Annotated in this window: 56 protein-coding genes (2 of these 56 cut by a window edge); 17 read left to right on the top strand and 39 right to left on the bottom strand. The window is 63.3% G+C overall.

What is annotated here, in order from left to right:
- On the top strand, positions 1-553 hold the 3' portion of the coding sequence (locus BMF89_RS21600) for a GerMN domain-containing protein (RefSeq protein ID WP_139359630.1). It extends 179 nt beyond the left edge of the window; only the last 553 of its 732 coding nucleotides appear in the window; its start codon lies off the left edge, out of view; its stop codon occupies positions 551-553.
- Here BMF89_RS21600 and BMF89_RS11520 read toward each other — a convergent pair.
- Positions 542-1369, bottom strand: a complete 828-nt coding sequence (locus tag BMF89_RS11520) for an isocitrate lyase/phosphoenolpyruvate mutase family protein (RefSeq protein WP_078107235.1) — start codon at positions 1367-1369, stop codon at positions 542-544. The two genes, BMF89_RS21600 and BMF89_RS11520, sit on opposite strands and share 12 nt — an antisense overlap.
- 114 nt (positions 1370-1483) lie before the next feature.
- Here BMF89_RS11520 and BMF89_RS11515 point away from each other — a divergent pair, with 114 nt between their 5' ends.
- The 3 genes from BMF89_RS11515 (at position 1484) to BMF89_RS11505 (ending at position 3688) form a co-directional block, all read left to right on the top strand.
- Complete coding sequence (locus BMF89_RS11515) at positions 1484-2791, top strand: PLP-dependent aminotransferase family protein (protein ID WP_078107234.1); 1308 nt, start codon at positions 1484-1486, stop codon at positions 2789-2791.
- Positions 2788-3216, top strand: a complete 429-nt coding sequence (locus BMF89_RS11510; RefSeq protein ID WP_078107233.1) for a universal stress protein — start codon at positions 2788-2790, stop codon at positions 3214-3216. The genes BMF89_RS11515 and BMF89_RS11510 overlap by 4 nt, the downstream gene beginning before the upstream one ends.
- A gap of 133 nt (positions 3217-3349) precedes the next feature.
- A complete protein-coding gene (locus BMF89_RS11505) occupies positions 3350-3688 on the top strand; it encodes a hypothetical protein (RefSeq protein ID WP_078107232.1) in 339 nt (112 codons plus the stop codon).
- Here BMF89_RS11505 and BMF89_RS11500 read toward each other — a convergent pair.
- From BMF89_RS11500 to BMF89_RS11480, 5 genes are all read right to left on the bottom strand, one after another.
- On the bottom strand, positions 3685-4320 hold the full coding sequence (locus tag BMF89_RS11500) for a phosphatase PAP2 family protein (RefSeq protein ID WP_253190794.1): 636 nt from the start codon (positions 4318-4320) through the stop codon (positions 3685-3687). The two genes, BMF89_RS11505 and BMF89_RS11500, sit on opposite strands and share 4 nt — an antisense overlap.
- Entirely contained in the window at positions 4313-5845 is a 1533-nt protein-coding gene (locus tag BMF89_RS11495; protein WP_078107231.1) for a dihydrolipoamide acetyltransferase family protein, read from the bottom strand. The genes BMF89_RS11500 and BMF89_RS11495 overlap by 8 nt, the downstream gene beginning before the upstream one ends.
- A 57-nt stretch (positions 5846-5902) precedes the next feature.
- Entirely contained in the window at positions 5903-6883 is a 981-nt protein-coding gene (locus BMF89_RS11490; protein WP_078107229.1) for an alpha-ketoacid dehydrogenase subunit beta, read from the bottom strand.
- The gene (gene pdhA / locus BMF89_RS11485) at positions 6883-8091 is read right to left on the bottom strand and encodes a pyruvate dehydrogenase (acetyl-transferring) E1 component subunit alpha (protein WP_078107227.1); all 1209 of its coding nucleotides are present in this window, start codon (positions 8089-8091) and stop codon (positions 6883-6885) included. The genes BMF89_RS11490 and pdhA overlap by 1 nt, the downstream gene beginning before the upstream one ends.
- A gap of 144 nt (positions 8092-8235) precedes the next feature.
- The gene (locus BMF89_RS11480) at positions 8236-9354 is read right to left on the bottom strand and encodes a histidinol-phosphate transaminase (RefSeq protein WP_078107225.1); all 1119 of its coding nucleotides are present in this window, start codon (positions 9352-9354) and stop codon (positions 8236-8238) included.
- A gap of 90 nt (positions 9355-9444) precedes the next feature.
- Between BMF89_RS11480 and BMF89_RS11475 the strand changes: the two genes are divergently transcribed.
- Positions 9445-9873, top strand: a complete 429-nt coding sequence (locus tag BMF89_RS11475; RefSeq protein WP_078107223.1) for a phage holin family protein — start codon at positions 9445-9447, stop codon at positions 9871-9873.
- Positions 9874-9905: 32 nt separating this feature from the next.
- Here the strand turns inward: BMF89_RS11475 and BMF89_RS11470 are convergent, their stop codons facing one another.
- Positions 9906-11276: a hypothetical protein gene (locus tag BMF89_RS11470; RefSeq protein ID WP_078107221.1), complete on the bottom strand. Its 1371-nt coding sequence runs from the start codon at positions 11274-11276 to the stop codon at positions 9906-9908.
- A complete protein-coding gene (locus tag BMF89_RS11465) occupies positions 11276-11584 on the bottom strand; it encodes a hypothetical protein (RefSeq protein WP_253190793.1) in 309 nt (102 codons plus the stop codon). The genes BMF89_RS11470 and BMF89_RS11465 overlap by 1 nt, the downstream gene beginning before the upstream one ends.
- Before the next feature lie 192 nt (positions 11585-11776).
- Between BMF89_RS11465 and purB the strand changes: the two genes are divergently transcribed.
- From purB to BMF89_RS11450, 3 genes are all read left to right on the top strand, one after another.
- A complete protein-coding gene (gene purB, locus BMF89_RS11460; RefSeq protein ID WP_078107220.1) occupies positions 11777-13219 on the top strand; it encodes an adenylosuccinate lyase in 1443 nt (480 codons plus the stop codon).
- Positions 13220-13269: 50 nt separating this feature from the next.
- Positions 13270-13929 (top strand): histidine phosphatase family protein, encoded by a 660-nt coding sequence (locus BMF89_RS11455; protein WP_078107218.1) that lies wholly within the window; start codon positions 13270-13272, stop codon positions 13927-13929.
- Positions 13930-14052: 123 nt separating this feature from the next.
- Positions 14053-14556, top strand: a complete 504-nt coding sequence (locus BMF89_RS11450; RefSeq protein WP_078107217.1) for a GNAT family N-acetyltransferase — start codon at positions 14053-14055, stop codon at positions 14554-14556.
- A gap of 47 nt (positions 14557-14603) precedes the next feature.
- Here the strand turns inward: BMF89_RS11450 and BMF89_RS11445 are convergent, their stop codons facing one another.
- Positions 14604-15497, bottom strand: a complete 894-nt coding sequence (locus tag BMF89_RS11445; RefSeq protein ID WP_078107216.1) for a cytochrome c oxidase assembly protein — start codon at positions 15495-15497, stop codon at positions 14604-14606.
- A 226-nt stretch (positions 15498-15723) separates the two neighbouring features.
- Between BMF89_RS11445 and BMF89_RS11440 the strand changes: the two genes are divergently transcribed.
- Positions 15724-16158, top strand: coding sequence for a hotdog domain-containing protein (locus tag BMF89_RS11440; protein ID WP_078107214.1), 435 nt, complete (start codon positions 15724-15726; stop codon positions 16156-16158).
- A 40-nt stretch (positions 16159-16198) separates the two neighbouring features.
- Here BMF89_RS11440 and BMF89_RS11435 read toward each other — a convergent pair whose 3' ends face one another.
- The 5 genes from BMF89_RS11435 to BMF89_RS11415 are packed head-to-tail and all read right to left on the bottom strand — an operon-like array spanning position 16199 to position 20926.
- Positions 16199-16948, bottom strand: coding sequence for an SDR family oxidoreductase (locus tag BMF89_RS11435; RefSeq protein ID WP_078107213.1), 750 nt, complete (start codon positions 16946-16948; stop codon positions 16199-16201).
- Positions 16949-17005: 57 nt separating this feature from the next.
- Positions 17006-18346 carry an MFS transporter gene (locus BMF89_RS11430; RefSeq protein WP_078107212.1) on the bottom strand — a complete coding sequence of 447 codons (1341 nt, stop codon included), beginning with the start codon at positions 18344-18346 and terminating at the stop codon, positions 17006-17008.
- A gap of 57 nt (positions 18347-18403) precedes the next feature.
- Entirely contained in the window at positions 18404-19417 is a 1014-nt protein-coding gene (locus tag BMF89_RS11425) for a biotin-dependent carboxyltransferase family protein (RefSeq protein ID WP_078107210.1), read from the bottom strand.
- On the bottom strand, positions 19414-20136 hold the full coding sequence (locus BMF89_RS11420; protein ID WP_078107209.1) for a carboxyltransferase domain-containing protein: 723 nt from the start codon (positions 20134-20136) through the stop codon (positions 19414-19416). Before BMF89_RS11420 ends, BMF89_RS11425 begins: the two co-directional genes overlap by 4 nt.
- 1 nt (position 20137) lies before the next feature.
- Positions 20138-20926 (bottom strand): 5-oxoprolinase subunit PxpA, encoded by a 789-nt coding sequence (locus BMF89_RS11415; RefSeq protein WP_078107203.1) that lies wholly within the window; start codon positions 20924-20926, stop codon positions 20138-20140.
- A gap of 537 nt (positions 20927-21463) precedes the next feature.
- On the opposite strand from BMF89_RS11415, the gene BMF89_RS11410 reads away from it, so the two are divergent.
- Both BMF89_RS11410 and BMF89_RS11405 read left to right on the top strand, forming a co-directional pair.
- Positions 21464-22396, top strand: a complete 933-nt coding sequence (locus BMF89_RS11410) for a LysR substrate-binding domain-containing protein (protein ID WP_078107202.1) — start codon at positions 21464-21466, stop codon at positions 22394-22396.
- A gap of 134 nt (positions 22397-22530) precedes the next feature.
- Positions 22531-22752 carry a hypothetical protein gene (locus tag BMF89_RS11405; protein WP_078107201.1) on the top strand — a complete coding sequence of 74 codons (222 nt, stop codon included), beginning with the start codon at positions 22531-22533 and terminating at the stop codon, positions 22750-22752.
- A 112-nt stretch (positions 22753-22864) separates the two neighbouring features.
- On the opposite strand, the gene BMF89_RS11400 is transcribed toward BMF89_RS11405, so the two are convergent.
- Both BMF89_RS11400 and BMF89_RS11395 read right to left on the bottom strand, forming a co-directional pair.
- Positions 22865-23539: a 4-carboxy-4-hydroxy-2-oxoadipate aldolase/oxaloacetate decarboxylase gene (locus BMF89_RS11400; protein WP_059388748.1), complete on the bottom strand. Its 675-nt coding sequence runs from the start codon at positions 23537-23539 to the stop codon at positions 22865-22867.
- 44 nt (positions 23540-23583) lie between these two features.
- Positions 23584-24792: an aspartate transaminase gene (locus tag BMF89_RS11395; RefSeq protein ID WP_078107200.1), complete on the bottom strand. Its 1209-nt coding sequence runs from the start codon at positions 24790-24792 to the stop codon at positions 23584-23586.
- A 307-nt stretch (positions 24793-25099) separates the two neighbouring features.
- Here BMF89_RS11395 and BMF89_RS11390 point away from each other — a divergent pair, with 307 nt between their 5' ends.
- A complete protein-coding gene (locus BMF89_RS11390) occupies positions 25100-25636 on the top strand; it encodes a hypothetical protein (RefSeq protein ID WP_253190792.1) in 537 nt (178 codons plus the stop codon).
- Between the two features lie 10 nt (positions 25637-25646).
- Here BMF89_RS11390 and BMF89_RS11385 read toward each other — a convergent pair whose 3' ends face one another.
- The 7 genes from BMF89_RS11385 to BMF89_RS11355 all read right to left on the bottom strand — a co-directional run bounded on the left by BMF89_RS11385 (position 25647) and on the right by BMF89_RS11355 (position 32722).
- Positions 25647-25994, bottom strand: a complete 348-nt coding sequence (locus tag BMF89_RS11385; protein WP_078107199.1) for a hypothetical protein — start codon at positions 25992-25994, stop codon at positions 25647-25649.
- Positions 25995-26189: 195 nt separating this feature from the next.
- Entirely contained in the window at positions 26190-27038 is an 849-nt protein-coding gene (locus tag BMF89_RS11380) for an HpcH/HpaI aldolase/citrate lyase family protein (RefSeq protein ID WP_078107198.1), read from the bottom strand.
- Positions 27023-27808 carry a 2-oxo-hept-4-ene-1,7-dioate hydratase gene (gene hpaH, locus BMF89_RS11375; RefSeq protein WP_078107197.1) on the bottom strand — a complete coding sequence of 262 codons (786 nt, stop codon included), beginning with the start codon at positions 27806-27808 and terminating at the stop codon, positions 27023-27025. The genes BMF89_RS11380 and hpaH overlap by 16 nt, the downstream gene beginning before the upstream one ends.
- Before the next feature lie 53 nt (positions 27809-27861).
- The gene (gene hpaD / locus BMF89_RS11370) at positions 27862-28950 is read right to left on the bottom strand and encodes a 3,4-dihydroxyphenylacetate 2,3-dioxygenase (RefSeq protein WP_078107196.1); all 1089 of its coding nucleotides are present in this window, start codon (positions 28948-28950) and stop codon (positions 27862-27864) included.
- A gap of 115 nt (positions 28951-29065) precedes the next feature.
- On the bottom strand, positions 29066-30580 hold the full coding sequence (hpaE, locus tag BMF89_RS11365) for a 5-carboxymethyl-2-hydroxymuconate semialdehyde dehydrogenase (RefSeq protein ID WP_078107195.1): 1515 nt from the start codon (positions 30578-30580) through the stop codon (positions 29066-29068).
- A 32-nt stretch (positions 30581-30612) separates the two neighbouring features.
- A complete protein-coding gene (locus BMF89_RS11360) occupies positions 30613-31272 on the bottom strand; it encodes a GntR family transcriptional regulator (protein WP_078107194.1) in 660 nt (219 codons plus the stop codon).
- Positions 31265-32722, bottom strand: a complete 1458-nt coding sequence (locus tag BMF89_RS11355) for a fumarylacetoacetate hydrolase family protein (RefSeq protein ID WP_078107193.1) — start codon at positions 32720-32722, stop codon at positions 31265-31267. The genes BMF89_RS11360 and BMF89_RS11355 overlap by 8 nt, the downstream gene beginning before the upstream one ends.
- Before the next feature lie 197 nt (positions 32723-32919).
- Here BMF89_RS11355 and BMF89_RS11350 point away from each other — a divergent pair, with 197 nt between their 5' ends.
- Positions 32920-34839 carry an FAD-binding monooxygenase gene (locus tag BMF89_RS11350; RefSeq protein ID WP_078107192.1) on the top strand — a complete coding sequence of 640 codons (1920 nt, stop codon included), beginning with the start codon at positions 32920-32922 and terminating at the stop codon, positions 34837-34839.
- A gap of 72 nt (positions 34840-34911) precedes the next feature.
- Positions 34912-35616 (top strand): alpha/beta hydrolase, encoded by a 705-nt coding sequence (locus tag BMF89_RS11345; RefSeq protein WP_078107191.1) that lies wholly within the window; start codon positions 34912-34914, stop codon positions 35614-35616.
- 9 nt (positions 35617-35625) lie between these two features.
- Here the strand turns inward: BMF89_RS11345 and ppgK are convergent, their stop codons facing one another.
- The 9 genes from ppgK to BMF89_RS11300 form a co-directional block, all read right to left on the bottom strand.
- A complete protein-coding gene (ppgK, locus tag BMF89_RS11340; protein ID WP_253190791.1) occupies positions 35626-36489 on the bottom strand; it encodes a polyphosphate--glucose phosphotransferase in 864 nt (287 codons plus the stop codon).
- 76 nt (positions 36490-36565) lie between these two features.
- Complete coding sequence (locus BMF89_RS11335) at positions 36566-37564, bottom strand: aldo/keto reductase family protein (RefSeq protein WP_078107189.1); 999 nt, start codon at positions 37562-37564, stop codon at positions 36566-36568.
- A 39-nt stretch (positions 37565-37603) separates the two neighbouring features.
- Positions 37604-39856, bottom strand: a complete 2253-nt coding sequence (locus tag BMF89_RS11330) for a TIM-barrel domain-containing protein (RefSeq protein ID WP_078107188.1) — start codon at positions 39854-39856, stop codon at positions 37604-37606.
- Positions 39853-41031: a glycoside hydrolase family 15 protein gene (locus BMF89_RS11325; RefSeq protein WP_078107187.1), complete on the bottom strand. Its 1179-nt coding sequence runs from the start codon at positions 41029-41031 to the stop codon at positions 39853-39855. Before BMF89_RS11325 ends, BMF89_RS11330 begins: the two co-directional genes overlap by 4 nt.
- Positions 41032-41125: 94 nt before the next feature.
- Entirely contained in the window at positions 41126-42376 is a 1251-nt protein-coding gene (locus tag BMF89_RS11320) for a sugar ABC transporter substrate-binding protein (RefSeq protein WP_078107186.1), read from the bottom strand.
- 40 nt (positions 42377-42416) lie between these two features.
- Positions 42417-43232 (bottom strand): carbohydrate ABC transporter permease, encoded by an 816-nt coding sequence (locus BMF89_RS11315; protein ID WP_078107185.1) that lies wholly within the window; start codon positions 43230-43232, stop codon positions 42417-42419.
- On the bottom strand, positions 43225-44190 hold the full coding sequence (locus BMF89_RS11310; RefSeq protein WP_216353812.1) for a sugar ABC transporter permease: 966 nt from the start codon (positions 44188-44190) through the stop codon (positions 43225-43227). Before BMF89_RS11310 ends, BMF89_RS11315 begins: the two co-directional genes overlap by 8 nt.
- Positions 44187-45401, bottom strand: a complete 1215-nt coding sequence (locus BMF89_RS11305) for an ROK family transcriptional regulator (protein ID WP_078107184.1) — start codon at positions 45399-45401, stop codon at positions 44187-44189. Before BMF89_RS11305 ends, BMF89_RS11310 begins: the two co-directional genes overlap by 4 nt.
- 314 nt (positions 45402-45715) lie before the next feature.
- Complete coding sequence (locus BMF89_RS11300) at positions 45716-46021, bottom strand: transcriptional regulator (RefSeq protein ID WP_078107183.1); 306 nt, start codon at positions 46019-46021, stop codon at positions 45716-45718.
- A gap of 532 nt (positions 46022-46553) precedes the next feature.
- On the opposite strand from BMF89_RS11300, the gene BMF89_RS11295 reads away from it, so the two are divergent.
- Together BMF89_RS11295 and BMF89_RS11290 are read left to right on the top strand one after the other, a co-directional pair.
- Entirely contained in the window at positions 46554-47648 is a 1095-nt protein-coding gene (locus BMF89_RS11295; protein WP_078107182.1) for a hypothetical protein, read from the top strand.
- Positions 47649-47710: 62 nt separating this feature from the next.
- Positions 47711-48154: a hypothetical protein gene (locus BMF89_RS11290; protein WP_078107181.1), complete on the top strand. Its 444-nt coding sequence runs from the start codon at positions 47711-47713 to the stop codon at positions 48152-48154.
- Between the two features lie 53 nt (positions 48155-48207).
- Here the strand turns inward: BMF89_RS11290 and BMF89_RS11285 are convergent, their stop codons facing one another.
- The 3 genes from BMF89_RS11285 to BMF89_RS11280 all read right to left on the bottom strand — a co-directional run bounded on the left by BMF89_RS11285 (position 48208) and on the right by BMF89_RS11280 (position 49715).
- A complete protein-coding gene (locus BMF89_RS11285) occupies positions 48208-48522 on the bottom strand; it encodes a carboxymuconolactone decarboxylase family protein (RefSeq protein WP_078107180.1) in 315 nt (104 codons plus the stop codon).
- 166 nt (positions 48523-48688) lie between these two features.
- On the bottom strand, positions 48689-48862 hold the full coding sequence (locus tag BMF89_RS21940) for a hypothetical protein (protein ID WP_171983462.1): 174 nt from the start codon (positions 48860-48862) through the stop codon (positions 48689-48691).
- Positions 48863-49283: 421 nt separating this feature from the next.
- Positions 49284-49715, bottom strand: coding sequence for a MarR family transcriptional regulator (locus BMF89_RS11280; RefSeq protein ID WP_078107179.1), 432 nt, complete (start codon positions 49713-49715; stop codon positions 49284-49286).
- 100 nt (positions 49716-49815) lie between these two features.
- Here BMF89_RS11280 and BMF89_RS11275 point away from each other — a divergent pair, with 100 nt between their 5' ends.
- Positions 49816-51687 (top strand): ABC transporter ATP-binding protein, encoded by a 1872-nt coding sequence (locus BMF89_RS11275; protein WP_078107178.1) that lies wholly within the window; start codon positions 49816-49818, stop codon positions 51685-51687.
- A gap of 9 nt (positions 51688-51696) precedes the next feature.
- Here the strand turns inward: BMF89_RS11275 and BMF89_RS11270 are convergent, their stop codons facing one another.
- From BMF89_RS11270 to kdpB, 4 genes are all read right to left on the bottom strand, one after another.
- The gene (locus BMF89_RS11270) at positions 51697-52374 is read right to left on the bottom strand and encodes a response regulator (protein WP_078107177.1); all 678 of its coding nucleotides are present in this window, start codon (positions 52372-52374) and stop codon (positions 51697-51699) included.
- Positions 52371-55013, bottom strand: coding sequence for an ATP-binding protein (locus tag BMF89_RS11265; RefSeq protein WP_078107176.1), 2643 nt, complete (start codon positions 55011-55013; stop codon positions 52371-52373). The genes BMF89_RS11270 and BMF89_RS11265 overlap by 4 nt, the downstream gene beginning before the upstream one ends.
- Positions 55014-55085: 72 nt before the next feature.
- On the bottom strand, positions 55086-55694 hold the full coding sequence (gene kdpC / locus BMF89_RS11260) for a K(+)-transporting ATPase subunit C (protein WP_078107175.1): 609 nt from the start codon (positions 55692-55694) through the stop codon (positions 55086-55088).
- Positions 55695-55703: 9 nt separating this feature from the next.
- On the bottom strand, positions 55704-56163 hold the 3' end of the coding sequence (kdpB, locus tag BMF89_RS11255) for a potassium-transporting ATPase subunit KdpB (protein WP_078107174.1). Its footprint extends 1667 nt past the window's final position; only the last 460 of its 2127 coding nucleotides appear in the window; its start codon lies off the right edge, out of view; its stop codon occupies positions 55704-55706.

Below are 56163 nucleotides of genomic sequence, written 5' to 3'. Positions count from 1 at the left end.
GGTTCCCGCCCCCCTCCCTGCACCTCCCCCGTATTTCAACCCGCCCCCCGCGGCGTCGCTGCCAACCAAGGCGAGCCCGCAGGAACCCGCAACAGGGCCGTTACCCGCGCCCCTCCCAAGCGTCGGCGAATCGACCGGAACCACCGTGTTTTTCGTGGCTATCGGCGACGGCGGCAACCGCGGTGCGCGGTTCGGCTGCAACGACAGCCTCGTGGCCATCCAAGTCACCTCCCCTTCGGGCAGCGACCCGCTCGCCGTGGCCATGGGGCAACTTCTGGCACCCGACGACACCGCGTCCCGGGCGGGTTTGTACAACGCACTCTCGGGCTCCGCGCTGCACTACGTTTCGGGCTACCTCGACGGCACCACCGCCGTCGTGAACCTGAGTGGGTCGCTTCGCCCCGAAGGCTTGTGCGAGCAAACGCGGATCGAAACCCAGCTCGCGCAGACCGCAGTGGCGGCCACGGGAGCATCCCAGGCCGCCATCTACATTGACGGGAACACCCTCGCGGACGTCCTGAGTTTGCGCCCAGGCGGCCAATCACTCGAATAGCGCATCCATGTCTGCGTAGCTCCGGGTGCCGGCGAGGCCGGACCAGTTTCCGTCCCCAAGGACCTCCCGGGCAAGCCTCGAGACCTTCGCGTACGCGGCCCTGGCAGTGCTGCCGCCAATGCTGATTCGCCGCACACCGACGTCGTGCAATTCTCCGGGCGACGGCGAACCCAAGCCTGCCAGCGCATTGAGCGGCACGCTGATCCGCCGGGAAAGTTCGTGAAGAATATGGAGATCCGCCAGCCCGGGCACGAATATTCCGTCCGCCCCTGCTCGCTGATAGGCATCCGCGCGACGTAGCGTTTCCTCATATGCGCTTTCCGGAAACTTTCCGGACCAATATGTGTCCGTGCGCGCGTTGATGAACAGCCCGACACTCGCATCCTCGGCGGTCTGCCTGATCAGCGCGATGCGCCTGGACTGCTCGGCGATCTCGCTCAGCGGTTCGTCCGCCGAGTCCTCGATGTTGATCCCGACGGCGCCCGCGTCCAGCACCGCTCGAACCGTGACCTGGAGTTCCTCGTCAGTACGCCCGTAGCCAGTCTCGATATCCGCGGTCACAGGCAAGCGGGTGGCCCGGGCGATTCGCGACAGCGCTTCCATCGCGAGTTGCCGTGGAAGGTGGTCGCCGTCCCGGTACCCCAGGCTCCAGGAGACGGCCGAGCTGGAGGTGGCCACCGCCGCCGCTCCCGCTTCCTCGACCATCAGCGCAGATGCCGCATCCCACGCATTCACCAGCACCAACGGCGCATGTGGCACGGCGTGCAGCTCGTGGAAGCGGAGCGCCTTGGATTCGAGTTCGGGATGCGTCGTCATGGCTCTATTCCAGCCTTCCTGCGTCCGGACGTAAAGCGCTTCGCACCGGGAATCCCAAAATCGAGATGAAACATCCGTTGCTCAGTTGGCAACTCTGGGGAGTATCCTTTCACTGTGACCCACGAAACATTGGATGCCGGGCCCGAGTTGCCCGCGGAAGCAATCGACGCAATAGAGCGAGCAGCAACTGCCGCCCACCGCCACGAGGATCTCTTCTCGGAGCGCGCCGCCAACATCAAGCAGTCCGCCGTGCGTGACGTCTTCGACATCTCAATGCGGCCGGGACTCGTGTCCCTCGCTGGCGGAAACCCCTATCTGCAGTCCCTCCCCCTCGAGAAGCTCGGCCAAACCGCCGCCCGCATCATTGCGGAAGACGGCATGACGGCGCTTCAGTATGGCGGCGGACAAGGCACCGAGGAACTACGCACGCAGATTTGCGAAATCATGGCCGCCGAGGGCATCTTGGACGCCCGGCCGGAGAACGTGATCATCACCGCCGGTTCCCAATCGGCACAGGACGTGGCTACGAAGGTCTTCTGCAATCCGGGCGACGTGGTCCTCGTGGAAAACCCCACCTACGTGGGCGCACTGAACACCTTCGAGGCGTACCAGGTCCAGGTTGAGACAGTGGACATGGACGACGACGGACTGGTTCCGGAGCTCCTCGAAGCCAAGATCGCGGCCCTTCAGGCCCAGGGCAAAACCATCAAGTTCCTGTACACGATCCCCAATTTCAACAACCCCTCCGGCATCACGCTTGCCCCGGCGAGGCGCCAGCGCATCGTCGATATATGCCGCAATGCGAATATTCTGGTGCTCGAGGACAACCCCTACGGTCTCTTGCGCTTCGACGGCAAGCCGCTGGAACCCATGCGGGCCGCGAATGAACACGACGTCATCTACATGGGCTCGTTCTCCAAGATCTTCGCCCCGGGACTGCGCATCGGATGGGCCCTGGTACCCGAGCACTTGCAGCGGCGTTTCTACCTGGCGTCGGAAGCCGTGACGTTGTGCCCTCCAACCCTGAACCAGATGATCATCTCGGCATATCTCCGCGACTACGACTGGCGCGGGCAGATTGACACCTATCGGGCCCTGTACGAGGAACGCTGCAATGCCCTGCTGGTGGCGTTGGAAGAGCACATGCCTTCCGGCCTTAGCTGGACCAGGCCCGAGGGTGGCTTCTTCGTATGGGTGACCCTGCCCGATGGCGTGGACACGTATCCGCTGCTCAAGAGGGCGATCGAGGCAGGGGTCGTGTTCATCCCCGGCGCGGCGTTCACGCACTCCGATCAACCATCCAACAAACTGAGGTTGGCTTTCAGCGCAGTGCCACCGGAGTCCATCGCCGAAGGCGTCCGCCGATTGGCGCCGGTTTTGCAAGAAGCCATCGATGTCATCAGCAAAGGAGCAGATATATGAGCGGAATAGTCCTCGTCGGAGTCGACGGTAGCGCAACAGCAAGGCGGGCAGCCGATTCGGCAAAGAATTTGGCAACCGCACTGGGCGCGGAACTGCGCGTCATCACCGCTTTTGAAGGCGCCCACGTGGAGGTCGTTGAAAGCGGCGGCGACAAATGGATCCTCTCCGACGCCGACGCTGCGGAAAAGGTAGCCGCCAAGGTGGCTGCCGAACTCGCCTCCGACCAGCTGACCACCAGCTACGCAGCCGTCTTCGGCAAAGCCGGAGAGGCCCTCGTCAAGGAAGCAGAACGTGTGGGTGCCCAAGTGATCGTGGTGGGCAACCGCCGCATGCAGGGACTGGCCAGGGTTCTCGGCAGCGTTGCCAACACGGTGGCGCACAACGCGCCGTGCGACGTCTACATCGCCAAGACGGACGAACCGTAAGTCGTCAGGATCACGCGTTGTGGTGGGCGGTCTCACCCCGATTTTGGCCGGGCGGCTAGGATGCCGCCGGTAAAATTGAAGTGGCCCCCAAGGGTGCGAGCCGCCCATCACAACAACCCGTAGGGGATCCCTTTTGCTTACTCTGCAGCCGCGCCAACGCGTCGGACACGACATTCTGCTCGCGCGCCACGGCAACCACATCAGTTCCATGCGCTTCGACCGGACAAACGACCGCGTCGTGGCACTTCTCGACGACGGCTCGGTAGACAGTGCCCCGAACTTGATTTCCCCGCTGCTCCAGATGCCGGAGACCTTCCGCAGCATCCTTCGCTCCGACTGGAAATTGTTGTTTGTGGTCGCCTCCGCCATGCTCGCAGTCGGAGCCCTGGCCATGGTGTTGTCGTTTGGAATGATCGGCAGCATGAACGACCAGCAACTGCACGACCTCGCGCTCAGCTACACGTCCTACTAGCCAAGCCATCCGCGCAGGGCCCACCAAAGTCCCGCGATGACCACGCCGCCGAACAACGATCCGGCGATGACCTGGGCGGGAGTATGTGCCCGTAGGACGACGCGGGACCAGCCGACGGCCGGGACCAGAAGCAACAGCGGCAACCACGCCGGACCGAACATGAGAGCTGCAATCACTGCGGCCGCGGAAATTGCCGAGGCATGGCCGCTTATTTTCCACACGAGGCTGACGGCGGCCAACACAGCGATGCCGCCAATCAGTGCAAGGATCATCTCTGAGACGCTCGTTGGAGCGTTGATGAGATTGAGGACCAACAACCCCACAACCACGGACACGAGCGCAAGCATCAGCAAGGGCGCACGTTCCTTGCGATCGCTGACGTGGTGGTCGCTGAGTTTTCCGAGCCTCACCATGATCAAGACGTAGGCAAACGGCAGCACGCACACAAAGAACGCACCCAGGACGCCGAACCATATTGTCCCCGGGAAACCCGGTTGCACCGCAGGGCTGATAAGCAGCAGGACGGATACGACGGCGGGCGGCTGGAAGACTTCCGTCAGGGTCCGGGCAACCCGGCGCCGCTCTCCCCTGACGCCGATCCGCCCGTCCTTGATAGCGATTTGCTCAGTCAAGCAGCAGCGCCGGCTCTTCGAGGATTGACGCGACGTCGGCCATGAAACGGGCAGAGAGGTCCCCGTCCACAACCCTGTGATCGAACGAACCGCCGAGCGTTGTGATCCAGCGCGGGATGACCTCGCCGTCGAGCACCCAAGGCTTTTGCTTGATGGTGCCGAACGCGACGATTGCCACCTCACCGGGGTTGATGATGGGCGTTCCAGTGTCGATGCCCAGGGCGCCGATGTTCGTGATGGTCAGCGAGCCCCCCTGCATTTGCGAAGGCTGGGTCTTGCCCGCCCGTGCCGTGCTGGCCAGCTCATTGAGTGCGAGGGCCAGTTCCTTGAGGGAAAGGTCCTGTGCATCCTTGATGTTCGGAACCATGAGCCCGCGCGGGGTTGCCGCGGCAATGCCGAGGTTCATGTAGTGCTTGACGAGGATCTCTGCGTTTCCGTTGCCGTCCGCGTTGTCCACCCAGGTCGCGTTGACACTCGGATTGCGCGCCGCAGCCCAAATCACGGCCTTGGAGAGAATCAGCAGCGGGGATACCTTGATGCCTTCAAAGTCCCTGGAGGCTTTGAGCCGCTTGACGAATTCCATCGTGCGGCTGGCATCGACGTCAACGAAGATGCTCACGTGCGGTGCCGTGAAGGCCGACTCGACCATGGCCTTGGCGGTGGCCTTGCGGACGCCCTTCACGGGAATCCGTTCCACCCGCTGATCCTGCGGCTTCTTGGACGCACCCCAGAACTTGTCCGCTTGGTCCACCTCGGCATCGCGCTGCGACTGGTAGCTGACCAAGTCCTCGCGGGTCACTTCGCCACGGGCTCCCGTGGGAACGACGTCGGCCAGGTCAATCCCCAGGTCGCGGGCGATCTTGCGCACTGGAGGCTTGGCCAACACCCGGTTGACGATGCCGCTGACCGTGGCGCCGAGGCCGGCGAGACCCGGTGTCTGGTTTGCCGGAGCAGTGGGTTCGACTGCGGGCTCAACGGCGACACGTTCGACGGCGGCGGGTGCCGTGTTCGCCGCGGCCGCAGGGACGGCGGTAGCGCCTTCCGGGCGCTTGCGCGGGCGGCGCTTGACGGCGTCGGCCTTCGGACCGGAGCCAACCAGCGGACCGCCAGCGGGACCGCCGTCGGACGTTCCGGCGTCGGCGGGCAACTTGCCGTACATCGAGGCTTCGAAGACCTGTTCCGCCGCAGGCGCGGCGGTTGGGGCCGGTACGGCCGCGCTCGGAGCCGCAGGCTGCTCGGCGAGCGGCGCAGCAAGGGCTGACGTGGACGCTGTCTCGCCCGGCGCATTGTCCGAAATGCCGATAATCGCCGTTCCCACTTCAACCGTGATGCCCTCGGCAACGAGCAATTCCGCCACGGTTCCGGCGTAAGGGGACGGCAATTCCACGAGGGACTTGGCCGTCTCGATCTCGCAGATGACGTCGTTGATGGCAACGGTGTCGCCGGGCTTGACCTTCCAGGAGACGATTTCTGCCTCGGTCAGGCCTTCGCCGACATCCGGCAGGTTGAATTTCTTAACAGTCACTTAGGTCCTCGATCTCGGCTGGCCCGTCCGCGTTGGGGCGGGTGCAATCAGGGGCGGCTAGTAGGCCAGGGAACGGTCCAGGGCTTCGAGGATCTTGTCGATGTCCGGCAAGTAGTCCTCTTCCACCTTCGCCACGGGATACGGCATGTGGAAACCGCCCACACGGATGACCGGAGCCTCCAGGTGCAGGAAGGCGCGCTCACTGATCCTGGCAGCGATCTCGCCGCCGATCCCCCCGAACGTCGGGGCTTCGTGCGCCACGATCAGACGGCCGGTCTTCTTGACCGAAGCGGTGACGGTGTCGAAGTCGATGGGGGAAATCGAGCGTAGGTCGATCACCTCGATGCTGCGCCCGTCCTCTTCCGCGGCCGCCGCGGCGGCCAGCGCCACCGGTACCAGCGGCCCGTAAGCAACGATCGTTGCGTCGGCGCCTTCGCGGAGGACGTGCGCCTTGAACGGGTCCGACGCCGGTCCCGGGTTTTCGGTGTCCACCTCGCCCTTGAGCCAGTAGCGGCGCTTGGGTTCGAAGAAGATGACCGGGTCCGTGCAATCAACGGCCTGCTGGATCATCCAGAAGGCGTCGTGGGCATTGGACGGAGTGATAATGCGGAGGCCGGCCGTGTGGGCGAACAGCGCTTCCGGCGATTCCGAGTGATGCTCGATCGAGCCGATCCCGCCACCGTAGGGAATGCGGATGACCACGGGAACAGTCAGCTTGCCGCCGCTGCGCGAGTGCATCTTGGCCAGTTGCGTGGTGATCTGGTTGAAGCCCGGGAACACAAAGCCATCAAACTGGATTTCGCAAACGGGACGGTAGCCGCGCAAGGCCAGGCCGATGGCCGTGCCGACGATGCCGGACTCGGCGAGCGGAGTATCCACAACCCGGTCCGCGCCGAACTCCTTGATCAGTCCGTCGGTCACGCGATAGACGCCACCCAGCGGCCCGATGTCTTCGCCCATGAGCAACGACTTCGGGTTATTGGTGAGCGACGCACGCAGGCCTTCATTGATGGCCTTGGCAATGGTCATGGTGGTCATCAGTTGCCCGCCCCTTCTTCCTCGTCGCCTTCGAATCCGGCGGAGTATTCCTCGAACCAAGCAAGTTCCTCGGCTACCAGGGGGTGCGGCTCGGCATAGACCCCGGCGAATGACTCGTGGAAGTGGGGGCCCTGGAGATTTTGGGTGGTGCTACGGACATGGGCAGCGAGTTCATCGCCGTCAGCCCTGACTTGCTCAAAGAAAGCTTCGTCGGCCAGGCCCTCGTTGCGAAGGTATTTCTCCAGGCGATCCAAAGGATCCTTGCCCCGCCAGGCGGTTTCTTCGGCGGATTCGCGGTACTTGGTGGGGTCGTCCGCCGTGGTGTGCGCGCCAACACGGTACGTATAGGCCTCAATGAGCACCGGACCGCGGCCTTCGCGGGCGTGTTCAAGCGCCCACTCCGTGACTGCGTGGACTGCGATGACGTCGTTGCCGTCCACTCGGATGCCCGGGAAGCCGTATCCCTTGGCCCGGTTGAACAGGGGGACCTTTGTCTGGACCTCGGTGGGGACTGAGATGGCCCAGTGGTTGTTCTGGCAGAAGAACACCACGGGAGCGTTGTAGGACGCCGCGAAGACCATGGATTCATGGACGTCGCCCTCGGAACTGGCGCCGTCGCCGAAGTAGGCCACAACGGCAGCCTTCGGCTCGTTGGAACCATTGGCTTCCGCGAGTTTCTGGTCGCGCTGGATTCCCATGGCGTACCCAACGGAATGCAGGGTCTGCGCCGCAAGCACGAGGGTATAGAGGTGGAAGTTGTTCTCGGTGGGATCCCAGCCGCCATTCGAAATTCCGCGGAACAGCTTCAGGAGCTCCGCCAGATCCACGTCCCGGGTCAGTGCAACGCCATGTTCCCGGTAGGTGGGGAAGATGTAGTCCTGCCGCTGAGTGGCGCGTCCGGATCCGATCTGGGCGGCTTCCTGGCCCGTCAGGGGAACCCAAAGGGCCAGCTCGCCTTGACGCTGGAGGGCCGTGGCCTCCTGGTCGAAGCGGCGCACCTTGGCCATGTCGGCGTAGAAGCCCCGGAGTTGCTCAGGATCAAGGCGCTTGGCGTAGTCCGAGAAGACCGGATCCGTACCTAGCTTGCCGTCCGGCCCGAGCAGCTGGATCATGTCGGCAGCGGGATCGCTGGAAGCGCCTCCCGCGGGAGACTGCCGATCGAGTCCCGTTCCGTTGATCCCGGGGGTGGGCAATTGAGTTGCGCCCATTCCGTCTCCTTGCCTGCCGCAGCCCGATGCTGAGCAATATTCGCTGATATATGCCGATTCCGGAATGCATTCCGGAATCGGCATATCTTGGCTTTCGTCCCTTACTTTATCCGCAGTAAGGGACGCAGGGGCATTTGTTAACCGCTAGGAAGGCTGCGGCGCTTTTGTATAGGACGCACAGAGTTCCAGGAATCGGGTATTGGCCTCGACTTCTCCGATGCTGACCCGGACGCCCTCGTTGCCGAAGGCCCGCACGGACAATGCCCGCTCGCCTGCCAGTCCGGCAAATTCGGCACTATTCTCTCCAAGGTTCAGCCACACGAAGTTCCCTTGAGCCTCGGGCACGAACCATCCCAGCTCCCGGAGTCCTGCGGTCACCCGGTCCCGCTCATCGACCAGGCTTTGTACCCTTTCAACAACTTGGTCGAAATGCTCCAACGAAGTAATGGCGGCGCGTTCGGCGATCTGCGAGACGGCAAACGGCGTTGCCGTGACGCGCAGGTACTGGGTGAGATCCGGGCCGGAAATGCTGTAGCCAACGCGCAGCCCCGCAAGGCCATGCGCCTTGGAGAAGGTGCGGAGGACCACGACGTTGGGGTACTTGCGGTACAGCTTGATGCCGTCCACGGCGTTCTCGTTCCGGACGAACTCCTGGTATGCCTCGTCGATGACAACCACGACGCCCGCCGGCACTGACTGGATGAACCGTTCGGTTTCCTCGGCGGTGAGGATGGGACCCGTGGGGTTGTTCGGCGTGCAGAGCAAAATCACCTTGGTACGGACGGTGACAGCGGCCGCCATGGCCTCGAGGTCGTGGCGTCCGTCGGAAAGCAATGGAATCTGGACGCTCTCCGCCCCTGCCAGCCCTACGCTGATCGGGTAGGCCTCGAACGAGCGCCACGCATAGATGACCTCATCGGATTTGCCGTCGTGGTTCTGCCCGGCAAAGGTGGAAAGGATCTGGTTCAGGGCTCCGAGGCTTCCGGCACCGGTGACGACGTCGTCAGCGGGGACACCCAGGAAGTCGGCGAGCGCCGTGCGCAGCTTGGTGGACAGCGGGTCCGGGTATCGGTTGATGTCCGACTGGTCAGCAATCGCCTCGAGCACAGCGGGAATCGGGGGTAGCGGGTTTTCATTGGATGACAGTTTGTAACTGGTCAGGCCATCGATCGCTACGGGAGGCTTGCCTGCAGCATATTTGGGGAGCCTGTCCACAACCGGGCGGGGACGCACGCCCTCCGGTGCGTTGTCAGAAGAATTCATGGCACCAGCCTACTTGCAGGCCTCCGGGCCATGCTGGGAAGCTCTCCGGCCGGCGCATGCGAAGGCCGGCGCATGTGAAAGCATGGGCGTATGGGTTCATTCATTGTGCGTGTCCTGATCAACGGGCTGGCCCTCTGGGTTGCCAGCTGGATTCTGCCCGGGTTCAATATCTCGACCTCTGCAACTACCAACGCCGTAAGCAACGCGGGGGTCACTCAGGGCGGCGACACCGTGGGCGTGGTACTTGCCTATCTCTTCATAGGGCTCATTTTCGGGATCGTCAATGCCTTGGTCCGGCCTTTGGTCCGGCTGCTCTCCCTCCCGATCACTATCCTCACCCTCGGGCTCTTCACGATTGTCATCAACGCGGCCATGCTGTCCCTGACGGCGTGGCTCAGCAGCTACACGCCGGTACACCTGACCATCGACCGTTTCTTCTGGACAGCGGTTCTCGCCGCGATCATCATCAGCCTGATCTCCATGGTGGCCAGTTGGATTCCGGGCGGTAGCAGGCGGTAAGGCGCCCGAGGCGAGCAAGCACGGCCACTTCCTCATCGCCCTCCCCGCGGGGCCTGCGTCGTTTCGCGGCTCAGCTTGAACCGGCTCACCTTGGCCACTCCGCCAACGCCAAGTATCCCGCCCAGAGTGGCGGTGGAAGCCGCGAGTGACGGATCGGAACTGAGCTGCACCAGCTTTGCCCCTTCCTCGTAGCGTGAGAGCTTGTGCGCCGGGCCGATACCCTGGTCTTCGCCGGGTGCCAGGCTCACCGGATTGGTCATGGTCACCGTGACCCGGTCTTTGGTATCCGGATTCGCTTTGCCGTCCGCCCCGGGAACCCAATCCTGTTGGTGCTCGAGGTGCAGGCTCCCGATCCCGGCCTGAGGGGTGATCCCGCCAACGGGTGATCCGGCGGTCACCACGAACTTGAGGTCAAACTCGGCGAGGAAGGCTTTGTCCTGACTCAGGTTCATGGCATGGATTCCGCCTTGGCTGTGGCCCACTGCCACCACCGTTTCGCCGGCTGCGGCTCCTGCCTCGAGCAACGCCTGGCGGATGGCCTTGCTGGTTTCCGCTGAGTTGTAGCCCAGCGCTTCTGCAATCCCGGCCTCGTCCAATGGATTGCTGCCTCCGGGCGGATTGCCCGGCTGGGTGCCCGGAATCAAGACCACCCATGCCTTGTCTTCGCCCTTATCTATCTGCACCACTTCTATTTCGCCTTCTGAAGTGGCACTGACGTGATCCAGTTCCCGGAGCATTCCTGCTGCGGACAGGTCCACGCTCTTGGTGGCGGTCTCTGTCTGGCTGACTGAAATGGGACGAGGCCTGAGGAAAGACAATGCGGGGGCCGTCGCGATTGCCCTCAAGACGGCGCCGACATCAGTGGGCCCGACGATCGCCCCTGCAAGGTTGGCCGCTGCCGGGGGTAGCCCCATCATCTGCTCCAATATCCGGCTCAGATCCCGGACAGCTCCTTCTGTGGCGTCCCTCAGGCCAAGGTCCAAGGCATTTAGGCCTGTCCCGAGGATCGGCGCCCCCATGCCCATTCGCAGCCTGATCGCAGCGTGTGATTCCGCAAACCCGTATTCACGGTGGCTTGCCCTGACACCGTTGCCGATCCGCTGAAGCTGTTCGCGGACCCGCCCAATCTCCCGGCCACTCTCCCCGACCGCGATGATTGCGCTGCTCCCGCTCGCGTACGACGATGCCTGGTGTGGGAAGAGAGCCACCCTGACCGCTTCAGCTTCCACTTCAATCGCCTGCAGTTGGAGCACGAGCCCGTCCAGCGCGGCGGCGCCGGCGAGCAGCTCTTCAAATTGGAAGCGGATTCCGCCGACTCCGCCGCGTATCCGCAAGCTGCCATCCGGCTCGGGTGTTCGAGGCTGGGGAGTTCCGCCCGCGCCGACGGGAGCAACCTCGGCCATCAGAGGCCCGGCTGGAGTTTCGACGCCACATTCCGGGAATGGCGGAGGGTCACTGCAGCGGCCTCGCGCAAGGCGTCACGCCCCCTTCGAAGTGATGCGGCCTGTAATGCCAGCGTGGTCCGATAGGCGCGGCCGGCCGGCGACTCCCATTGCTCGAGTTGCAACTGAGCCATCCTTGCAAGGGCTGCGTCGGCTTGGTCCGCGCAAACGCTCATCCGCCATCCGAGCTTCTGGATTTCCGCGCCTCGTGAAATACATTGCGGCGAATCCAGATCCGTTCCCCCGGCCGCCATAAGAATGCCGCTCAAGATGTTGCCCTCCTCTGTGTCCATTGATGTTGTGGCATCGACGCTACGTTGCGCTCCGGTGGCACGGAACCGACGCTGTCGGCTATGTGGATAACCTGCCGGAAACCCTGAGGTGAAGGGGAAGTCAAAGTGTTTTGCACATAGAGAAGTCCGGCTTAATGGCGTGAGCCGAGTTCATGAAAGAATTGCCTCATGCCTGAAACCGTCGCCGCCGCTGTTACCCGTACGCCCTCTGGACGCGTTGCTCTCGCCGCGTCGCCGGAGCCGATCGCCCTGGGCCCCCTGGACGGCCGGTACCAGTCCGCCGTCGCTCCCTTGGTCGACTACTTGTCCGAGGCCGCGCTCAACCGCGACCGCGTGGCCGTCGAGGTCGAGTGGCTCATCCACTTGACCAGCAACAACGTACTTCCAGGCGCCGGTCCCCTGACCGCCGAACAGCAGGAGAAGCTGCGCGCCATCGTCACCGAGTTCGATGCCACTTCGGTCACGGAACTCGCTGACATCGAAGCCGTCACCGTCCACGACGTCAAGGCTGTTGAGTACTACATCGGTCGCCGCCTCCCCGCGATCGGCATCGAGAACCTCACCGCGATGGTGCACTTCGGCTGCACGTCGGAAGACATCAACAACCTTTCGTACGCCTTGGGCGTCAAGGGTGCCGTGGAAGATGTCTGGCTCCCTGCCGCAAGGGCCTTGGTTAAGCAGATCGAAGCGATGGCCGAGGAGAACCGCGCCGTCCCGATGCTTTCCCGCACGCACGGCCAGCCGGCAACTCCCACCACTCTCGGCAAGGAATTGGCAGTCATCACGCACCGCCTGAGCCGCCAGCTGGACCGCGTTTCCAAGACCCAGTACTTGGGCAAGATCAACGGCGCTACCGGCACGTATGCCGCACACGTCGCTTCCGTTCCCGGCGCCGATTGGCAGGCCGTATCCCGTTCCTTCGTCGAAGGCCTCGGACTCTCGTGGAACCCGCTGACCACCCAGATCGAAAGCCACGACTGGCAGGCCGAACTCTACGCGGATGTCGCCCGCTTCAACCGCATCCTGCACAACGTCTGCACGGACATCTGGAGCTACATCTCCATTGGCTACTTCCGCCAGATCCCTGTGGCCGGCGCCACCGGTTCCTCCACCATGCCGCACAAGGTCAACCCGATCCGCTTCGAAAACGCCGAGGCCAACCTGGAGATTTCCAACGGACTGCTGGACACCCTGGGCGCCACGCTGGTCACCTCCCGTTGGCAGCGGGACCTCACCGACTCTTCCTCGCAGCGCAACATCGGCGTCGCATTCGGGCACTCGCTCCTTGCCATCTCGAATGTCGCCAAGGGGCTGAAGGCCCTTGACGTCGCCGAGGAGGTATTGGCAGCCGATCTCGACACCAATTGGGAAGTCCTGGGCGAAGCGATCCAGATGGTCATGCGCGCCGAAGCCATCGCCGGCGTCGAAGGCATGGAGAACCCATACGAGCGGCTCAAGGATCTCACCCGCGGCCAGCGCGTCGATGCCGTCCGCATGCAGGAATTCGTCTCGGGACTGGGCCTGTCTCCCGATGCCGAGGCACGCCTCCTGGCACTTACTCCAGGCAAGTACACCGGCATCGCGGATCAGTTGGTGGACCACCTGAAGTAGAGGCAACATGGACCCTGCGTTTCCGAATCGATGTAAGGAACTGTGTCAGCATGAGGCTCTTGCTTATCCGTCACGGGCAAACCCCCGGAAACGTCCTGGGCCAGTTGGACACGGCGTTTCCCGGTCCGGGACTGACTGATCTCGGCGAACGTCAGGCCGCCGCGCTCCCCGCGTCACTTGCGAACGAGGACATCACGGCCATCTACGCATCCACGCTGGTCCGCACCCAGCTGACGGCCGCCCCGCTCGCAAAAGCCCTCGCGCTCGAGGCCACCGTACTGCACGGCCTGCAGGAGATTGAGGCCGGGGCTTTGGAGAAGCTCACCGACCACGAATCGCACCACCGGTACATGAGCACTGTTTTCGCCTGGACCGACGGTGAACTGGATGTCCGCATGCCGGGAGCCGGTGACGGACACGAGTTCTTCGCCCGCTACGACGCCGCCATTGCCAAGGTGGCAGCGGCAGGCGACCAGACCGCCGTCGTGGTCAGCCATGGTGCCGCGATCCGCTGCTGGGCAGGCCGCCGTGCCGCGGATGTCGGCCGCGAGTTCGCCGCCACCCACCAGCTGCAGAACACCGGAATCGTGGTGCTCGAGGGCGACCCGGAGACCGGCTGGCGCCTGCTGCACTGGGATCAAAGCCCGGTCGGCGGACTTGCCTTTGCCGACCAGACGGTCGAGGACCCGACCGGCGACGCCGTCGAATGACGGCTGCCTAGGGCCGACCCCAACACCGGGTATTTCTCCGGACGCTTACGCGGAGGAAACACCACGGTAACCCCCGCTTCTTAGGCTTGATTTGCATAACCCCCTCCGGCGAAAGAGGTTCCGATGCAGACCAATCCGCGGCTCAACATCAGACAGGTCACGTGGGCCAATCCGGTGGGTGCAGATCTCCGCGCGGCGCAACAAGCGGAATTGGACGCGCGTTTCGGCAATTCAGACCACGAGCCCGGGCCCGCGCCGTCGGAAGCTGACACGGCGGTCTTCGTCGTCGCGTACGAAAAGTGCTCCGGCCAGCCTTTGGGCTGCGGAGGGCTCCGGATTCTGAACGCCGAAACCGCGGAAATCAAGCGGCTATACGTCGTCCCGTACGCCCGGGGCTCAGGAGTGGCCAGTTCCATCCTCGCTGCGCTTGAGGCGCAGGCACATGCCCACGGTTTCAGTGTGATCACTGCGGAAGCCGGGTCGGCCCAATCGGACGGTCGCAGCTTCTACGAGAGCGCCGGCTTCTCGGCCGTACCCAATTTCGGGCCCTACATTGGCGTCAGCCACTCGCAGTGCTACGCCAAGCCGATCGATTCGCACAGCGCATCGCACACGGCGATGGCCTAAGGGACAGGCCCACACAGGTCCACCCTCTGGATGCAACCGTCACCGGATCAATCCAGGCTGCGTCCGCCCTGTCCCAGGTGGGCTCGATTCATGGCTTCGATTTCTTCATCGCTCAGGTCGTCGAAGCTCTTGGCCTCGTGTTTGTCGCTCCGGGAGAACCGGACGAACATCAGGATGATGAGGGGGAGATCCACGGTCTCAGCCAGGAACCACATCAGGTCTCCGGCGAGTTGCTGGTCTCGCAACGGTGAGGGGAACCAGGCTGGCTGATTGCCCAAAACCGACGTGGCGCCGTCGAGGATTCCCGGGCTGAGCCGCATCAGGACCCCGGGCACTGCGTCGGCGAGCAGCTCAATGAATACAAAGATGAATTCGACCACAATGAGCGATCCGGTGCGTCCTGCGCCGTCTTCCATGATCGGCACGGTCATGAGGAGTCCCATGACGGGCACCAGCAGGGTCAGGATGACGTCGGCGGCGGGGTTGGTCCGGAGCACGTAGAAGAACGGGGTCAAGAAAAGCGTGAACATGGCGAGGCCCAGAAGCGCCGCCACGAGCGTGTTGCTGAGCATGCGGACAAGCCGGTGCCGCAGGACCGCTTCCACCCTCGCCGCCCCCACGGGGCCAAGGGTCTGCCGTGCAAGTGTTAGCGGCTTGCCCAGGCCTATCAACAGCGGGACCACAAAGAGATAGGACGTCACTTTGAGGGTAAAGGCCCACCTCAGGTCGTGGCTGTAGGTTCCCGGGAATCCGAAGCTCAGTGCCGCGAAACTGCCCAGGCCAAGGACGAAGAAGGCAAACGAGTTCCACAGGGGCCAGTGGATATCCCGGCGCTTGGCGCCCATCAGGCCCTTTGAATACAGGGCGACCGCGGCTACAAGAATGACCAGGGCGGGCCAGTTCATTGACCACGCGCCCAGCACGGCATCCAGCGGTGGCATGGTCAGCGGCCCCTGCCGGAAGGCAGGGCGCTCAGCCCGGCGCTACGGTGGGTTTTGTCGATCTTCATGGTGTTCCTCCAGCGCGTTCCCGGTGTGCCGCATGGTGCGCGAATCGGCGTTTCGTGTTGTGCCCTGAACCGGGTGCACCGTATCCATGTTACGGAGTCCCGCCCAGCATGGCACGCCGCAGGAGACGCGGGCGCCTGGCCTCGGCTAATCTCGCATTATGGAAAAGGCTGACATCACGTTCCGGACCCGCAAGTGGATACGTCCGGAGGACCTCAACGCCAACGGCACGCTGTTCGGTGGAAGCCTGTTGAAATGGATCGACGAGGAAGCGGCAATCTACGCCATCCTCCAGCTTGGAAACGGTCGGGCCGTCACCAAGTACATTTCCGAAATCAACTTCGTCAGCTCGGCCGTGCAGGGCGATCTGGTGGAAATGGGCCTGACCGCCGTCCGTTTCGGCCGGACGTCACTGACCATGCGTGCGGAAGTGCGCAACATGATCACCCGCGACAGCATCCTGACCATCGAGGAGATCGTGTTCGTCAACCTCGGGCACGACGGCCGCCCGGAACCGCACGGCTACACGGAAATCACCTACGACCGCGACCGCATCCCCACGCACCACTTGACGCAAGCGCTCCAAGAGGACTGAGCTGGCGGCCGCGAGATTCGCGGCCGCCAGCTTGTTGCGGTCAGCGCCTGTCGAAGGTGAGGCCACCCGGGACCTGGAACGTCGGCATGAGTTCCAGCATGCCCACATTGACGTGGCGCGGGGTTTCGATGGCGTAGTCGAGCGCGTTGACGATGTCGTCAGTGGTCAGCGACTCGTAGCCCTCGTAGTACGTCTTCCATGCTTCTTCCATGGCTTCGGGCGTGCCGCCCATGTTCCGGCCGAAGATCTCGGTTTCCACCCGGCCCGGGCAGATCTCCGTCACGCGGATGCGCTTGCCGACGGTGTCGTTCCGGAGCTGGCGGGAGATCTGGTGCACGGCGGCCTTCGTGGCGTGGTACACCGTGTGGCCGTAGAAGTTGTAGACGCCTGCGATCGAGCTGATGTTGATGATGTGGCCAAGGTCGCGCTCCACCATGCCCGGCAGGACCAGCCGCGTGAGCTGGAGCAGGCCTCGAAGGTTGACGTCAATGAGCTCGTCGATGTCCTGTTCGGACGAGTCCAGGAGGTTGCCGGGCCGGGAAACTCCGGCGCAGTTGACCAGGACATCGACCTTCAGCTCGCTCACGACGGCGGTCAGGGCCGCCGTGTCGGTCAGGTCCACAACGTGCGGGATGGCGCCCGTACGATCGGCGAGTTCGCTGAGGCGTTCCTCGTTGCGGGCAACTGCGTGAACAGTCAGGCCCCTCTTGGCCAGCCGCTCGGTGATCGCGGCACCCATACCGGTTGAGGCTCCGGTGACGAGGGCGGTGTTGTAGTCGGAAAAAGACATCTGTTCTCCAAAAAGTGGGACTGGAAGGCACGAGCTGTGCCCGGAGGTCAGCGGCGACTAAGCGTCGCGCAGGGGTTCGTGTGCCCGGTCCTTGACCGTGCTCACGGCTGCAAGCGTGCCGAGGGCCGTGATGACCGCGTAGAAGGCCGGCATGTAGATGTTGCCAGTGCTGCTGATAAGCCAGGTCATCAGCAACGGAGCAGTTCCGCCGAAGAGCGCGGAGGAAATGTTGTAGCCGAGGCCGTAGGCGGAGTACCGAACCCGCGTGGGGAACAGCTCAACGATCAGGATGTGGATGACGGCCGTGTGGCCCGCGAAGACGATGGCCATGATGGAGGCACCAAGGATGGCCAGGCCCATGTTGCCCGTTGCGATGAGGGCGTAGGACGGGATGCCCAGGATGGTCATGGCGATGGCGGAGCCGGCGATGACCTTCTTGCGGCCGATGCGGTCGGAGAGGGCGCCCATGAAGGGAATGGCGATGCAGATGACAACCAGGCTGCAGGCGGTGATGAACAGCGCCTCGCCGATGGTGAAGTTGAGCTGCTTGCCCTTGAGGAACGTGGGCATGTAAGAGAACAGGACGTAGTAGCCGGAGCCGTTCATGAGCGGGATGAAGAGGGCCAGAACCATGGCCCGGCGGTGCTCAGCGGACTGGAAGGCTTCCTTGAGCGGGTTCTTGGACAGGCCGCCCTCTTCCTTGAGCTTTGTGAAGTTGGGGGTGTCCGCGATGGCCTTGCGGATGTACCAACCGATGACGCCCATGGGAATGGCGACCAGGAACGGAATGCGCCATGCGAAGGAGCCGAAGCCACCGCCGTCGATCGCGGACTGGGTAAGCCAAGGAGACATGGAGAACGCCACGAGGGTGCCGGTGAGCAGTGCTGCGAAGGACGCGATCTGTGCGTAGGAGGTGATGATGCCGCGCTTGCCTTCGGGGGCGTGTTCAGCGAGGAAGGTCATGGCGCCGGCGGCCTCGCCGCCGACTGAGAAGCCTTGCAGGAGCCGCAGCAGGACCAGCAGGATGGGAGCGGCGATGCCGATGGCCGCGTAGGTGGGCAGGATTCCGATACCTGCGGTGGCGACGCTGATCAGCAGAATGACGAAGACCAGTAGCTTTTGCCTGCCTATCCGGTCGCCCAAGTAGCCACAAACAACTGCGCCAAGGGGCCGGACGAAGAACGAGACTGCGTAGCCTGCGAACACGAACAACAGGGCGTTGTCCGGGTTGCCCGGGGCAAGGAACACCAAGGCAAGCGTTCCGGCCATGAAGGCGAAGATGCCGTTGTCATAGAGTTCCACGAAGATGCCAACGCAGCCTGCGGTGACAACCTTGCGCGTTTGACGGCCCGTGAGCCGTTCATGCTGCACTTGCGCAGCGTTGGTGTTTGCGGTCATGACATTTCCTTCTTGATGTTGAGCGTAGCAACGCCTATTGGTTTTGACGACAGGTTTTTAGCTGCATGCCGCAACCGGGAGGTCCTGCCACTGGGGTCGGCATCCAATGCCAAGTAGTCCGAAGACTGTGTTGACGGATTCGCGGAGGGTTTCAAGCTGCGCCCGCGAACGCCGGTGGGCGGACGTTGCCTCCGCCACTGTTGTTTTCCTGAAGTGGACCTTGTCGCCCGGGCGGGCTTGCGCAAGGACGTCCAGGCCATTACTGGTAACCACTGCGAGGACCGGATAGCCGGCAGTGACGCCGCGTCCCCGATGCAGCACCAGCAACTCTTCCCGGGAAGGAACTTCGACGGCGCCTACCGGGACGCCGCGCGAAAGCACTTCACCGCTTGAGGTTCTTTCGGGAAGTTCGCCGCCGAGCCTCAGGCCGATGTGATTGCTCCGACCACTCACGGCGTATTCCGAGGTGAAGAGCAGTTCGGCGGAACCGCCGAATTCGGCGACATCCGGCCCATCAGTCACATCGACCATGAGTTGCTGCCCCATGCTCGGCCGTTCCAGACCAAGCCGGAAGAGCGGAAGGTCGAAGTACGGTTGGCGAACAGGGCCCACGCTGCGGCGGGCCAGGAGGGTGGTTCCTTCCTTGAGCTGCAGGCCGAAGCCCACAACGGTGTCCGGAGCACAACTGCCCAACAGCATCGGCGCCTCCACGGAGCCGTGGATGGCCAGGTAAGCACGAAGGCCCCGGTTGATTCCCCGGATGGCCACCGTCTCGCCCGCGCGGACCGAAACCGGTTCCCACTGGGTGCAAGGACGCCCTCCGACGGTGAGCGTCAGCGGAGCGCCAGTGACTGCGATGAGGATGTCCGAGTTCGCTTTCATCCTGAAGTCGAGGGCCGTGATCTCCACCAGGGGATCGTTGTCCAGATTGCCGGCCAGGATGTTGGCGGCCCGGGCCGAGTACTGGTCCAGGGCCCCGTTCACGGGAAGTCCGAAGCGCGGTCCACGGAACCGGCCAAGGTCTGTGACCACGGCGTTCCCGGGTTGCTGGATGAAAATGTGCCCGCTCATGGCCTTGGTTCCAGTTCCTTGCCGACGTAAGAGTCGAACTCTCCGGCCTCGATACTGCGGAAACGGAGAATGTCGCCTGGCTTGTAAGGCACCAGTGGTTCGCGGCGAATATTAAGGACGGTCAAGGGAGTCTGACCGATGACGCACCAGCCACCGGGCGCTGACGCTGGTGCGATGACGGCTTGGCGTCCGGCCACAGCCACGGCTCCTGCCGGGACGCTGAGCCGGGGATCCTTGAGGCGCGGCACGGGCTTCGGGAACGCGGGGCCATCCATCATCGGCGAGCCGGCCGGCGCGCCGAGGCAGCGGACGGTGTAGGTCTTTTCAGTGTGGAGCCGGATGACTTCTTCGGTGGAGATGCCCTGATAAGCTGCGACATTCTCCAGGTCGGGGCCGAATTCGCCCCCGTACACCACGGGAACATCAAACGCACGGGGGGCCGCTGCGCTGCCGTCTGACCGGCCCATTTCGAGGAGTCCCAGCTTCACGAACGCGCGCACCTGACGGGCAGACACCAGCACGGGGTCGAATTCCACGAGCACGGAATCGTAGGTGGGTACCGCGCCGTGAAGTCCCTCGGCACCGCAGCTTTCCAGCCAGTCGGCAAGACGGTGGACCGTGAGCCAGTTGTCCTCGCTTGCTTCGGCAAGTGCGACGACGCGCAATGCGGAGTCTCCGGATTCGTAGATCTCGGTGGGAGCCGCCGTGAGAACGGACATGTCAGGCCGCCTTCCTCTTGGCATCCACGACTTCGGTCAACGGGGCGATGCGAACGCCTGCCGAAATGAGCTCCGAGCGGATGAGCCGGGCGAGCCCGACGGCGCCGGGGTTGTCTCCGTGAAGCAGGACAGTGTCCGTGGAGATGTCGATGTCAGTGCCGTTCGCGCACCGGATCTTGCCTTCGCACACCATGCGCACGGTCCGCTCGACAATGGCCGAGGGGTCGTGCAGCACGGCGCCGGGCTGGCTGCGCGGGACCAGCGTCCCGTCTTCCTGGTAGGCGCGATCGACGATGCCCACAATGGCCACGTCGAGGCCGGCGGAACGTGCGGCCTTGGCCAACTCGCCCTGCTGCGCGACCACGATGAGTTCGTTGTCCACGCGGGCGGCCGCTTCGGCCACGGCCGCAGCGTAGTCCTCACGGACGGCGACGAGATTTCCCAGCCGGCCGTGCGGCGCAAGGTGGGTCACTTTGGTTCCATGGAAGGCTGCGAAGCCATTCAGGGCTCCCAACTGGTAGAGCACGTCCGCACGCACCTCGTTGGCAGTCAGGCCCATGTCCCGGCGCCCGAAACCACGCAGGTCGGGGAAGCTCGGATGGGCTCCGATACCCACTCCGCGGCGAACGCATTCAGCGACGGTGGCGTCCATGATGTCGGGATCGCCCGCGTGGAACCCGCAAGCGATATTGGCGCTTGAAACGATCTCCAGAAGGTCGGTGTCGCTGCCTATGGTGTAGGCACCGAATCCCTCTCCAAGATCCGCTACAAGATCAATTATCGGATTCACGTGGTTCTCTTTCCGTGGTTCTGCATTGGGCCGGTAATTCCATACGAGCGGGTGGAATATCGGAAGAATTGAACTGCCCGCTCGATTGGAAGTGTTTAGCTGAAATTCTTCAATCAGAGGTACTGCGGTAATTCTTTGGTGATAGAAGTCTCGCACCCAAGAAGTTCGGGCACAAAGACCTATTCGCTATCACGGGATAGCCTCCGGTTATGACCTACGGCACACCTGCCGCCGGCAGGGACCGCTTTCCGCCGCGGGCGATGGGCGATATGCCCGAAAGTCTCATAGGGTGCTCTTTACGTGACGATCGATTTGTGAGGCAGCGCGCCAAGTGCGTCTATATTTGGGTATCGGGACAATTCGGTTGATGGGGAGTCAACGAACTGCCAAGTAATGCTTGGGGAACGCCACCATGGGGATGTGGATCTCAAATTTAGTAGCTGAGAGACAGGTCACACAAAGACGGATTGTGTGTCCCTACATAGAATTTCCTTATGGCATCCTGGCCCCAATGAGGGCTTGGAGGAAGGCAGACCCATGGACACGCGGAAGCTCTCGTATTTTGTAAAGATCGTCGATTCGGGGAGCATCACCAAGGCGGCCGCTGCGCTCCACGTCGCCCAGCCTGCCCTCAGCCAGCAGGTGTCGGCGCTGGAAAGCGATTTGAAGCAGCGCCTCCTGATCCGCAGTAAGCAAGGAGTCGAGCCAACCGCCGCAGGACACACCCTCTATCGCCATGCCCAGACCATCCTGCGGCTCGTGGAACAAGCCAGGCTGGACGTGGCGGCATCCGGGGCGGCGCCGTCGGGCAGGGTGTCCATCGCTATTGCGCCGTACAGCATGGCTTCCAGCCTGACACCGCAGATCATCCGCGAGGTCGGCCGGCGATACCCGGACATCGTGGTCCACCTGACCGAGATCTTCGGCGGGGTGCTGAGCGAGGCAATCAAGAACGGCCGCCTCGACATGGCCCTGATCTACGAGCCGGGAAAGATCCGTGGAGTGCAGTTCACCACCATGATTGTGGAAGACCTGCACCTGGTGACCCATGAAGACGTCGATGTGGCGCAGGGACGCTCTACTGTCACGCTTGAAGAAGCCAGCACCCTTGGACTGTTCCTCCCTGAAAAGAACCACACTTTGCGCCAGATCATCGAGAAAGGGCTGGCCGAGCAAGGATTGCCGCTGCGGCTCGTAGGAGAAGTGGAGTCGGTTCCCTCTCTGGTCCGGCTCATCCGCGCAAACCTCGGGGCCACTGTGCTTCCCAAATCCGCCGCTGATGCGCTCTTCCCCGAGGAGAACTTCAAGGTCCTGCGGATCGTCGAACCGGCCCTGCAGAGCAAGATTGCCCTGTGCACCCCCGACCATGAGCCGCTGTCCGAAGCCGCCTCTGCCGTGCTCATCCTGGTCAAGGAGATGCTGCAGCAGCAGCTGATCAACAAGTACGCGGCCGATCCATCCGGGGCTTGATCCATCCATAACATTGCCTTATCCGGACAGACATCTTTGGTCTTATTCACGGGCGTTTTTATTTCCTAATATCGAATTAGCAAGCAATTCGAAAGCGGTTCGCGGATTCCGTGAACCCAATCAAAGGAACAGCGGTGAAAAAGATCAGCCAGACCCGGTGGGCTTCGAATCCAACCCTCGGAACGATCAGCGCACGGACAGGATTCCACTGCCCAAGGAATGGTTTCTGGCGTCCCTTGGGCGGCGTGGGCGAACCCCTCTTCGTCTTCGAAGGAAGCCTCATGCCGGCTCACGCCGGACACAGCATCGAGTGGTACCTGGTCGACGCCCGGCCAGGACACCCCGGACTGGACTGACCCGGCTTTCCACCCAAGGCGCCTTGCCCCAGGCAGGGCGTCTTCTGCGTGCCCGGAATCGGGCACGCAAATGGCCGGCCACCGCATCCGGTGACCGGCCTGAGCGTGCCAATCAGTCTTCGACCAGGAGCCCCTTGGCCTTCAGCTTTTCCGTCAGCCCGCACAACTCAATGGTGGTGCCTCCGGCGTGGTAGGCCTTGATGAGCTCGCGTTCGGCGTCGTCCCGGGCCTGGGAGAGCGCGATGACCTCCTCGGCTTCCTCACGGCGCACCACTACGACGCCGTCAGCGTCACCGCGGAGGATGTCGCCCGGGTAGATGATTTCATCGCCGAAAACGAGGGGGTGGTTGATCGGCCCAAGGGTTTCCTTGACCGTCCCTTTGATGCAGACGCTGCCTGAGAACACCGGGAGGCCCAGTTCGATGAGGTCCTGGGTGTCACGCACACCGGAATCCGTCACCATGGCCGCGATCCCCTTGGCCTTCATGGCGTTGCCCAAGACGTCGCCGAAGGTTCCGGCGTCGGAGAATTCCTGCGCACCGACCAGGACCACGTCGCCGGCCTGGGCGTAGTGGATGGCGACCTGCAGCATGAGGTTGTCCTGCGGTGCGCAGGCCACGGTCACGGCCGGCCCGCAGAAGGACATGGAGCGGTCGATCGGCTTGATCTTGGAGCTCAAGGCGCCGCGGCGGCCCTGGGCTTCGTGGATGGTCGCGGAGGAGAACGCCGCGAGGCGGCTGACGACGTCGGCGTCCGGCCTCTGGAACTTGGTCTTGACGTGGATCATTTCCTGAATCTTTCTCTTGGCTGGCTCTGGGGTGCCTGTAGGGCTTAGTTGAGGGCGCTGACTGCCTTGTGGATCGAGTCCACGCCGGCGTTGATGGTCTCCAGCGATGTGGCGAAGGAGATCCGGAAGTAAGGGCCAAGGCCATACGCCGAGCCCTGGATGACGGCGACCGCGGCCGCGTTGAGGAGGTACATCGTGAAGTCCTGGTCGTTCTCGATGACCGTGCCGTCCGGAGCTGTCTTGCCGATGACGCCGCTGCAGTTCACGTAGGCGTAGAAGGCGCCCTCGGCGGGCGCAACGGAAAGTCCCTCGATGGCGTTGAGGCCTTCGACGGCGACGTCCCGGCGCTTGCGGTACACCTCCACGCTGTCCCGGACGAACGACTGGTCGCCGTTCAGCGCGGCTGCCGCCGCTGCCTGGCTGACCGACGACGGGCAGGAGGAGGTCTGCGACTGCAGCTTGTTCATCGCTGCGATCAAAGGCGCCGGACCCACACCGTAGCCAAGGCGCCAACCGGTCATGGCATAGGCCTTGGAGACGCCGTTGACCAGGAGGATGCGGTCGCGGAGGGACGGAACGGCAGTGACGAGGCTCGTCACCCGGCCGTCCCCGAAGTGGATTTCGTCATAGATCTCATCGGTGAGGACGTAGACGTTCGGGAATTCCTCGAGGACGGAGCCGAGCGCCTGCAGTTCTTCGCGTGAGTACACCGCGCCCGTCGGGTTGGACGGAGCGTTGAGGATGAGCCACTTGGTCTTGGCAGTGATGGCTTCGCGGAGGGCGCCCGGGGTGAGTTTGAAGCCGGTGTCTTCTCCGCAAGCGACGATCACGGGCGTGCCGTCGTTGGCGAGGACCATGTCCGGGTAGGACACCCAGTACGGTGCCGGGACGATGACCTCGTCGCCGTCGTTGAGCGATGCCATGAGCGCAACGTAGATGACTTGCTTGGCGCCGCCGCCGATGGTCAGCTGGTTCGCTGCGTAATGTACGCCGGTGTGGCTTTCAATCCGACGGAGGATGGCGGCCTGCAGCTCGGGCGTCCCAGTCACCGAAGTGTATTTGGTCTGGCCGGCGTTGATCGCTTCGATAGCAGCCGCCTTGATGTGGTCAGGGGTGTCGAAGTCCGGCTCGCCGACGGTCAGGTCGATGATCGGGATGCCTTCGGCTCGTAGTTCACGGACGCGGGCGGCGGCCGCAACGCTCGCTGAGGACTTGATGCGTGCGACCCTCGACGCCGGCAGGTACTCGGACATTTGTCTTCTCCAGAATCGTGAAACTCAGGATTCGGGTGTCGAATCCCCAATTTCGAGACTAGGCACTGCCGGGCGCCGTGGATAAGACCTAATGTGCGTGGATCAATAAGAGAGTCTTATGACCTCCTGTCCCGTATGGGAATTCCACGCACCATTCGGGGATTTTGTTTCCCATATGGGCAATCTTCTATGCACTTTCCTTATGGGTTCACGCGGTATTGGTATTTCCGCAGCCCTGCGAACGGGGCCTAGATTCTTCAGATCAGGGAAGCCGTGATCCATCGGGACCGGGCCGGAAAGGGAGTACATGCAAGCTCAACCAGAGACCACTCCCCGCCGCTCGACGACCGGCAGGTACACCTACCGCGCCAAGGCGCCAGTGGAGCGTGAAGACCGCGCGCCGGCCACCGGTGAACACAACAAGCTCATCCATTCGCTCACAGCCCATAAGCAACTCCTATCTCAAGCGACAAGCGCCATCCGGGCATTGACCGCTGCCCGCAACGAGATGATCGCCCAGGCCCTTGAAGACGGGCTCACCTTGGCCACCATTTCCGCGCTGACCGGGGAAAATATTCGGGCCGTCCGAACCATCGGTTTGGCTTATGACGACCTTCACCCGAGTGAGCTTCCGCGAGGCGCACACGTGGATGGCCTAAAGGCGAAAAGCGAGCAACTCAAAGCAGCCGAAAGGCACCGCGACCAGATCGTTAATCAGCGGGAAGCGTTGATTGTCACTGCGCTCCGCACCCAAGCCTGCGATGAACTTGAACTTGCCTCGCTGACCGGCCTCACACCCGACCATATCCGCAGGTCAACGCGGGGCATCGCACGCTCCGCCTAGCTTACTTCGTTCACTCTTTCTTTGCGGGCGGCGTCCTGCAGCTGAACAGTTCCTGTGTTCCTGTTTTCCTGGCGATGAGCACCGTCAATGCGCGGGCTGACGGAGAAATCGGTTCAAAATGTTGGATTGATCGCGCACCAACGTTCCAGATGCGCATTACGCCCAGCACCCGGTCGTGCTCATCCGTGGCCACCAAGGGCGGACTTCCCTGCCCTGCCATGGGCCTGCGTTTCCAGCACAGACTGACCACCGTCGCGTGCTCCCAGAATTCCACGGCGGTTACGAAGAATTCGTGTCCCTGATCGTCCAGGAACAACCCCGACTGCGGGACGTAAACCGCCCGAAGATCGTACTCCACAGGGCCTGAACGCCTTTCAGCCGGCGGTTGGGCGGTGACTGCAGATTGTTGACGACTGAGATCTGGTTGCGGGACCACGGCATGCTCCATTGAAATTGCGGCCGACCCCCTCCTCGACCGCCCCCGAGCGGCCTCGGGATATCCAATGTAGCTCCGTCCAGGGACCTCGGGAAGAGTACCGACTACCTACCTAGTTCAGTAGCTCGACGGCGCGTCACCTGTCCCGCCAAGGGGAGCTCCGCCGTCGGGGGCTGTTGGGATGAACTTGTCCGCGAGGGCTTCGGTGCCGCGCGCCAGCAGCGCGACATCGGCGCCGACCAGCACGAACGACGCACCGGCGTCCATATACGCACGCGCTGTGGCTTCGTTGAAGGCGTTCACGCCGGCGGGCTTGCCCGCGGTCTTCGCCGCCGTGAGGCAGTGCTCGACGGCGGCACGCACCTTCGGGTGTTCCTGCTCGCCGAGCAGGCCCATGGACGCGGCGAGGTCGGAGGGGCCGAGGAAGATGGCGTCGACGCCGTCGACCGCCAGGATCTCCTCGACCGCGGCGACGGAGGCCTCGGTTTCGATCTGGACCGTGACGCTGATGGTTCCGGCGGACCGGGCGAGGTAGTCCGGGATGCGGTTCCAGCGCGAGGCGCGGGCCAGGGCCGAGCCGACCCCCCGGACCCCGTGCGGCGGGTAGCGCACGGCCGCGACGGCGGCCTTTGCTTCCGCGGCGGAGTTGACCATGGGGATCAGCAGGTCCTGCACTCCCAGGTCCAGGTATTGTTTCAAAAGCACGGTGTCGTTGACCGGCGGCCGGACGACGGCCTGGACGGGGTAGCCGCGGACGGCCTGGAGCTGGGCGAGGATGGATTCGAGGCCGTTGGGGCTGTGTTCGGCGTCGATCAGGAGCCAGTCCAGCCCCGCCCCGGCGCACAGTTCCGCGATCAGCGGGCTGCCCGAGCACACCCACATCCCGATGAGGGGCCGGCCGGCAGGGCCGGTTTGGTCCCGCAGGGCGTCGCGGAACGTGCGGTCTGGTTCTACTCGAACCGGCATGTGACAACTCCCAAGGGTCCGTAGTCGGCGTGGACGGTATCGCCTTTGTACACCCAGAGCGGGCGGGTGAAGGACCCTGCGAGGATGATCTCCCCGGCCTTCAGCCCGTCGCCGTGCGGGGCGATCTTGTTGGCGAGCCAGTGCACCCCGTTCGCGGGGTGGTCCAGGACGCCGGCGGCGACGCCGGTTTCCTCCACGGTCTGGTTCTTGTACAGGATCGCCGATACCCAGCGGAGGTCGACGGCGTCCGGGCGGACCGGACGCCCGCCCACCACCATGGCACCCATGGCCGCGTTGTCCGAGATGGTGTCCACGATGGTCCGGCCCTCCATCTCGATCCTGGAATCCAGGATCTCAAGGGCCGGAACCACGTAATCGGTGGCGTTCAGGACGTCGAAGATCGTACAACCCGGGCCCTTGAGCCCGTCCTTGAGCACGAACGCCAGCTCCACCTCCACCCGGGGGTGGGTGTACTGGTCCCACGCCACGGAGCACCCGGTTTCCAGGACCATGTCGTCGAAGATGGCGCCATAGTCCGGTTCAGTAATGCCCGTGGCAGCCTGCATGGCTTTGGACGTCAGCCCGATCTTGCGGCCCACCAGCTTCCGGCCAGCGTCCTCGTTGCGGCGCCGCCACAACTGCTGCACGGCATAGGAATCCTCCACCGTCATCTCCGGGTAGCGGGCAGTCAGCCGCGGCACCGGAGTCCGGCTCCGGCCGGCTTCCAACAGTTCATCGGCAATGGTTTCAATCGTCTTCGGGTCAAGCATCTCCACACTCCGTTCGGCCATCCTGCGGTCAGCATACGTTGAGGGCTGCGAGCCTAGAGCTGCGAGCCGACCTTGAAACCCATCTTTTCCCCCGCGGGGCCGCCGTCGGGCTGGCGGGTGTAGGAGAAGCCGTCGGCGCCGACGGTGACGGCCATTTCGCTCTTTTCCTCGCGGACGACGACCGGCTGGGGGTTGCCGTCCAGGTCCAGGACGAGGGAGGCCTCGGTGTACCAGGACGGGACCACGGGGTTGCCCCACCAGTCGCGGCGCTGGTTGTCGTGCACGTCCCAGGTGACGGTGGGGTTGTCCGGGTCCCCGGTGTAGTAGTCCTGGGTGTAGATCTCGATGCGGTGCCCGTCCGGGTCCAGGATGTACAGGTAGAAGGCGTTGGACACGCCGTGCCGGCCGGGGCCGCGTTCGATCCGGTCGCTGATGCGCAGGGCGCCCATCTTGTCGCAGATCTGGATGATGTTGTGCTTCTCATGCGTCGAGAACGCGATGTGGTGCAGGCGGGGTCCGTTGCCGCCGGTCAGGGCGGTGTCATGCACGGTCTGCTTGCGGTGCATCCACGCGGCGTAGGTGACGCCGTCGGAATCCTTGATGTCTTCCGAGACCCGGAAGCCGAGGTCCTCGAGGTAGGCCCGGCCTCGGGGAACATCGGGCGTGACCTGGTTGAAGTGGTCCAGGCGGACGAGCTCACCGGCGGAGTAGAGGTCGTAGCGCTGGGTGAGGCGTTCGACGTGTTCGACGTCGTAGAAGAATTCGTAGGGGAAGCCCAGGGGGTCCTCGACGCGGACGGAGTCGCCGACGCCCTTGGTGAAGCCGTCCTTGCGGCGTTCCACCCGGCAGCCGAGCTCGCGGTAGTAGGCCTCGGCGGCGTCCACCTCGGCCGGGGACTTCACCCGGTAAGCGAACGCGGCCGCGGCGGCGACCGGTCCCTTGCGCAGGACCAGGTTGTGGTGGATGAACTCCTCGAAGGAGCGCAGGTAGATGGTGTCCTCGTCTTCCTCGGTCACGTGCAGGCCGAGCAGGTCCACGTAGAACTCGCGGGACTTGGCGAGGTCCGTGACGACGAGTTCGAGGTAGGCGCAGCGGACAATATCCGGCGCCGGGACGGTGGGAGTGGGAACGAAGTTGCTCATGGGGTTCTCTCTTCTTTGAAAGGGTGTCACCCAACTGACTCGCAGTAGGTGTCGTTTTGGAGCCTCATAACGACAACAAGTGCGAGTCAGTTGGGCTGGGATGGGCGTTGGCGGGTTAGGCGCCGAACTTGGGGGTGTGCACGGTGCCAAGGGTGATGTGGACGGCCTGCTGGTCGGTGTAGAAATCGATCGAGCGGTAGCCGCCTTCGTGGCCCAGGCCGGAAGCCTTGACGCCGCCGAACGGGGTGCGGAGATCGCGGACGTTGTGGCTGTTGAGCCACACCATGCCGGCCTCGATGTTCTGGGCGAAGTTGTGCGCGCGGGTCAGGTTCTGGGTCCAGATGTAGGCCGCCAGGCCGTATTTGGTGTTGTTCGCGAGGGCGAGGGCTTCGTCGTCGTTCTCGAAGGGGGTGATCGCGACGACGGGTCCGAAGATCTCCTCCTGGAAGATCCGGGCGTCGGGTGCGACGTCGGCGAACACGGTCGGCGCAATATAGTTGCCTGCGGGCAGGTGTTCCGGGCGTCCGCCGCCTGCGAGCAGCCGGCCCTCGGTTTTGCCGATCTCCACATACGAGGCGACCTTTTCGTAATGCTCGGGGTGGACGAGGGCACCGACCTGGGTCTTGGGGTCGTGCGGGTCGCCGACGACGATGTTCTTCGCGCGGGCCGCGTACTTTTCGCAGAACTCCTCATAGATGGCGCGTTCGACGAGGATGCGTGAGCCGGCGGTGCAGCGTTCCCCGTTGAGGGAGAAGACCCCGAACAGGGCCGAGTCGATCGCGGCGTCCAGGTCGGCGTCGGCGAACACGACGCACGGTGACTTGCCGCCCAGCTCCATGGACAGGCCCTTGAGGTTGGCGGCGGCGTTGCGGAAGATCGTCTGGCCCGTGGTGGTCTCCCCGGTGAAGGAGATCAGCGGAACGTCCGGATGCTTCACGAGCGCGTCGCCGGCTTCCTCGCCGAGGCCGTTGACCAGGTTGAACACGCCGTCCGGCAGGCCCGCGTCCTTGAAGATCTGTACCCAGAGCGAGGCCGAGAGCGGGGTGAATTCGGCTGGCTTGAGGACAACGGTGTTGCCGGTGGCCAAGGCCGGGGCGAGCTTCCAAGACTCGAGCATGAACGGGGTGTTCCACGGCGTGATCAGGCCCGCGACGCCGATCGGCTTGCGGTTGACGTAATTGATCTGGGAGCCCGGGACCTTCATGGCGTCGTCGAACTGGGCCACGATCAGGTCCGCGAAGAACCGGAAGTTCTCTGCCGCGCGCAACGCCTGGCCCTTGGCCTGGGTGATCGGCAGGCCGGTGTCGAAGGTCTCCAGTTCGGCGAGGCGCTCCTCCTGGGCTTCGACGGCGTCGGCGATCCTGTTCAGGACGCGGGCACGCTCGCGTGGCTTCATCTTCGGCCACGGACCGCTCACGAACGCTTCGCGGGCTGCGGCGACGGCAAGGTCGATGTCTTCCTTCTGCCCGGCCGCGGCAGTGGCGTAATTGGAGTTGGACACCGGGTCCAGGACGTCGAAGGTCTTCCCGGACACCGAGTCAACGAACCGGCCGTTGATGAAGTGCTGGATGTGGGTGGGAAGGTCCTTCGGGACGTAGTGGGTGGTGGTTTCTGGTGCAGTGAACGTCATTGTTTCTCTTCCTTTTCTGCCTTGAAGGATTGTCAGATGCTTTTTGCTTGTGCGAGGTAGGCATCCAAGGTGGCGCTGCGGTGGCGGCGGGCGGCTTGTTCGATGGTGTCGGCGTCGGCGTTGCTTTCAATGAGCTGGAGCAGTGCCTCGTGCTCCTTGACGGATTCCTGCGCACGGCCGGGGACGAAGCGGAATGTCGAGGCGCGGATCGACGCGAGCCGGTTCCAGCCCCGGTGCACGAGGTCCAGGATGTGCGGATTGGGACAGTGTTCAAAGAGCACGCTGTGGAAATCCTGGTTCAACGCCGTGAAGCGGACCGGATCGAAATGCTCCAGGCAGTCGCGCATCTCCTCGTTCACCGCACGGGCCCGCGCGATCGCCACGGAATCGATCAACGGTGCGGACAACGCCGTCGCGGCCCCCTCGATGATGCTCAGGGTCTGCATCGTGTACAGGTACTCCGTGGGGTCGATCCCGGAGACCGTCGCGCCGACGTTGCGCTCGAATTTCACGAGACCTTCGGCCTCCAGGCGGCGGATCGCCTCCCGGACCGGGACCACGCTCACACCCAGGTCCTCGGCGATCTTCGCCAGCACCAGCCGGTAACCCGGCGTGTAGGTGCCCTCCACGATCCGCGCCTTCACGGCCGCATAGGCCTGCTCGGACTTGCTCCCGACGGCGGTTTCAGTCACCTTTGGTTCCTTCCCATTCCTGGTAACGGGCACGCCACTGGGCGTTCATCGGATACAAACCGTCCACGCTGTTGCCCTGCTTGACCATTTCGAAGATGAAGGCCTCTTCCTTCTCCTGCTCGATGCACTCATCCACCAGTTCCCCCGCGATGGCCGGCGGGATCACCAGGATGCCGTCCGAGTCGGCCACGATGATGTCCCCGGGCTGGACCGTGGCCCCGCCGCAGGCGATGGTGATGTCCGTGTCCCACGGGATGTGCCGCCGGCCCAGCACAGCCGGGTGCGGGTTGGCGAAATAGGTGGGCATGTCCAGTCCTGCCACCGCGGAATAGTCGCGCACCCCGCCGTCGGTGATGATCGCCGCGGCACCGCGCATCTGGGCACGCATCGCGAGGATGTCCCCGATGGTCCCGGTGCCCTTTTCGCCGCGGGCCTCCATGACCAGGATCTCGCCTTCGTTGACGGAGTCAATGGCGCGTTTCTGCGCGTTGAAACCGCCTCCGTGGGTTGCGAACAGGTCCTCGCGGTTGGGCACGTAGCGCAGGGTCCGGGCGAGCCCGACGACGCGGCGGTCCGGGCGCGTGGCCTGCAACCCGTCGATACTCACATTGTTCAGCCCGCGCTTGCGCAATTGGCTGGACAGGGTGGCGGTCGCGACGGACTCGAGTTTCTTCTTCAGTTCCGGCGTCAGGACGGGGACGACGGCGGCAAGGCCCACCGCTTCGCGGGTACCGTATGCTTCCTCCCGCTGGGTGTCATCGGCCTTGGGCCGGGCACCGAAGTCCGCGAACGCCGTCGTACCCTCCGTGACTGTGGTGGTGAGGCGGCCGCTACTGAAATCACCGGCGGTGACTTCAACCTCGACGACGTCGCCCGGCTTGGCGACCGAGGCGCCGGCCGGGGTACCGGTCAGGATGATGTCGCCGGTTTCGAGCGTCAGGAGCTGGGAGAGATCGGCAACGAGGCGCGCGAAGGGAAACAAAAGGTCTTCGGTGGTGTCGTCCTGGACAAGTTCACCGTTGTGCCAAGTGCGGATCCGCAACCCGGAGGGGTCGACGTCGGCGGCCGGGATGAGCGCGGGACCTACCGGGGTGAAGCCGTCCCCGCCCTTTGACCGGAGGTTGGAGCCCTTGTCGGCGTAGCGGAGGTCATAGACGCCAAGGTCGTTGCTGGCCGTGACCCACTGGACGTGGCCCCACGCGTCCTCCATGCCCACGCGGCGGGCGGGCTTGCCGATGACCAGCGCGATCTCGCCCTCATAGCCGAGGAGTTCACAGCCCGCCGGACGCTCCACCGCAGAGCCACTGAGAGCAAGAGAGGACGATGGCTTCAGGAAATACGACGGCTGTTCCGGCGTACGGCCGCGCTGGGCCGCCCGGCTGGGGTAGTTGATGTGCACCGCGATGACCTTGCGGGCCGCGGCCAGGATGTGGTCGGTGACCTTTTCCAAGATTTACTCCTCATCGAGTACGAAATCGTATACGATAACTATGGCCCGGGAGTTTCGGAACGTCAACCCCCTGCATCCCGCCGCAAAGGCCTTGTCCCCCACCCACGCCTGCCGTACAGTTTGTATCCAATTCTGGGTTCAGATAGAGAATTTACAGTTCTATAATTGAACAACCACACGATGAAGTGAGGATTCCCATGCAGTTCCACCACCACGGTTACGTGTCCGGTGACCCGCGAGTCCAGGCGGCTGCCGGCGTCGGGATCAATCGGCCGGCCGACCTTCCCGACGAGGTCGACGTGCTCATTGTGGGCAGCGGCCCCGCAGGCATGCTCGCCGCCGCGCAGTTGTCCCAGTTCCCGGGAGTCACAACCCGGATCGTGGAGCGCCGCCCCGGAAGGCTCGCGATCGGCCAGGCCGACGGTATCCAGGCACGGAGCGTGGAAACGTTCCAGGCCTTCGGATTCGCCGAACGGATTATTGCCGAGGCGTACCGGATCACCGAGATGGCATTCTGGAAGCCGGACCCCTCGGATCCCTCCCGCATCATCCGGACCGCCCGCGCCCTGGACGATCCCACAGGAGACATCAGCGAATTCCCGCACCTGATCGTCAACCAGGCGCGCGTGCTGGACTACTTCGCCGAATTCATGGCGAACTCCCCTGCCCGCATGTCCCCCGATTACGGATACGAGTTCCGCGGTCTTGAGGTCACCGGCGAAGGCGACTACCCCGTCACCGTCACCCTCCTCCACACAGCAGGACCCAACGAAGGCCAGGAGCGCGTTGTCCGGGCCAAGTACGTCGTGGGCGCCGATGGCGCGCGTAGCAAGGTGCGGGAGTCGATCGGCTGCACCCTGGCCGGCGACCAGGCCAACCACGCCTGGGGCGTCATGGACGTCCTTGCCGTCACGGACTTCCCCGACATCCGAACGAAATGCGCCATCCAGTCCGGCACTGGCGGCAGCATCCTTTTGATCCCACGCGAAGGCGGCCACCTCTTCCGCATGTACGTCGACCTCGGCGAAGTGAACCGGAACGACAACCGCTCCGTGCGCAACACCACCATCGACGAGATCATCGCTAAGGCCAACGAAATCCTCCATCCCTACACGCTCGATGTCCGCAACGTCGCGTGGCACAGCGTCTACGAAGTGGGCCACCGCCTCACGGACAGGTTCGACGACGTCCTGCCGGACGAGCGCGGCACCCGCACACCGCGTGTGTTCATTGCCGGCGACGCATGCCACACCCACAGCGCCAAAGCCGGCCAAGGCATGAACGTCTCCATGCAGGACGGCTTCAACCTTGCCTGGAAGCTCGGACACGTACTCGAAGGCCGCAGCCCAGAGAGCTTGCTGTCCACGTACTCCGCCGAACGCCAGGTGATTGCCAAGAACCTCATCGACTTCGACAAAGAGTGGTCCACGCTCATGGCGAAGAAGCCCGAAGAATTCGAGGATCCCACCGAGCTGGAGAACTTCTACGTGAGCACCGCGGAGTTCCCTGCCGGCTTCATGACCCACTACGCTCCCTCACCGCTCATCGCCGAGCCTACGTATCAAGACCTGGCCACGGGATTCACCATCGGGAAGCGTTTCAAGTCCGCTCCCGTGGTGCGCGTCTGCGATACCAACCCGCTCCAGCTCGGCCACCAGGCCAAGGCGGACGGACGGTGGCGCATCTATGTCTTCGCGGACGCAAGCGAAGCTGCCGGAACGGCACAAGGGGGAACGTCGCCCGTCGTCGACTTTGCCGAGTGGATCGCGAACTCGCCGGACTCGCCTTTGGCCGCAACGCCGTCGGGCGCTGACCGGAACGCGTGGTTCGACGTGAAGGTGATCTACCAGCAGGAGCACACGAGCGTCGACATCGGAGCGGTGCCGGAAGCGTTCAAGCCGCAGGTGGGACCGTTCAAGCTCACGTACCTCGAGAACGTCTACGGCACCGATCCTTCGGCCGACATCTTCGAGCTGCGCGGCCTCGACCGCGGCGGCGTCGTGGTGGTGGTGCGGCCGGACCAGTACGTGGCGAACGTGTTGCCCTTGACCGCGACGGCGGAACTCGCCGCGTTCTTCGCGCCCCTCCTTCGAACGGGACGGGCCGCGGCAGTGTGAGCTGTTGGCGTTCCGGCGTGCGGGACCAACTCAAGGGTTCATTCTGTCGGTGGCCCGTCGTAGGGTACCGGCATGGATATCATCATGGTTCCCGGATTCTGGTTGGACGCTTCTTCATGGTCGGAGGTCACCCCGCCGCTCGTTGCTGCAGGGCATACGGTCCACCCGCTCACGCTGCCTGGGCTGGAAGCTGTTGACGCCCCGAAGTCAGGGATCGGCCTCAGGGATCACATCGAAGCAGTAGTGGCGGCGGTCGACGCCGTTGGCAATCCCGTAGTACTGGTCGGCCACTCCGGCGGAGGTGCCATCATCCACGGCGCGGTCGACGCCCGCCCGGACCGCGTGGTCCGGGCGGTCTACGTGGATAGCGGCCCGCTCGGCGAGGGCGGTGTCATCAACGACGAACTGCCAGTCGAGGGCGATGCCGTGCCCTTGCCACCATGGGAGCTTTTCGAAAATGAGGATCTCGTGGACCTCAACGAGGAGCTGCGGGCCGCCTTCCGCGCACGCGCCATCCCGGAGCCAAAGAACGTGACCAGCGATAAACAGCGCTTGCACGATGTGCGCCGCTACGACGTCCCGGCCACCATCATCGCGTGCGAATTCCCCTCCAGCCTGCTCGGCGAATGGATCGAATCCGGCCACCCCTTCGTCGCTGAGCTCGCGCGCATCAACGACGTCGAATTCATGGATCTGCCCACCGGGCACTGGCCCCAGTTCACCAAGCCGCTTGAACTCGGCGAGGCCATTCTTGCGGCGGTTGAGCGGAGGGGGTAGGGCTACGATTCACGTCTTTAGCGCAGGCTGCAATGATTCCGCGAGCTCAGAGGTCCAAATCGGTGCAGCCGCTGAGATCGACGGCTCGTAACCAGCAGTCCGATCCGCCCGGGTTGACGCGGCCTGGATGGCTGCGCCCACGATGCCGGCCTCGTTCCTGAGTTTCGCGGGAACGACGGGGGTCCTCAGATTGAGGTGGGGAAGATATTCGTCGGCTCTTTGGGAGATGCCTCCGCCCAAAATGATGAGTTCGGGCGAGAACATGAACTCAAGTTCGGAAAGGTAACGTTGCAAGCGGACGCTGTATTCTTGCCAGCCCAATCCGTCACGTTCACGGGCGACGGCGGATGCCTTGGTTTCAGCGTCGTGGCCGTCGATGGAAATATGACCGAGCTCGACATTGGGCACTACGTTTCCGTCGAAAATCAGGGCTGATCCGATCCCGGCGCCCAGAGTAATGACCAAAACCGTGCCGCGCGTTCCGCTGCCGGCGCCGTAGCGGGCTTCCGCGAGTCCTGCGGCGTCGGCGTCGTTCAGGACGGCGACTGGCCGCCGAATGCGATCGGAGAAATCGGTGGCGATGTCGAAGTCGATGAAGGTTCTGTCCATGTTTGCCGCCGATCTGGACGTGCCTTGCTGGACGATGCCCGGAAAGGTTACGCCAACGCTTGAATCGCGTCCAGCATCGCTTCCGGCGGTGAGTTCCTCCACGAGTTGCCGAACAACATCGCCGACGGACTCCGGGTCAGCCGGTTGGGGCGTGGCCAGACGAACACAGGCTCCCAGGATCTCACCCTTTTCGAGGTCGACGACCCCGCCCTTGACCCCGGTTCCACCAATGTCAACGCCGATGAAATGGCCGGCGTCTGTCATGTCTATTGGCATATTGTTCCGGTTCCTCGATCATGCATGGGCTGGCGGCACGTTATCGCTGCTGTGCTGGGAGTCCCTATGGTCGACTGGGACATAGATCGACCTTTCCGGGGTCACGTTCAATGATGGGCTCGAGAATTTCGTCGATCTCCTTCAGGAGTGCATCTTCGAGCGCCAGTCCGGCGGCCTTGGTGTTTTCCTTGATCTGCTCCGGTTTGGAAGCGCCAATGATGGCGGTGGATACGTTCGGATTTTGCAGCACCCATGCCAAGGCGAGGGTTGCCAGCGGAATGCCTGCGCTTTCTGCCACTGGCTGAAGGCGCTGGGCCCTGGTGAGAACGTCCTCGCCGAGCCACTTCGCCATCGTGTCCTTCGCGCCGTTTTCACCGGCGCCGCGGGAACCGGCCGGGGCGCCCTTTCCTGGTGAATATTTGCCCGTGAGGACTCCTTGGGCGAGGGGGGACCACACTATCTGGCTTATCCCAAGCTCTTCACTTGCCGGAATGATTTCACGTTCAACAACCCTCCACAGCATGTTGTACTGGGGTTGGTTGGAGACCAGCCCGACGTTGAGTTCCTTGGCAAGGGCAGCTGCTGACCGGATCTCATCAACTGTCCATTCGGAGACGCCGATGTAGTGGGCTTTGCCGGCACGCACGACGTCGGCGAAAGCCTGGATCGTTTCCTCAAGGGGCGTTTCGTAGTCGAACCGGTGTGCTTGGTAGAGGTCTACGTAATCTGTTTTGAGCCGGCGGAGGCTTCCATCGATGGCTTCCATAATGTGTTTCCGGGACAGTCCGCGGTCGTTCTTTCCCGGACCTGTGGGGAAATACACCTTGGTGAATATCTCCACGCTCTCGCGCCGGACTCCGGTAAGTGCCGAGCCGAGTGCCGCTTCTGCGCGCGTCTCGGCGTAAGCGTCTGCGGTGTCGAACGTAGTGATGCCGGCGTCCAGGGCAGCTTGCACGCATTGCCTTGCGGAGTCGTCTCCTATCTGCGATCCGTGCGTTAACCAGTTGCCGTACGCGATCTCGCTGACATACATGCCGCTTCGACCAAGTTTTCTGTATTCCAAGGACTTCCTTCGTGGTTGTTGGTCCCGTTCAGTTCTTGATTACTTCGTTGGAGTGAAAATGTCCTTCATCTCGTCCCATGCTTCCGCCCTCACGAAGACAGGAACACGGTTCAACGGCGCCGGTACCTCGACGGTTCGCTTGCCGGGGTATGTTTCCCCTGTCCATGCGTCGACCCAGGTGCCGCCGGGCAGGTAGGCCGTCCAGTTGCGGACTCCCTCGTCTGTGACGGGAGCGACAAGAAGGTCGTCACCGAGCATCCATTGCAAAGGGTGCTTCCACACTTCGTCGTCTTTGCTGTGGTCGAAGTACAGCGGGCGCATGAGGGGGGCTCCGGTGTCGATAGCACTACGGGCTTGATCGGCCAGGTAGGGAATGAGGCGTTCGCGCAGTTCGACGAGTTCCCGGAAGACGGGAATGACAGTTTCATCCCCGGTTCTTTCCTGGATGTTCCATGGGGTGCGGTCCCTCGATGGTTTCCGGTGGTGGTTGAACTCCGAGTGATATTGCATGATGGGCACGAAGACTGCTGCGGCGGCCGACCTCAGGTAAAGTTCCGAAGTCGGGACATCGCCGGAGAAGCCGGCGAAGTCCCAGCCCCAGTACAAAACTCCGCTAGCTGAGGCGGAGAGTCCGGCAAACAGAGACCAACGGAATGCGTCCCATGTGGAATTCTCGTCCCCGGCCCAGAAGGCTCCGTGGGCCTGGGAACCGGTGAATCCGGCACGGCTGAAGGTGACGGGGGCCTTGCCGGCGGATTCAAGAAGGTCACCATAGGCCTTGGCGTACGCGACCGGGAAGAGGTTGTTTCCTTCGTCTCCGCGCATTCCGTTCAGGTACTGGAGTTCTTCGCCCCAGGCGTGTTCCCCGCCATCGGTCTTGAACCCGTCGATGCCGATTTCTTCGACGAGATAGCGTCGCTTCTCGGTCCACCAACGGGCGGCTTCCGGGTCGGTCAGGTCCGGCATCAGGCTGAGCGGGAACCACCACCCCCGGTTGCGATATGGACGGAGGCTGCCGTCCGGGGCCTCCTCCCGGATGAGTCGCCCCTCACGAACCGCAGCTTCAGCATCGAAACGTGCTTGGCCATGTGGGTGCGGGCGCATTTTGATAAGAGGGATCTGCCACAGAACCACCCGGATGTCCCGGGCGTGAAGGTCATCGACCATGGCCTTCGGGTCCGGCCAGGCCCCATGCTCCGGGAAGGAGAAGTCGCTGAGGCGGTGCGGTGAGCCATCGGGACTCGGCTCGTATTCGGCGTCGCGGAATGCCGTGAACGTGGACTCGTCGCTCCAGGCTTCGATGACGACTGACCCGACTGGAATACCTGTTTCCCTGTGTCGATCCATCTGTCGCATGACCTCGGACTGCGTATTCCATTCGTTGCCACTTGCCCACAGCTTGAACACCCAGTCGGGAAGTTCCTTGGCGCTGCCCGCGACGGACAGGAAGGACTTCAGGACCGTCGTGGGCGTTCCCTCGAAGAACCTCACGTTCAGAAGAGCGCCCCGGTTCAGGGGTTCTGGGCCAACTTCGGCTTCGATGACGAGGCAGTGCTCGTCGGAGGCGCCGATGTCGTACCAAGTGCGTCGGGAAGTTTCGACGTGAAATCCCCAGCCGTCGCCGCCCACTACATGGGCAAACGGCATCGGTAAATACGTTTTCCGGTTCGCTCCCTGGCTCTTATATTGCTCGAAGACGACCGCGTCCAGCTTGGATCCACGGTGGTCGAGGGCATCAAAGCGTTCCCCAAAGCCGGTGACCCGCTCGCTCAAGGCCAAGGGGAGAGCGAAACGAACACGCAAGGGTCGGACGCCGTCATGTAACACCTCAACAGAGCCGGCGACTACACGGCCCGCGCCAATGACGTTAACAGCCCGGCTGTCGGCGGCCCATGTGGCAGCCCGGTAGTTGAACCACCGAGTCTTTTCCGTCCCGCCGCTCGGGGTCCGTGCCGTGAAACGGTACTTGTAAGTTGCCTGTTCCTCCGGTGGCGCGAGGGTTATCTGCCATCCGCTGGCAGAGCGGGCGAGTTTGGCCTGGGCGGATGCTAGGTGGCCGCCGTCGATGACCTGTCCGCGGGAGGCTGCCGGTACTCGCGCGAGGGTTTCAGTGGTTTTTGTGACGGCGCCGTCGCTGCCAGTGGCTTCAAGCTCGCAGATCACGTCGGTCAGTTCCGGCGAGGTTCGTACGCCGAGAATGACGGGCTCTCCTGCGACTGGATGGGACGGGCTGCGCTGATCGGTGTCGGCGACGTAGGGGTGGCCTGAGCCGAATGGTTTGTGGCGGATCATTTGGCGTTCTCTTTCGCTGCTGGGGCCGGAGTAGGATCGGCGCTGTCGTACGGGACGCCGAGGGCGATGGCGAGGCGGATGAACATGGCGTGGCTCCATAACAGAGGGTTTGCCGAGTAACCCCAGCGCTCGATCCAAGGTTGAAGATGTTCGGGGTCAAGAAGGTGACGGTCGACCTGTTCGGGAAGTTCGTCGTTGGCTCCGGCGGTGGACGCGGCCCATTCCAGGAGCTCGTGGGCTCTGCTTCTGTTTCCGGAAGCGGCCTGCGCCAGGCCGAGGAAGCAACTTAGCAAAGGCCATTGGCCACCGCCGTAGTAGGTGTCAGCAAGATACCGGTGAACTCCGTTGTCGACGGTGAGCTGCTCCTCGATAACCGCAATGGTCCCTGCGCTCAAGGGGCTGTGCGGGGGTAGGAAGTTCATCGGAGCAATCAGCGAGAGGAGGCTGGCGTCTACTGTGTCTGTTCCCAGCCATTTCGTCAGATGGATGTCCTGGACACCTTCTTTTTGGACTCGTCGGCGGATCTGGTCCGCGATCGAGGTGGCCCGTTCTGAGAGTGACTCCTCGATCAGCCCGGTTTGGGCGATGCTGGCCAGTCCGGAAGCGATGCAACCCAGGGTGCTCACGTGCACGTGCTGGGCAGCTTCTTCCCACCAGTCATAGCAGGGCCGATCCCAGGAGACGGAAAGATAGTCGACTGTGAGGGCAATCGCCTCGGTCCAGCGTTCCAGCGGCCGGTCATGGCGGGCGCTGTGCTCAGCCAGCGCCCAAAGCCAGGTGCCGTAACCGTCGAGCTGAAAATCCCACCAGTCATCGTTTCCTTCAGCCCCGTCGAGAGTGAAACGCGTGGGCAGCATTTGATCACCGACCACGGGCCTGCCGGCCAGGCTTTCAGCCACCAAATGGCGGATTCTTCCCGCACGGGATGTCAAGACACTCGAGCACCAGTCGAAGAACCGTTCGGCGGATTCGATCTCCCCGGCCGCGGACATTGCCTCAGCGATGTACGAGCCGTCACGGAACCAGCAGTACCCCGCATAGGCGGAAAACGACGGACTCGCGGGGTAGGCGCCCCCAGAGGTCTGCTGTTCCAGGATGAGCCGAATGCCGGCCTGGACTATCGAACTGACAGCGGGATCTCCGTTGCGCGTTACCGCTGAACCTTGCGTTGTCATTGGCTTCTCTTTCAGATGGTGAGCGGGTCGCGGCGCCGGCAGCTCACGGTATTACCGCGGCCCGCTCACCGGCTATGTTCGGACTGTGCCCGGCCTATTTCAGCAGAGCGTTGATTTGGTCCGCGGCGCCCTTCAGGGCATCGGCAGCGGTGGAGCGCTTCGCTTCGACTTCGCCAAGAGCGTTGGTGATGATGTCGACCATTTTTTGCTGGTTGTCGCCGATGACCGGCGGGAGGGCGACGTTGTCAAGGGCGTCGAAAATAGCCTTGCGGTTGGCCGGCTTGTCCTTTGCGAGATAGGGCTTCAGGACTGAGTCATCGGAGGTTGCGGGAAGTTCCCAGCCTGCGCTGATGCGGGTCTGTGCCATGACGTCTGAGCTGGTCATGTATTCGGCCCATTTCTGGGCTGCGGCTTTGTTCTTCGAGTTGGCAGATACCCCTACGGCGTTGGAGAACTCCGCGCTTGCCTTCTGGGTGTCTCCGGGTTCGACGGCGATGTCCCAGCTTTTGGGTGAATCGGCGAAGCTGCTGGCCACCCAGATGCCGCTGTGGAGCATGCCAAGTTTGCCGTCCTTGAACAGTTTCGTGTCAAAGTCCGGGGTCCCGGCGCCTTGGGCGGGTGTGGGCATGGTCGTTCCGCTCTTCCCTGCCAGCCATTCGGCCGCTTTGATGCCCTGGGGCGAGTTGAAGGCGACCGATTTGCCGTCGTCGCTAAGGAACTTGCCACCGGTTTGGGCCAGTGCCTTGTAGAACTCGTAGAAGCTCACGTTCTGGAAGTCTCCATAGACACCCGCAGCACTGTCCGTGATCTTCTTCGCAGCGGCCGTTTCATCGGCCCAAGTCCAGCTGGCTGTCGGGTAAGCGACCTTGGCGGCGTCGAAGAGTGCCTTGTTGTAGTAGAGGACGACGTCGGAGAAGGAACTGGGCAGCGCGTACTGCTTGCCGTCTGCCTGGTAGGACTGCAGCAAGGACTGCTTGTACTTGGAACCGTCAACTCCCTCGAGGGGTGCGACTGCCCCATTGGCCACGTAGGAACGCAGGTTCGCGTACTCAATGTCGAAGGTATCGGCTTGGGTCCCGGCGGCCAGGTCTGTCTGGAGGGCAGTGGTGTAGTCCTTGTAGGGCAACGTGGTGACCTGGACTGTGATGTTCGGGTTGGCCTTCTCAAATGCCTGAACGATGGTGTCCAGATTCTTTTCATTGCCTCCGTTCGAGATGAAGTTTGAGTATTTGATGGTTACTTTTTCGTTGCTTGAAACGTTTGAGCTTGCCGCCGATCCACAGCCCGACATGGCCAGGATTGCGGTGAGAGCGAGACCCAGCGATGCCAGGGGCTTCTTGTTCATGTGTATCTCCATTGATAAGTGAGGAACTGGCCGATCCGGTCTATTTGAGTCCGGTGCCCGCAACCCCTTGGATGATGTACTTCTGGGTGAAGATGTAGAGGGCGAGCATTGGCAGGACGCTGACCACTGATCCGGCCATCACGATGTCCCACTGGGTGGTGTATTGCCCTTGCAGTCCCGCCAACGCCACGGGAAGGGTTTTCATCGCGGGAGTGCGCAGGATAATCAGCGGCCACAGGAAGCTGTTCCAGCTATTCAGGAACGCGAACACCGTCAGTGTCGCCAATGCCGGACGGACCACGGGAAGCACAATGAGGCCGAAGATACGGAAGTGGCCAGCCCCATCCAATGTCGCGGCCTGATCCAGGTCCTGCGGTACAGAATTCATGGCCTGCCGTAGGAGAAACACGCCGAATGCGCTGGCGATCCCCGGCAACAGCACGCCGAGATAAGTATCGATGAGGCCCAGGCTTTTCATCTCCACAAACAGCGGGACGACCAGCACCTGCATCGGGATCATCATGGTGGCCAGATACACCGCGAACACCGCATTGCGCCCCTTGAACGGCATCCTGGAAAAGACATAGGCGGCCAGTGAGCTAGTGACGAGTTGGAACACCGTGGTAAGGATGGCAAGGATCAGGCTGTTGAGCACGATCTGCGCGAACGGGAGCCGTTGGAGCAACTCAGCGTATGCGGACAGTGAGGGATTCTCCGGGATCAGCTGAGGGGTGGCCGACAGGCCGGACCCGGGGCTGATGGACGTCACGAACGCCCAAAGAAAAGGGAAGACCATCATGAGGGCGCCGACGAGGACGAGGATGTTCAGGGTGATTGAGGGACGCTGCTTACGCATAGTGCACCCATTTCTTTTGACCGCGCACCTGAATCAAAGTGATGACCAGGATGAAAAGGAATAGAAGCCATGACAGGGCCGATGCCTCGCCGGCCTTGCCGTAGCGGAACGTGAGGTCATAAATCTGCTCGACCACAACCTGGGAAGAGTTGTTGGGGCCGCCTCCGGTCATGGCATAGACCTGGTCAAAGACTTGGAATCCGTTGATCAGCGACAACACAATGACAAAGAAGGTTGAGGGGGAAAGCATCGGAAGCGTAATACTGAAAAGCCGCCTCCACCGGCCGGCGCCGTCGACGGTTGCAGCCTCATGCAAGTCCTCCGGTATGGCTTGGAGGCCGGCGAGCAGAATCACCATGACAAAGCCGAGGTCCTTCCACGCAGAAGCCACGATGATTGAAGGCATGGACCAGGCCGGATCTGTCCACCACCCCGGCCCTGCCACCCCGATGAGCCCAAGCAGCCAGTTGACGATTCCCGTGCTGGGATTCAGTAGCCAACGCCAGACAAGTGCAACGACGATCCAGCTAGTCACCACTGGAAGGAAGTACAGGCCGCGCATCATGCTGCGTCCCTTGATCCGGGAATTGAGAGCAAGCGCTATGGCCAGCCCGCCGATGTACACGAGCGGAAGGTATCCGACGATGTAGTAGACAGTGTGCAGGAAAGCACCCTGCGTGCCGGGGTCGCTGATGAGCTTGCCGTAGTTACCGAGGCCCACCCATTTCATGGGGCCGACTAGATTCCATTGGTTCAGGCTGATCCAGAACGCCGAAAACATGGGAATGATCGTGAAGAACAACAGTGGCAAGGCGCTCGGGATGAGGAAAAGCACGACAGTGAGCCCGTATTTGAGACGCGTACCGTTGGCTTTACGCTGAGTCGCGGGTCCTAGGTAGCGCTTCGTTGTTGCCGTGGGTCCGGGGCTGCCGGACCTGGAGTCTTTTAGTGCGGTCACAATCCTCCAACCTCCGCGGGTACATGAGTAAGCCGGGCACGAACCCGTCTTCCCTGTTCGCCTGAACTCTCTTCGCTGTAGAAGGGCGCAGAAGCCACGAGCGCAGCTGCTCCGCGAGCCCAGGCCTCGTCGTCCCAAGACTCGACGATCACAGGAATGCTCCGGCGGTCTGCCGTCAGGGCACTTCTGAAAGATCGCTCGAATCCTGCTGCCCAGTGGTGCCATGCACGGGTACCCTCGCCGCTGATGATCACAGTCTCCGGATCCAGGATCTGCACGAGACCAGCAACGATTCGCCCCAGGGGATGTCCCGCTTCCCGAAAGACATCTTGGGCGAGGGGATCACCGTCGTCTGCGCGCTCTTGCAGATCTGCCATGGCGGCTGACGACGAAATGATTCCGGATTGGCGCGCATGCTCGACGAGCGTTCTTTCCCCGATCAGGGCCTCAATGCATCCGTGGTTGCCACAGGTGCAAAGAGGTCCGTCCGCAACTGCGGGTATGTGACCAATTTCGCCGGCACCGCCGCGGCTGCCACGCACGACTGCACCACCGGTGACAAATCCCGCGCCGACGCCTTCGCCGATCGTCACAACCAAAAACTCGGCATGCTCGCGGCCTGACCCATAGAGCCGTTCGGCTACGGCGAGGGCGTTGACATTGTTCTCCACCAGGACCGGAACATGGAGCTCACGGCTCAGAACGGCACCAAGCGGCACCTGTCGCCACCCCAGGAAGCTTGAATCAACAACACCGCTACCTTGTGCATCAACCGACCCGGGAACTCCGACTCCGATTCCCAGAAGCGGGGTGACACGATCTTCGCCAACGAATGAATGGACGAGTGAGACGAGGTCGGAAAGCGATGTGATCGAGGAGGCGTCGTATGCCCTGTTGCCGGATCGGACTACATGCCCGCTAAGTTCCGTTTCGACGAAGGCAACATGATCCTTCGAGATCTTCATACCCACCACTCGCCCCGCAGCGGTGGCCAGGCCCAGCATCCGTGCTGGACGACCGCCGTTGGAGGGGGACATTGACAGCTCCCTCACGAGGCCATCCGCGATGAGCTCTTTGATGAGCTGGGTCATGAGAGCCGGGGAGACGCCGAGCGCCCTTGCCAAGTCCGCCCGGGACGCACCTCCCGAGGTACCAAGAAATGCCAGGATCGCAGACCGCGTAACGTCAGCGTTGCCGCTCGGCCGAACCATTGTATTCTCCTTTATTTACGACTAAATGAAGATTAGAACTATGATCCAGCTCACGTCAAGAGGTAAAAGATCGTTGCAGGGCTTTTCCTCTGATACGCCCTGCGGCGATGCGCCCGAGGTAGAAGGCCACACCGAACAAATCCCTTGCGTGCCGTGGCGGACTTGTCATTAGCGAACGGATCAGGGGGTGAACCATTTGTCGGGCGGCCCAGGCGCGCGCCCAACAAAGCTGCGAGCTGTCAGAGGCGGCCCGCAAGCCGAATTTGAGGTCTCCTAGACTAGCGAGGCTTATTGGCGGGACGGGGAAAGAAGCACTATCCGCCCGCGATCTCCCGCAATGTCTGCAGGTGTCCGGTCCAGGCTTCGTGTCCGTGAGGGGTCAAACTGGCCGACGTTCGCGGCATTTTCCCGGCGAAGGACTTCCTGATCTTCACATAGCCAGCCTTTTCCAATACGGCCAGTTGCTTGCTGAGCAATGAGTCGCTGACCTGGATGGTGTCGAGGAGGTCCTTAAAGTCCAAGGACTCCGCACCGGCAAGCGCCGCCATAACGGAAAAGCGCACCGGTGAGTGGATGAGCTCGTTAAGCCTGTGGTGGGGATGTTCGGCAGGAACGCTCATGCGCGCAGTTCGCGGAATGCCGCGGCGAGTCCGACGCAGGCCAAAACGATGGCAGCGGGTATATAAAACCACAGGTTGCCGTCATCGAAGAGACCAACTCCCACTCCCAGCGCACCGCCATAAAGGGCGAAATACACGGCCAGGGATGTCTGCTCGCATCCAGTTTCACGGGAGTCGCCCCAGGGACCGTAGTGCCGCTACGCGTGCCGAGGGTTATCTGATCGCCGCGGGCGGAGAGCCGCCTCGCGAGCGTCGCTCCTACGAGTCCCGCGCCGAGGATGAGATGGCTTGCCACGACGGTTTCTCCCTAACTCTCCAGCGATGCTTTGTTGATGACGTCATTCGTAAGCACCACGGAACCCACCACCCTTGACAAGGTCCGATGGTGGAATGAATGATACGAGCCTCACCAGCTTTGTCCCTACCGGTGGTCAATAGCTGTATTGGTGTCTAACAATGTCGAAAGAGCGCATTGACAGTAATCGTGTGGGCGTGTTTTTCAGTCGGGCTGCTTGGGTTGCTCCTGAACTGGATGAGTGTGATCGGAACGCTGATTGTGCCGCGGCCGCTGCACAGCAACCTTTCACGGGTAACCCATTTGGTCACTGCGAAAATCTTCTTCGTCATCACGAAACCCGCCACTTCATACGAAGCGCGTGATCGGATCCTTGCCTGGCAGTCTCCGATGGCGCTCTTCGTCCGCCTGCTGGTTTGGGTGATCCTGTTCGATCTGTCGTTCAGTCTGCTGCTCCTTCCCTTCGTCGACGGCGACTTCTGGCAAGCCTCAAGCGAAGCCGGCTCCGCAATGTTCACCCTCGGCTATGCTGCCCCATCCAATGTCGGCAACACGGTGTTGGTCTACATAGCCGCTTACACCGGATTGATCGTTATCGCATTGCAGATCGGTTATCTGCCGACGCTCTATTCGGCCTTCAACAGGCGTGAAGCGGAGGTAACGCTCCTGGTATCGAGGGCAGGCTCACCGTCATGGGGACCGGAGCTTCTAGTGCGCACGCGGTTCGGCATGGCCGCACAAACCAGCACCAGCGAACTCAGCGAGCTTTACCAAAGATGGGAGCGATGGGCCGCGGACGTCGCCGAATCACACAGCACGTACCTCACGTTGGTATGGTTCCGTTCGCCGTCGCCGCAATCGAATTGGCTCAACTCCCTCCTCAGCGTCATGGACGCGGCCGCGTTGCAGCTTTCCCTCAGTCCGGGATCTGCCCCGAGCACCCGGGCACGGCTGGTCCTTCGAATGGGGTTCACCTGCCTGAACCAAGTGGCGCGGGCCATTCGTATCCCGGTCGAGGAAGACCCCGATCCCGATTCCGAACTCGACGTTAAATTCGAAGACTTTCAAGCGGCCGTGGAGCTCCTGCAGACCGTCGACTACCCGGTAGAGGTCACCGCCGAACAAGCGTGGCCCCACTTCAGGGGCTGGCGCGTCAACTACGAAAAGGTCGCGTACGCGCTGGCCTACGCGATCGACGCCCCGCCCTCAATGTGGAGCGGACCACGACGCTTCGCGTCCGAACCGATCCCGCCGCACCGGCCCAAGAACCGCACTTCCAAGGACGTCAAGCCGGACGACCCGCAAATGATTGCGCAAAGAAAGACACGGTGACAGCGGCGTGCAAGGATGGCGCAACCAATGACCGCTGAGCTACATCGAAAAGGAGAAGCAACATGCCCATGATCGACGTGTACGCCACTTCAGGGACCTTTGCCGACAAGCACCAGCTCGCTATTGATCTGGCAGCGACGGTAATGCGTGTGGAGCAGGTGCCGGATATCCCGATGTTCCGCAAGAACACTGCGGCATTCATCCATGAACTCCCGGAGGGAGACCTGTCTAACGTCGACGGCGACGGCAACTACGTGCGCGTGCAGGTCCTCACAAACGCGGGCGCCTTGAACCGCGACAAGCAGCTCGTCTTGGTCGAACAGCTCACCGCGCTCGTCGCGACCGCCGCCGCGGACCCGACCCTGCCCGATCGAACCTGGGTCCTGCTCACGGAAGCGCCCGACGGCGGCTGGGGCCTCAACGGCCACGCCAACACCAACGAGGAACTCGTCGCCGCCGCGCGTGCACAGATCGCCTCACTCCAAGGCCAAACACCGCAGGCCTGAGTCCGGGCAGCGAACCGGCCACCAACGCCAATCGCCCCAAAACGCGAACCTGGCTACTCGGCAAATACCTGCTTGGCGACCGCCATGGCGGACATCGCCTTCGGCCAGCCCGCGTAGAACGCCAGGTGCGTAATAGCCTCGCTCAATTCGGTTTCGCTGAGTCCGTTGGCCTTCGCAAGCCGCAAGTGTCCAAAAAGCTGCTCGGTGCTGCCGCTTGCCACGAGACAGGCAACGGTAATCAGGCTCCGGTCCCGTTTGGCCAACTCGGGCCGTTCCCAGACGTCAGCGAAGAGGACGTCGTCGGTAAGTGAGGCCAGTTTTGGTGAGATGTCTCCGACGAGTTGCTGGGCACGGGATTGTTCGGTCATGGGGTTCTCCTCGTTAGTGATTCGTTCAGGGGTGCGGAAGGTCCGGCTTCAGCGGCCTCCGACCCTTCTCAGTAAAGCTTGTCGACTTGCTTTCCATCCTAGGAACGCACCTCGGAATGAGGCAGGGTCGGCCATTACCTGTTTCCCGATGGCTCGGGGTCCCGGCTTAGCGCGACGGAAATCGCTTGAGGCCAACCACTCCGCCCGCGGCAATCAGGGTTCCGCCGAAGGCCAACAGGATTCCAGCGACCGAGACGCTTGGAGCGAAGGGATGGTCGCCCTGGGCCGGGGTGCCGGGGTCAATCCGGGACGCGACCGCCGCCGAGGTTGAATTTTGCACCGAGGGGCTCGGGTTGGAAAGGGTCGGGGGCGGGACTGTTGCCACGGTTGTAGCGGGTGGCGCAACCTGGGTGGGGCTCGGCTGCGCGGTCACCGCGAGCGAGGGCGTTGACGCGCCACCGGGAGGAACTACGACGCCGGGATCCGGTTGGGGTTGCGGTTGTACCGGTGGGCTGGCCGTGGCGGACGGTGTGGGTTTGACCGACGGCCGGGGAGACTGGGAGCTACTGGGAGAACACATCCCAACCACACCTAAGAGGCCCTGTGAACTGCAGGATTCGGCCCCTGCGGTCTCCGCGGGCGCAAGTGCCATCAGGCACAACGCGAAAGGGAGCGCGACGAGGGCAACTGGAACCTTCCGGCGAGTCATGGCTTCGACTCTACCTACTCTGCGGCAACTTGGCAGGCAGCCGGCGTTGGCCTCAATCCCGGAGCTGCCCCAGAATCCGGGCCAGTTCGGCGCGATCTTCTGCGCTGAGCCGGGCAAAGTACTCGGAGGACTTGCCACGCCGTTCGGCGCTGATCTTCGCAAAGAGCTGCTGCCCGTCCGCCGTGGCGGCGACAAGGGTGGCCCGCCGGTCTGTGGGGTCCGGATCGCGACGCACGAGGCCTTTGACCTCGAGCTGGTCCACCACTTCCGTGGCCGAACGTGGCGCAATGCGCAGCCGTTCCGCCAGGTCCTTCAACCGCATCGGATCCCCCGGCGCGGGGCGCATCAGTGTCATGAGCGCCCGCCATTGGTGCGGCGTCAGCTCCCACGGCGACAGCTGCTCAGCCCAGGTCCGGCGCAACCCCCGGAAAGCGGCATGGAAGAGATCGCCAAGGTCGGCCGAATCAGAGGGCTGTGAGTGCATGCCGTCAGTCTAACAATTTGACCCATTACCACATAGTGAGGTAACCTCTGTATTAGTAGGCGCGACTCCCGCGCCCCGCTCGCCACTGGAGGTGGTGCTTATGACGGAGAACATCCTCACCCAAAATCCCCATCGACCGGGCGCTGGAGCACGAAGTCCCGGCCGCGGCCCCGCCCGCCTCAATCCTGCGGACCGCACCCAGCTACAACAGCATCCCGTAAGCCTCAAGCGGATCGCGGCGCTGTTCACCCCGCACAAGGCGACCATCGCCGTCGTCGTACTTCTCATCAGCGCTTCCAGCATCATCGGCCTGGCGCAGCCGTTCCTGGTCCGCCACATCATCGACGTCGCGCTGCCCGGCAAGGATCTGCCGCTTCTCGCGTGGCTCGCCGCCGGATTGATCGCCGTGGCCGCCGCGACCGCGCTGATTGGCGTGCTGCAGACCTGGATGACCACGGGCATGGGCCAGAAGATCATGCACACCCTGCGCACTCGCTTGTTCACGCACCTGCAGCAGCAATCACTGGGATTCTTTACCCGGACCCGCAGCGGCGAGGTACAGTCGCGGTTGAACAACGACATTTCCGGCCTGCAGCAAGTCATCACCTCAACCGCGACCGGTGTTGCCTCCAACCTGACGACGGCCGTCGCCACCGCCATCGCCATGGTGGCCATTTCGCCCGGGCTCTCGCTCCTGTCCCTGATAGTGATCCCGCCAGCCGTTTGGTTCACCCGCCGGGTGGCCCTGCTCCGGCGCAACATCACGTCCACGCTGCAGAGCGAACTGGCCACCATGAACACGCAGGTCGAGGAAGGGCTGTCGGTCTCCGGCGTCCGGCTCTCCAAAACCCTCGGTACCACCAAGCGCGACGCACACCGCTACACGGAAAGCTCCAAACGGCTGATCGGCCTGGAGATGCGCTCCCAACTGGCAGGCCGCTGGCGGATGTCCACCATGGGCATCATCTTCTCGGCCATCCCGGCGCTGATCTACCTCGCCGCCGGGCTGCCCGTCACCAGCGGAGGCATGACCATCGGCACGCTCGTGGCGTTCACCGCCCTGCAGGGTGCCATCTTCCGCCCCGTCATGAGCTTGCTGGATCTCGGCGTCCAATGGGTCACGGCGATGGCCCTGTTCAGCCGCATCTTTGAGTACCTGGACCTGTCTCCGGAAATCACTCCCCCGGCGCGGCCCGTCCCGCTGGACCCGGCCGCAGTGCGCGGCGAGGTCCGCTTCGAGGGCGTCCGTTTCGCGTACGACGGCGGCACTGACGTTCTGCTCGACGTCGACCTCACGCTCCCGGCCGGGACCAGCACCGCAATCGTGGGCCCCACAGGCTCCGGTAAATCGACGCTGGGCTCGCTGCTCCCGCGCCTGCATGACGCCACCGCCGGGCGGATCACCATCGACGGCGTGGATGTGCGCGACATCGCTCCGGAGGAGCTGACGAAAATAGTAGGCGTGGTGTCCCAGGAGACGTACCTGATTCACGACACCATCCGGGAAAACCTGCTCCTCGCTGCACCCGGCGCGGACGACGCCGTCCTGTGGAAGGCGCTCGCCTCGGCCCAGATCGCTGATCTGATCGCAAGCTTGCCCGACGGCCTGGACACGATGGTCGGGGCCCGGGGCCACCGGTTCTCCGGCGGAGAACAGCAGCGCTTGGCCATTGCCCGAACCATCCTGCGCAATCCCAAAGTGCTCGTCCTCGACGAGGCCACGTCCGCCCTGGACAACGCCACGGAAGCCCATGTCCAGGCGGCGCTCGACCGGTTGGCGGTTGGCCGGACTACCCTGACCATCGCCCACAGGCTCTCGACGGTGGAGAAAGCCGATCAGCTCGCAGTCCTCTCCGGCGGAGCGATCGTGGAATTCGGAACTCCCGGGCAGCTTCGCGATACCGGCGGCGCGTATGCGCGGCTTGTCGAGGCCGGGGAGACTGTGGAGTTGGCCGGTTCCGAGGCGGCCTGAAAGCCCGCCTCACGGCATGAACCGGTACCCGATCCCCACCTCGGTGATCAGGTGGCGCGGGTTCCCGGGCTCCAGTTCGAGTTTCCGCCGGAGCTGCGCCATGTACACGCGCAGGTAATTGGCTTCCTTGGCATAGGCCGGGCCCCAGACCTCGCTGAGGAGCTGCTGTTGGGTGATCAGTTTCTCGGGATTGCGCACGAAGAGATCCACGATCCTCCACTCCGTCGGCGTCAGCCGGACGTCCTCGCCGTCGCGCGTTACCCGTCTCATGGCCAGGTCCACCGTGAACGCTTCAGTCACGAGCACAGGCGCTTCTTCGCCCGGGTCCGTGGTGCGCCGCAGGATGGCCCGGAGCCGCGCCAGCAGCTCGTCGAGCCCGAACGGCTTGGTGATGTAGTCGTCCGCTCCGGCGTCCAGGGCTTCCACCTTGTCGTCGGAGCCGTGACGCGCGGAGAGGACCAGGATGGGCACGCTGCTCCACTCACGCAGGCGCGAGATGACCGTGGTTCCGTCGATGTCCGGCAAGCCCAGGTCGAGGATCAAGACGCCCACCGGGTGCTGGGCGGCAGAGCGCAAGGCCGATTCGCCGTCGGACGCGGTGGCCACGGTGTAGCCGTGGGCTTGGAGCGTAATCCGCAACGCCTTGACGATATGGGGATCGTCGTCCACTATCAGGACGTTGCTCATAGGACCTCCCTGGTGGCGCTATCCGGACTGCCCGACGGCGGCACATGGCGGCGTTGCAAGAGAACCGATTGCGCTTCCATGGGAGCTTGCGCCTCCTCGTGCGGGAAGGCGACACCCGTGGACAACGGAAGCCGGATCACCATGGTCAGTCCGCCGCCCGGAGTCTCTTCCGCGGTGAGGGTGCCTCCCATCGCTTCCGTGAATCCCTTGGCCACGGCGAGCCCCAAGCCAACCCCGGTGGTGGAAGGGACGTCGTTGAGCCGCTGGAACGGCTGGAACATCCTGACCACGCTTTCGGCGGGGACTCCTTGGCCGTGGTCGATGATGCGCAGTTCTCCGGACGGCCTCCCGTCCAGGCTGGACGAACTGAAGCCACCCGCGGCTCCCACCAGCACAACATCGGAATCCGGGGCGTACTTGATGGCGTTCTCCACGATGTTGGCGATGACGCGCTCCAGCATGCCGGCGTCGGCGTCGATTTCCGGCATATTTCCCGGCAGGTCCACCCGCACCCGGCCCGGTGGCATGCCATGGAGGGCGGTGGGGATCACTTCGTACCAGCGCACCGGGCGAATGAGGGCATTCACCGAGTCCGAGGTAATGCGGGACATGTCCAGGAGGTTCCCCACGAGGACGTCCAGCCTGTCCGAGCATTCCTCGATGGTTGCCAACAGTTCCTGTTCCTCCTCGGGTGTGTAGTGGACGTTGCTTTGCCGCAAGCCGCCTACGGCCAATTTGATCCCGGCCAGCGGAGTCCGCAAATCATGGGAAACGGCACGCAGGATGGATGTGCGCATGGTGTTGCTCTCGGCCAAACGCATGACCTCACGCCGGCTCGCCGCCAGCTGTCGCCGCTCGAGTTGCGCCGAAAGATGCGCGCCGAAGGCGCTGAGCAAGCGGCGGTCGCTGGCCGGCAGGATGCGGCCGGACAGGACCAGCCGGGTTCCGGCGTCGATCTGTTCGGTGTTTTCGCCGCCGTCGGCGGGGAACGGTGCGGCCTCTCCGGCCTTCGCGACCAGGCGCCAACCGGCGTTCGCAGCGCCGGTGGAACCCGCGGCCCGGTACAACGCCGCGCCGCGCATCTGGAATACGTCCAGCGCCTGCTTCAAAAGTCCTTCGACGGTGTCCTCGGCGCTAGATGCTCCGCGCGTCAGGTCACCCAGGGTGGTGGCTTCGGCACGGGCGCGGGCGGCCTCCTTGGAACGCCTCGCCGAGACGTCCACGACGGCGGCCACAGCTGCCGAAACGCCCACGAAGACCAGTAAGGCAAGGATGTTCTCGGGGTCGCTGATGGTCAGGGTCCCCACGGGCGGTATGGAGAAGAAGTTCACCAACAGGCTGCTCCACAAGGCACCGAGCAACGCGGGCCACAACCCACCGACCAGCGCCACGGCAACCGAGCCCGTCAGCTGGACGAGCACCGCCGTCGCAATGCTGTGCGTGGGGCTCGCGGCCAGGAGGAGTTGCAAAAGAACCGGAAGGACCACCGCCATGGCGAACCCGACGATCACCCGCGTGCGGCCAAGGTCCCGCTGCCGCGGACGGTCGACGCCCCGTCCACCCAAAGGATGCGAAACCATGTGCACGTCAATATCGCCGGAGTCCCGCACCACCCGGTTGCCGATCCCCCGGCCCGTCAGCCGGGCGACGAGGCTCCGGCGTCGCGAAATCCCGACGACGATCTGCGTCGCGTTCACGCTGCGCGCGAAGTCAAGCAAAGCCTTGGCCGGATCCTCCCCCGCCACCGTGTGGTAGCTGCCACCCAAATCCCGGACCAACAAGCGCTGGGCTTCCAACGCCTGCGGGGATTCCGACGCCACGCCATCAGCGGCGCGGACGTGCACCGCGAGCAAGTCACCGCCGTTGACGCGCTTGAGGATCCGGGCAGCCCGGCGGACGAGGACTTCCCCTTCGGGGCCGCCCGTGAGCCCGATGACTATGCGTTCGCGGGCGGGCCAGCTCGCCTCGATCCCCTGTTCCGAACGGTACTTCGCGAGCCCTTCATCCACGCGGTCGGCCAGCCACAGCAGCGCCAGTTCCCGCAAAGCCGTCAGGTTGCCCATCCGGAAGTAGTTGGACAACGCGGCGTCGATCTTGTCCGCCGAGTAGATCTTGCCGTCGCCCAAACGCTGCCGCAACAGCTCCGGTGAGATGTCGACAAGGTGGATCTGGTCCGCACGCCGCACGACGTCGTCGGGCACTGTTTCCGCCTGCCGGACGTCGGTGATGGCACTCACGACGTCACCGAGGGATGCCAGATGCTGCACGTTGACGGTGGAGAGGACGTTGATTCCGGCGTTGAGCAATTCCTCGACGTCCTGCCAACGCTTGGGGTTGCGGCTTCCGGGAATGTTCGAGTGGGCGTATTCATCGACGACGGCGGTGCGCGGCTTGCGTGCCAGGACCGCGTCGACGTCCATCTCTTCAAAGCTGGTATCCCGATACGCGATTCTGTGCGGAGGAATGACTTCCAGCCCGTCCATCAAGGCCCGGGTGTCGCTGCGCCCGTGGTCCATCGCGAAAGCCACCACCACGTCTTCCCCACGTCCACGCAGCCGGTGGGCTTCTTCAAGCATGGCGTAGGTCTTCCCCACCCCCGGGGCTGCCCCGAGGAAAATGCGCAGCGTCGCCCGTGCCATGTGGTCATTCTTTCACTTGTTGAACGCGGGGGGTGCCCGCGGGGCCGGCCGCGCTCACCTGGTCGGTTTCCTCTATTTGACGGCCGCTGCGGCGACGTCCAGGTTCAACTCCGTGACGTTCACGGATGGCTGCCCCAGGAAGGCCTCGAGTCCCGTGACCGTGCGGCGGTCCACCATGGCCTGCACCGTCTCAGGACTCAGCCCGTGTGCCTTGGCCACCCTGGGCACCTGGAGGCGGGCATATGCCACCGAGATCTGCGGGTCCAGCCCGGAACCGCTCGCCGTGACGGCGTCGGCGGGGACGTCGGACTCCTTGACCCCCTCTGCGGCGGCGACGGCGGTGCGGTTGGCTTTGATGGCGTCAAGCAGTTTGGGATCGTTGGGTCCCAGGTTGCTGGCGGTGGACGCCCCCGGGTCCCATTTCGCCGCCGAGGGACGGGCGTGGAACCACAACGGATTCTGGATGCCGGCGTCGTTGGCGGAGACTTGCGCAATCAGTGCGGAAGCTGCGGGCTTTCCGGATGCGTCCCGCACGATGGAGCCGTTGGCTTGGAAGGGCGCAACGGCCTGGCCGATACCGAAAATCGCCAGCGGGTAGATCAATCCAAGGACCACAGTGGCCAGGAGCAGGAAGCGGAGGGCCGTTCCTGCTTGCCGAAGATAGCCGGGAAGGGTGTTCATGATTCTCTCCTAGCCGATGCCGGGGATGAGGGAAATGAGCAGGTCGATGAGCTTGATCCCGATGAAGGGAGCCACAAGGCCGCCGAGGCCGTAGATTGCCAGGTTCCTGGCGAGCGCCTGGTTCGCCGAAACGGCACGGTATTTGACGCCGCGCAGGGCGAGCGGAACCAGGGCGATGATGATCAAGGCGTTGAAGATCACCGCGGACAGGATGGCCGAGGAAGGCGACGCCAGGCCCATGATGTTCAATCGGGCAAGCCCTGGAAATACCGAGGTGAACAGCGCCGGAACGATCGCGAAGTACTTTGCGACGTCGTTCGCCACCGAGAACGTGGTCAGGGCGCCGCGGGTGATGAGCAGCTGTTTGCCGATGCCCACAATGTTGATGAGCTTGGTGGGATCCGAGTCCAGGTCGACCATGTTTGCGGCTTCCTTGGCGGCCGGCGTGCCCGAGTTCATGGCGACGCCG

Origin of the sequence: Arthrobacter sp. SRS-W-1-2016 (assembly GCF_002009585.1) — a bacterium.
GTDB classification, from domain to species: domain Bacteria; phylum Actinomycetota; class Actinomycetes; order Actinomycetales; family Micrococcaceae; genus Arthrobacter; species Arthrobacter bambusae_A.
Note: the sequence above shows the minus strand (reverse complement) of the source record. Positions and strands in the feature narration are given on the sequence as shown.

Bases quoted from the DNA above. Each gene is read 5' to 3' on its own strand.
- BMF89_RS11440 (WP_078107214.1), top strand. From the start codon at position 15,724: ATGGAAAAGGCTGACATCACGTTCCGGACCCGCAAGTGGATACGTCCG.
- BMF89_RS11280 (WP_078107179.1), bottom strand. From the start codon at position 49,715: ATGCACTCACAGCCCTCTGATTCGGCCGACCTTGGCGATCTCTTCCAT.
- BMF89_RS11490 (WP_078107229.1), bottom strand. From the start codon at position 6,883: ATGACCACCATGACCATTGCCAAGGCCATCAATGAAGGCCTGCGTGCG.
- BMF89_RS11300 (WP_078107183.1), bottom strand. From the start codon at position 46,021: ATGAGCGTTCCTGCCGAACATCCCCACCACAGGCTTAACGAGCTCATC.
- hpaH (WP_078107197.1), bottom strand. From the start codon at position 27,808: ATGCTTGACCCGAAGACGATTGAAACCATTGCCGATGAACTGTTGGAA.
- BMF89_RS11390 (WP_253190792.1), top strand. From the start codon at position 25,100: ATGCAAGCTCAACCAGAGACCACTCCCCGCCGCTCGACGACCGGCAGG.
- BMF89_RS11455 (WP_078107218.1), top strand. From the start codon at position 13,270: ATGAGGCTCTTGCTTATCCGTCACGGGCAAACCCCCGGAAACGTCCTG.
- BMF89_RS11480 (WP_078107225.1), bottom strand. From the start codon at position 9,354: ATGAATTCTTCTGACAACGCACCGGAGGGCGTGCGTCCCCGCCCGGTT.
- BMF89_RS11435 (WP_078107213.1), bottom strand. From the start codon at position 16,948: ATGTCTTTTTCCGACTACAACACCGCCCTCGTCACCGGAGCCTCAACC.
- BMF89_RS11470 (WP_078107221.1), bottom strand. From the start codon at position 11,276: ATGGCCGAGGTTGCTCCCGTCGGCGCGGGCGGAACTCCCCAGCCTCGA.
- BMF89_RS11345 (WP_078107191.1), top strand. From the start codon at position 34,912: ATGGATATCATCATGGTTCCCGGATTCTGGTTGGACGCTTCTTCATGG.
- BMF89_RS11325 (WP_078107187.1), bottom strand. From the start codon at position 41,031: ATGACAACGCAAGGTTCAGCGGTAACGCGCAACGGAGATCCCGCTGTC.
- BMF89_RS11380 (WP_078107198.1), bottom strand. From the start codon at position 27,038: ATGCCGGTTCGAGTAGAACCAGACCGCACGTTCCGCGACGCCCTGCGG.
- BMF89_RS11320 (WP_078107186.1), bottom strand. From the start codon at position 42,376: ATGAACAAGAAGCCCCTGGCATCGCTGGGTCTCGCTCTCACCGCAATC.
- hpaE (WP_078107195.1), bottom strand. From the start codon at position 30,580: ATGACGTTCACTGCACCAGAAACCACCACCCACTACGTCCCGAAGGAC.
- BMF89_RS11275 (WP_078107178.1), top strand. From the start codon at position 49,816: ATGACGGAGAACATCCTCACCCAAAATCCCCATCGACCGGGCGCTGGA.
- BMF89_RS11265 (WP_078107176.1), bottom strand. From the start codon at position 55,013: ATGGCACGGGCGACGCTGCGCATTTTCCTCGGGGCAGCCCCGGGGGTG.
- BMF89_RS11350 (WP_078107192.1), top strand. From the start codon at position 32,920: ATGCAGTTCCACCACCACGGTTACGTGTCCGGTGACCCGCGAGTCCAG.
- BMF89_RS11305 (WP_078107184.1), bottom strand. From the start codon at position 45,401: ATGGTTCGGCCGAGCGGCAACGCTGACGTTACGCGGTCTGCGATCCTG.
- BMF89_RS11395 (WP_078107200.1), bottom strand. From the start codon at position 24,792: ATGTCCGAGTACCTGCCGGCGTCGAGGGTCGCACGCATCAAGTCCTCA.
- BMF89_RS11510 (WP_078107233.1), top strand. From the start codon at position 2,788: ATGAGCGGAATAGTCCTCGTCGGAGTCGACGGTAGCGCAACAGCAAGG.
- purB (WP_078107220.1), top strand. From the start codon at position 11,777: ATGCCTGAAACCGTCGCCGCCGCTGTTACCCGTACGCCCTCTGGACGC.
- hpaD (WP_078107196.1), bottom strand. From the start codon at position 28,950: ATGAGCAACTTCGTTCCCACTCCCACCGTCCCGGCGCCGGATATTGTC.
- BMF89_RS11400 (WP_059388748.1), bottom strand. From the start codon at position 23,539: ATGATCCACGTCAAGACCAAGTTCCAGAGGCCGGACGCCGACGTCGTC.
- BMF89_RS11450 (WP_078107217.1), top strand. From the start codon at position 14,053: ATGCAGACCAATCCGCGGCTCAACATCAGACAGGTCACGTGGGCCAAT.
- pdhA (WP_078107227.1), bottom strand. From the start codon at position 8,091: ATGGGCGCAACTCAATTGCCCACCCCCGGGATCAACGGAACGGGACTC.
- BMF89_RS11475 (WP_078107223.1), top strand. From the start codon at position 9,445: ATGGGTTCATTCATTGTGCGTGTCCTGATCAACGGGCTGGCCCTCTGG.
- BMF89_RS11315 (WP_078107185.1), bottom strand. From the start codon at position 43,232: ATGCGTAAGCAGCGTCCCTCAATCACCCTGAACATCCTCGTCCTCGTC.
- kdpC (WP_078107175.1), bottom strand. From the start codon at position 55,694: ATGAACACCCTTCCCGGCTATCTTCGGCAAGCAGGAACGGCCCTCCGC.
- ppgK (WP_253190791.1), bottom strand. From the start codon at position 36,489: ATGACAGACGCCGGCCATTTCATCGGCGTTGACATTGGTGGAACCGGG.
- BMF89_RS11290 (WP_078107181.1), top strand. From the start codon at position 47,711: ATGCCCATGATCGACGTGTACGCCACTTCAGGGACCTTTGCCGACAAG.
- BMF89_RS11430 (WP_078107212.1), bottom strand. From the start codon at position 18,346: ATGACCGCAAACACCAACGCTGCGCAAGTGCAGCATGAACGGCTCACG.
- BMF89_RS11445 (WP_078107216.1), bottom strand. From the start codon at position 15,497: ATGCCACCGCTGGATGCCGTGCTGGGCGCGTGGTCAATGAACTGGCCC.
- BMF89_RS11410 (WP_078107202.1), top strand. From the start codon at position 21,464: ATGGACACGCGGAAGCTCTCGTATTTTGTAAAGATCGTCGATTCGGGG.
- BMF89_RS11330 (WP_078107188.1), bottom strand. From the start codon at position 39,856: ATGATCCGCCACAAACCATTCGGCTCAGGCCACCCCTACGTCGCCGAC.
- BMF89_RS11270 (WP_078107177.1), bottom strand. From the start codon at position 52,374: ATGAGCAACGTCCTGATAGTGGACGACGATCCCCATATCGTCAAGGCG.
- BMF89_RS11425 (WP_078107210.1), bottom strand. From the start codon at position 19,417: ATGAGCGGGCACATTTTCATCCAGCAACCCGGGAACGCCGTGGTCACA.
- BMF89_RS11295 (WP_078107182.1), top strand. From the start codon at position 46,554: ATGAGTGTGATCGGAACGCTGATTGTGCCGCGGCCGCTGCACAGCAAC.
- BMF89_RS11420 (WP_078107209.1), bottom strand. From the start codon at position 20,136: ATGTCCGTTCTCACGGCGGCTCCCACCGAGATCTACGAATCCGGAGAC.
- BMF89_RS11285 (WP_078107180.1), bottom strand. From the start codon at position 48,522: ATGACCGAACAATCCCGTGCCCAGCAACTCGTCGGAGACATCTCACCA.
- BMF89_RS11520 (WP_078107235.1), bottom strand. From the start codon at position 1,369: ATGACGACGCATCCCGAACTCGAATCCAAGGCGCTCCGCTTCCACGAG.